The organism is Exiguobacterium sp. s46 (genome assembly GCF_018618875.1).
Lineage (GTDB): Bacteria > Bacillota > Bacilli > Exiguobacteriales > Exiguobacteriaceae > Exiguobacterium_A > Exiguobacterium_A abrahamii.
On record NZ_JACSMY010000001.1, the window covers coordinates 2,177,031 to 2,233,533 of the forward strand.

Genomic DNA, 56,503 nt, shown 5'->3' on the forward strand with positions numbered 1-56,503 from the left:
TACAACTTATCGACGACGATACTCGCTCCCTTCGCTTGTAACAACGCTGCCGAGATGACAGGTTGTAGGTCGCTCGGGAATCCACCGTAGTGGAAGACACGAATATCGACCGGCTTCGCCTCCTGAAACGTCGCCGTGACGGAATCATCCGTTGCTTCGATCAACGCACCGTACCGTTCGAGTTTTTGGATGACGCTCTCGAGATGAAGCGGAATGACGTTATCGACGGTGACGCGTCCAAGTGCCGCCCCCATCGTCAAGAACGTTCCTGCCTCCATTCGGTCCGGAATCAAGGTATGCCGGCAACCACTTAGTTGCGATACGCCCTTGATTCGAATCTCGTCCGTTCCTGCCCCTTTGACGCTTGCCCCCATGTTCGTCAACATCGTACTGACGTCGATGACTTCTGGATCATAGGCAGCGTTTTCGATGACAGTCGTTCCTTCAGCGAAGACAGCGACGAGTAACGCACTGATCGTCGCTCCGAAAGACGGGAGATCGAGGTAAATCCGGTTGCCGACGAGACGATCGACGCGCATGTAATGGACGCCTTGCTCGTTACGTACAGAAACACCGAGACGCTCTAGTGCTTTGATGTGTAAATCGATCGGTCGTGGTCCGATGGCATAACCTCCAGGCAGACCGACGACTCCTTGTTTGAATCTGGCTGCCAGAACGCTCATGAGGTAGATCGATCCGCGTAACTTGCGCGTCTCCGCACCAGTCAACGGCATCGATTCGACCCGACTTGGATCAATCGTCACCATATCGCCTTGACGTGTCACGACCGCGCCGAGCGTCTCCAAAATCTCGATCATCGTCGCGACGTCGCCAATCTCCGGCACGCCTTCAAGAACGACCGTCTGATCCGTCAGGAGGGCTGCAGCAAGACACGGGATGGCGCTTTGCTTCGAACCACTGATTGATACGGTTCCTTCTAGGCGTTGTTGCCCTACGATATGCAAAATGTCCACGTTCCATCAACCTTTCTCTTCGCTACGATTATTGCTGCGTTTTTTCCCAGTCGGCGAGGAACTTTTCAATTCCTTGCGTCGTGAGTGGGTGGTGTGTGAGTGACTCGATGACCGAGAATGGAATCGTCGCGATGTCTGCGCCCGCAAGAGCAGCGTTCGTCACGTGAACTGGATTCCGGACCGACGCCGCGATGATTTGTGTTGGAATATCATGTACGACGAAAATTTGAGCAATCGTCTCGACGAGCCCCATTCCATCTTGTCCGATATCATCTAGACGACCGAGGAATGGTGATACGTATGTCGCACCAGCACGGGCTGCGAGTAATGCTTGGTTCGGGTTGAAGATCAATGTGACGTTCGTCGTGATCTTCTCTTTTGAAAGTGCTGCGACCGCCTCGAGTCCGGCCGGAGTCATTGGAACCTTAACCGTAATGTTCGGTGCGATCTGGGCAAGTTCCTTCCCTTCGCGAATCATTCCTTCTGCATCAAGCGCGATGACTTCAGCGCTGACAGAGACGTCCCCGACGATTTCACAGATTTCACGAAGTCGTGTATGGAAATCGACGCCTTCCTTAGCGACGAGCGACGGATTCGTCGTGACACCATCTAAAATCCCCATTTTATGTGCTTTCTTGATGTCCTCTACGTTTGCTGTGTCAATGAAAAATCTCATCTTTCTCGTTCCCCTTTCATCCCTTGAAATCGCTTACGACTCTATTATAGGTTTTTTTCACGAGAAGTCCTACTGTTTTCCATTGAAGAGACTTTGACATGATATGAAAAAAGCACGGTAGACCGAAGTCTACCGCACTTTAAAGAGGAGTCGATTAAGCTTTGTTGCTTGAACCGAACTCACGCATCTTACCGATGACAGTTTGTTTGATTGCTTCACGACCTGGTGCGATGAATACGCGTGGGTCATATGCTTCTGGTTTCTCAGCCAACACTTCACGAACGACTTTCGCGAATGAGATTTGGTTCTCTGTGTTAACGTTGATTTTTGAAGTTCCGAGTGAGATCGCTTTTTCGATGTCGTGTGTCGGAATTCCAGTTCCACCGTGAAGAACGAGTGGGAGGTTTGTAGCGTCACGGATTTCTTCCATCTCTTTGAATCCGAGGTTTGGTTCACCTTTGTATGGTCCGTGAACAGAACCGAGTGCAGGAGCAAGCGTGTCGATTCCAGTTTCTTTGACGATGCGTACACACTCGTCAAGTTTCGCGTACATGACATCACCGATGACGTCGTCTTCTTGTCCGCCAACTGTACCAACTTCCGCTTCTACTGAAACGCCTTTAGCGTGAGCGTATTCAACAACTGCTTTTGTTGTTTCGATGTTTGTGTCGATCGGGCTGTGTGAATCATCGATCATGACAGATGTAAATCCAGCGTCGATCGCTTCTTTACATTTTTCAACGCTCGAACCGTGGTCGAGGTGGATTGCAACTGGAACTGTGATTTTCATGTCGTGTACGAGACCTTCAACCATTTTCACGACAGTGTAGAATCCGCCCATGTGGCGTGCTGCACCTTCAGATACTCCAAGGATGACTGGTGACTGCTCTTCTTGAGCCGCACCGAGAATCGCTTGTGTCCACTCGAGGTTGTTGATGTTGAATTGACCTACTGCATACTTACCTTCGAGAGCTTTGTTTAACATGTCTGTCATAGATACTAATGGCATAATGACATCCTCCTCTGTTTTGATCGCTGCTTACACGAACTCGTGCAATTTCAGACTGATTATAACATACTGATTCATCGGAACGTACAGCATTTCGCTCGGTTTTTTGGTTTGTGACGGCGACGTGAAGGATTAACCGCTTACATCGTGAGAAATTTGCACAGTCACTTCTTTTTTTAATTCAAAGATGTCAAATGGCTTCCCGAAGAAGGCGACGACCCCTAATCGTTTCGCTTCTTCCATCGCTTCTTTTTCACCGAGTGCCGTCATTAAGATCGTCCGGACACGTCGTCCGATCCGGTCCTGATGACGCAATACCTCGATCCCGGTCCGCCCCGGCATGTTGACATCCATCAACAATAGATCGTATGCCGTTTCCTGTAAGTAGACGATCGCTTCCTCTCCATCGACGGCGACGTCCGTTTCATACCCTTCTGCCCGGAACAATTGTGCAAGCAAGTTCCGGATTCCCGGCTCATCCTCGACGATCAACAATCTGCCTTTCATCTTTGCCACTCCCCCTCTAGTTATTTCCATTCTACACTAAAGCAAAACTTGCTTTATACTGTCCTTGAGAGAAACATAGAAAGGATGAAGAAAAATGATGAAAATCTTAGCTACACAGTTCAACGGAAAATTGCAAACGCTCGCAAAACAGGAAGACGAACTATTCGATGTCGTCCGTCTACTCGCACAGGCGCTCGTCGGAGAAGGTACGGTCTATGTCGACGCTTATGGTGAATGTGAAGGACTCTATCCGATGCTCTCAGAAGGACCGGACCAGATGAAACGCGTTACGAAGATCAAGGATCGAAAGACCTTGCACGCTGTCGATCGCGTCTTGATCTTCACGCCGGATACGGAACGCTCGGATCTCCTGGCTTCTCTTGCCCGTTACGACGCATGGCATACACCTTATGCGATCGTCACACTCAGTGACGTGACGGAAACGCTCGAACGTTCGATTGCTCCGCTCGCATTGAAATTCAATAAAGGACTGCTTCCGGCAGAGGACGGTTCACGCCACGGACTGCCGAGTCTTGCCCTTTGCGCGTTTCTCCTGACACATATCTTGACGCAACTACAAGAGATGACGGAAGAGTGGGATTGACGTTTTTCTTCTATAATATAAATATAAAGTTCACTGGATACGTGTCCGTGTCTGACTAAGCTTACGATCTTCATTGAATCAAAGCGAAACCGTCAATGACCGTTATACAAAAAGGAAGCGCTGTTTGCGCTTCCTTTCAGATTGTAGACAAATGAGCTGACTCAAAAAAGAATGACTTGTCTTTTCACGCCCTTTCCTCAGGCGAGACACAAGCCCGTTTCCCCGCCCCATTCGAGCAGGAAAACGGGTCTTGTTTGTCTCTGACAGCGCAAAATTGCGCTTTTTCCTGTAGGAGTTGCGTGTAACGCGTCATTCTTTTTATACCGAAGGATCACAGAAGCGTTTTGTTCACTCGACATCGCTTCCTAGGGAAAAACAAGCAAGAGCGACCCTGCAGCGAAGCGAAGCAGCGCGATACTTGTCCCAGGAAAACGATTCGAAACGAACAAAAAAGCGCAATCCTTCTCGTTAGAGAAAAATTGCACTTTGTCTTCAGTCTCAAAGGAAGCGCCATTCGCGCTTCCTTTTTTTGATCATGCCGAAGCATGTTCTTCTTGTGCTTTTAGTTCTTCACCGTAAGACAGCTGATCCTGCATGCGGACGAACGGTAGATAGATTGCGACCGACATCGCAATCGTCGCCAGCTGGAGCAAGGCACCCTGCCAGCCGCTGATCAAGAAGCCAGAGATGACGGGTGGTGTCGTCCATGGTACTTGAAGCGCATTAAATGGCTCGACCCAACCCCAGAGGATCGAGAAGTAGACCATGAAGGATGCAATCGCTGGTACGATGACGAACGGAACGAACATGATCGGGTTGAAGACGATTGGCATCCCGAAGATGACCGGTTCGTTGATGTTGAACAAACTTGGCGCAAGTGACAGCTTCCCGAGCTGCTTTAAGTGAGCCGAGCGGGCGACGATCAACGTCGCGATGATGAAGCCGACCGTAATTCCTGTTCCGCCGAGTTTCGTAAAGACATCGAGGAACTGAATCGTAACGATCTTCGCGTTGTCACCGACGACAAGTTCTTTCCCGGAGTCGATGATCGCTTGGTTTTGTAAAGCGTTCGCTGTCAGCAACGGTCCCATGATTCCCATGATGATCGCTGCGCCGTGAATCCCGCACCACCACATGACAGACATCAAGATCATGATCAAGACTGCTCCTGCGAGCGTATCCGTCAAGTTTTGAATCGGTGCTTGCAAGACGTCGTAGACGACTTCCGTGAACGTCCGGTCAGCGAATGCTTGGAAGACAGCAAACGTGACGACAGACAACGTGATGATTGCAAGTCCCGGAATAAGTGCCGAGAACGAGTTCGAAACGCCCGGTGGTACACCGTCTGGCATCTTGATCCGGATGCCTCGCTTGATGAATTGCGAGTAGATGAAACCGACGACGAGTCCGACGACGATCGAGGCAAGGACCCCTTGTCCGCCCGTCCATACTTTCGGTACGACACCCGTGACGACTTCCCCTGACTTCGACAGAACAGATGATTGTGTGATGATTAAGAAGGCGATGATTCCGAGAATCCCGGCTGGAACCCCTTCGATCTTCTCGTTTTTAACGTACGAGTAGGCAATACCGAAGACACCAATCAATGCGAGAATATCAAACGTCGCACCGACGACCTGAGTCAGCGGTAATGTCCAGTCGGCACCGAATAGGCCCGTCATGAACTTCTCCCAGCCTGGGATTGGTAACGCGAGAATCAGTAGGAATAACGAGCCGATGATCGTCATCGGCATCGTTAAGATGAAGCCGTCCTTGATCGCAAGGACAGGCTTGGCGTTCGCGAATCGTGCGAAGGCAGGAGTGACTTTTTCAAATACGGTTTCTAATCGGTTCATTCCGACTCCTCCTTATAGTTCAGCAGCACGTGTCGCGATGATTTCCTGGTACCAATGGAACGACTGTTTCTTCTTCCGTGCCAAACCATTCGTATGATCGACATAGATGAATCCGTACTGCTTTTTATATCCGTTCAACCAGCTGAGTAGGTCGATGACGGACCATGCATAATAACCAGAGACATTGATGCCCTCTTCGACAGCACGCTTGACGGCGCGAAGATGACTTTCGATGTACTCGATTCGTGGTGTATCCATGATTTCTTCGCCGACGATCGGATCCTCGTCACCGAGACCGTTCTCTGTGATGTAGATTTTGATATCGCCGTATCGTGCTTGGAGCATCCGCATTCCTTCAAGGAAGGCATCCGGTGCGATTTCCCAGCCCCACTTCGTGTAGACTTTATCGTCCATCAAGACTGTCTTATAGACGCCATCGAACGATGGGTTCCCAGGACGTCCGGTTGAGTTTTCGCGGCCACCTGCCATGACGAGCGCCGAATCATTCTTCATGACACGTTGTGGACAATAGTAGTTCAGTCCGATGAAGTCGTTCAGCGGTGCTGTCCGTTTCAAGAGATTGAGCTCTTCTTCTGTCCATTCCGGTAACAAGCCCTGCTTTTCTAAATCCTTCACGACATACGCTGGGTACTCACCTTTTAGAATCGGATCATAGAACCAGTGTGTCGCGTATTCATTCGCATGTACTTCGGCTTGTTTGTTCTCTGGCGCTTCATCGATGCTGAACGCTGGGTTGAAGACGTGCGTGATGCCGATTTCTCCTTTATATCCCGCTTCCTTGAACGCTTCGACTGCGCGAGCGTGAGCGACGAAAACGTTGTGCGTCGTTTGGAAGTACGCTTTTGCATCGCCTGTGATGCCGGGTGGGTGTGCGCCCGTCAAGTAGCCGAGCGAACAGAAGATGACCGTCTCGTTGAAGGTGATCCAGTTGCGGACACGATCGCCGAACGCTTCGAAACAGGTCTTCGCAAAACGCACGAAGGCATCTGCTGTTTCAGGACTACGCCAGCCACCCTGTTCTTCAAGGACTTGTGGTAAATCCCAGTGATAGAGTGTCACGAACGGGACGATCCCGTGCTTAAGGCACTCATCGATCACGTTGTTATAGAACTCAAGTCCTTTTTCATTCACTTCACCTGTGCCGTTCGGGAAGATGCGTGGCCATGAGATCGAGAAGCGATACGATTCAAGACCCATCTCTGCCATCAGACCGATATCTTCTTTGTAACGGTGGTAATGATCGATTGCGACATCCCCGTTCGTCGCTTCAAACGTTTTTCCAGGAATCTTCGAGAAGACATCCCAGTTCGAGACGCCTTTTCCGTCTACGTTCCAAGCACCCTCTACTTGATAAGAAGCAGAAGCAGCGCCGAATAGAAAATCTTTTGGCATTTTCATCATCTTCACCTCTTATTTGTTTGCGAGTTTGATTGCTTGGTCGAGTACTTTCGTTCCGTTCATCATGCCGTAATCGATCGTGTTGATGACATCGATTGGCACACCTTTTGGTTCACAGATCTGTTTTCCTTTCGAAAGAAGGTACTTCACCTGTGGTCCGAGGAGAGCGACATCGAGTTCGTTGACGTACGTTTCCATCTCTGATTCCGGATATGCTGCGATGTCTGCTTCTAAGCCACGCTCCGAGGCAACCGCTTTCATTTTTTCTACTAACATACTCGTCGACATACCTGCCGCACAAAAGAGTCCGATTTTCATCATTATTGATCCATTCCCTTCAATTGGTTGATTTCGTTTTGCATGTTCATCATATATCCGAGCATTTCCTTGACGAGGATCGTGTTCATGAGGTGATCCTGCGCGTGTACCATCAGGACGCCAACCGTCGCTGTCTTGCCTTGTGCTTCGAGTGTGACGAATTTCGTCTGAATGCTATGGGCATCCTTGAGTGTCGCGTCACCTTCTGTAACGGCAACTTGTGCCTCTTCAACTTTGCCTTCTTGCATCAGTAACATTGCTTGGTGGTAGCTTGCTTTGGCGTCGCCCGACAAGGCAATCAATCCAAAAATATCTTCCGGGGTAATTTCAATTGTTTCAGAAGTCATGCTGTCTCTCCTTCGTTGTATGGATAACTTAAATTCATAGGTACAAATTCTACAGTTCGATAATAGCATGCGCTTTCATAACGTGTAAACCCTTTCTTTTTAAAAAATTTAAATAAAAAAACACACGAAATTTGCTTCGTGTGTTTCCTTCTTATTTAATATTCGAGACCTTCAGCATCTTCACGTGGCGGAAATGATGCGTCGCCCGCGAGACGTCGAAGATTTTCCCATTCGTCAAATAGACTGTATTGTCGACGAGTAAGGATGGATCGTTCTCTTTTAATCCAAGCAACTCGGCGTCACTGCTATTCAAGTAATCGGCATAGATGACGCGATCTGCAAATCCGATCGACAGATTTTGATCATTGCGTAAATACGTGTAGATCGATTTTTGAACGATATTCTCATCGAGATACATGACGAGATTTTTCCGGAAATAGGACGCTTCGATCGAAAACGGGTGATCATCGACGAGACGCAGTCGTTTGACGTAATAGACCGGTGTACCGACCGGACATTTCATGCGTTCCGCGACTTCTTCGTCTGCCTTCGTCTGTTCGAAAGCGAGAACGCGCGTCTCGACCTTCCGTCCGCTGAAGTCGCTCGTCAATCCTTGTAGCTTTTCGAGATTGACGTAATCACTCTTATAATGATCGCGGACGAAGACACCGCTCCCTTGTACTTGGTAAACGTATCCTTTATTGACGAGAATCTCGATCGCCTTCCGGATCGTGTTCCGGCTGACATCGAATTTTTGGGCGTATTCGTCTTCCGTCAACAGTTTGTTCGTATGTTGATAGACGTGCTCATTGATCTCGATCTCGATTTGTTCAGCGACATGTTTATACTTCGGAATCAATGATATTCCCCCCTCTATCTAAAATTTGTAGGAATGAATCCGCTACCATTATAGCAGATATGTATTTTGACGATAGGAATAAATGAAAATAAACCCGTCTTCTTGAAGAAGACAGGTTTATTTGGATACGACTTACTCACCGAGTGATGCTTGGATGAAGTCATGGAAGAGCGCTTGTGGACGTTCTGGACGTGAGATCAATTCTGGGTGGAACTGACACGCGACGAACCATTTGTGTTCTGGAATCTCAATGATCTCAACGAGACGACCGTCTGGGCTCGTTCCTGAGAAGACCATGCCGTTTGCTTCGAACTGCTCACGGAATTCGTTACCGAACTCATAACGGTGACGGTGACGTTCGTAGACGAGCTCGCTTGAATACGCAGCACGCGCTTTCGTTCCGTCTTCGAGTTTACATGGGTAGAGTCCGAGACGGAGCGTACCACCGAGATCCTCGATATCTTTTTGTTCTGGCAACAAGTCGATGATCGGGTATGGTGTCGCTGGGTCGATCTCCGCTGAGTGTGCGCCTTCAAGGTTGAGGACGTTACGTGCGAATTCGACTGTCGCGAGTTGCATCCCGAGACAGATACCGAAGAACGGTACGTTGTTTTCACGGGCGAAACGTGTCGCTTCGATTTTTCCTTCGATGCCGCGTTCTCCGAATCCACCAGGAACGAGGATGCCGTCTGCCGAACCAAGCAATTCGTTGACGTTTTCACGCGTCACGTCTTCTGCGTTGATCCAGTCGATTTCGATGTCGCTGTTGAAGGCAAACCCAGCATGTTTCAATGCTTCTGCGACCGAGATGTACGCATCACGCAATTCGACGTATTTCCCGACGAGTGCGATCTTCGTCGTCTTCTCGAGGTGTGTCACTGTGTGGACGAGTTGTTTCCAAGCCGTCATGTCGGCAGCTGGTGTATCGAACTTGAAGTAGTCACAGACGAGTTGGTCCATGCCTTGGCGTTGTAAGTTGAGTGGTACTTCATAGAGTGTCGATGCATCTTGTGCTTCGATGACTGCTTCTGGACGTGTGTCACAGAAGAGAGCGATTTTATCTTTCATCTCTTGTGGGACTGGGTGCTCCGCACGTAAGACGATGATGTCTGGTTGAATACCGTAGCTACGGAGTTCTTTGACACTGTGTTGTGTCGGTTTCGTCTTGAGCTCACCTGCCGCTGCAAGATACGGAACGAGCGTACAGTGAACGTACATGACGTTTTCTTTCCCGATATCGTTTTTCACCTGACGAATGGCTTCGATGAACGGAAGCGATTCGATATCCCCTACTGTTCCACCAATCTCTGTGATGACGACGTCAGCGCCCGTTTCTTTTCCAGCACGGAAGACGCGATCCTTGATTTCGTTCGTGATGTGCGGAATGACTTGGACCGTTCCACCGTTGTAGTCGCCACGGCGTTCCTTCTTGAGGATCGTCGAGTAGATACGTCCAGACGTGACGTTCGCGTTCTGGCTCAAGTTGATGTCGATGAAACGCTCGTAGTGACCAAGGTCAAGGTCTGTCTCTGCGCCATCATCCGTGACGAACACTTCCCCGTGTTGATACGGGCTCATCGTACCTGGGTCGATGTTGATGTACGGATCGAATTTTTGGATCGTGACATTGAGGCCACGGTTTTTCAAGAGACGAGCGAGCGATGCAGCGGTGATCCCTTTACCGAGTGACGATACGACGCCACCTGTTACGAAAATATACTTTGTCATGTTAAATATTGCTCCCTTCCCTAATTCACATCTCAACAATACAGAGGTGGTAAAAACAAAAAAGCAAAAGTGCCCCCATTGGAATAGGAGACACTTTTGCTGAAATAAGCACGTTGCTTAAAGAAGCCCATGACTAACTTACGTCATTCGGAAAACTTCGTCAAGCCTAATTTTTCAAAGAAAAATTTCCGTGCTCGTTCGTCAGCCGTCAACGAAAAAACTGCCATTTCTATAGGGAAATAGCAGCTGTACAGTTGTGGTTGATCGTGCTTAGACTTCCTCTTCTTCTTCGAAGTCTTCTAAGTCTTCTTCGTCGAGATCGTCATCGAGATCATCGATGGCTGCGACTTTTTTGAACGTATCATCGTCTTCGCTGTCGTCAGCTGAATCATAGTCCGCTGTTTTCGCGAATGTATCGAGATCGTCTTCAATCGTTTCGAACTCATCTTCTTCTGCATCATAGTTGAACTCTTCTTCAAACTCATCGAGTTCTCCACGTTGACGCGCTTCGATGACGAGATCCTCATCCGACTTATCGAACGGATACCAAGCGCGGAGTGACCAACGGTTCGCTCCGACGTTGACGAAGTTTCCGTCGATGTTCATGTCTGTATAGAGTTGAGCAAGTTTCTCGAACTTGTCTTCTTCATCTGTAAACGTATGGTACTTTTCGATTTCTGACGTGATGTCATCGAACGTGATTGGCTGTTCGCCAGCTTCTTGCAACATTTCGTTGACGAATTCGATCAGCGAAAGATCAGTAATCTCTTCTTTACTTAAACGGCTGAGGCTCATTGTGACGGCCACTTCCTTTCATTTGCGTTCAATCCATTACTTCTCATTATACGCAAAACGGCTTTTAAAAATCCAGTCTCTATTTAAAAAAAGCTCGAATTGATTCTCAATTCGTGTTTTTCCCACTCTCGAAAAAGGAATATCCAAGGGAGAAGAAGGAGGAATGACAGATGGAGATGACAATCGAACGGGTCAACGATTTTGATGACTTCAACTGGTTACCAATCTTATCAAAGAGTACACAGGAAGGCTATCCCTTCATCGAACGGATGCTACGTGAACGCCGAAATGAAACGTATCGAGAAGACGGAGAAGCAATGTTCGTCGTTTTGTCGCTTTCCGGTCACGTCATTGCGTGCGGAGGTTATATGAAACAAACCGACGCGATCGACGTCGGTCGGATTCGTCATGTCTATGTCTTGCCAGAAATGCGACATCACGGTGTCGGTACGCAACTGCTTGAGAAAATCATACCGGAAGCGCTGTTGACGTATTCCGAGCTCTGGCTCTATACGAATGATGCCAGTACGTTTTATGAACGATTCGGTTTTGAGCCGTATACGGCAACCAAAGTGACACATCGACTTTTAAAGCATGCATTCGTCCAACCTTAAGTGTCTTGGATTGACATATCGAGAATCATCGATTAGTTTAAGCGTATGACAAATCAAGTGGATCTATTCAAGGCATTATCGAACGAGGTACGTCTTGATATCTTACGCTGGCTCAAGGATCCCGAGACTCATTTCAATAAGCCGACGGCCCATCTCGCGACGAATCTGTCGGACAAGGGAGGCATTTGCGTCGGAGATATCCAAGAGAAGGCGAACTTATCTCAATCGACCGTCTCCCAATATCTTGCGATGTTGCAAAAAGTCGGATTGCTCGAATCCGAACGTCACGGCAAATGGACGTATTACCGGCGAAATGAAGAAAAAATCCAGGAGCTCGCAGCGTACCTCAAAGGAGAACTTTGATCCGTTCTCCTCGCCTTACATATCGACATTTCTCGATATTTAGATTCGTGAAAGGATGAATTCTGTTGAAAATCGTGTATTACGTACTCGCGTTACTTGCGGGTATCGCACTCAGTGTCGAAGGGGCTATCTATGGTGAGCTCGGGAACTTCGTCGGAAAACTCGAAAGTAGCTTTTATAATTTCTTCGCCGGTACGATCATCATCGGACTGATCGTCCTCTTCTTCGGAAAAGGTTCACTCGGCTATACATTCCGCGCACCGAAATGGACCTTGCTCGGTGGTCTACTCGGTAGTATCTACTTGACGATCTTGATCATCAGCATCCCGCTCGTCGGTGTCGGTCTCGCCATGATTAGTGTCATCATCGGACAGATGATTGCCAGCATGGTCATTGAACATTACGGCTGGCTCGGTAGTCCGAAACGTCCAATCAATCGTGACAAGCTGACAGCTTCTGCTTTGATGCTCGTCGCTCTATTTCTTATCTTTTAAGGAGGTTCGCTCGTGAATATTCTATTACTCGGTTTTACATTACTCGGCGGCGTGATGCTGAGTGCGCAGTCATCGATCAACGGTGCCTTCAGTCAAAAGGCAGGGGCTCTAGAAAGCACGTTCCTGACATTCTTCACCGGGATGCTGATTCTCGCACTCGCCATCCTGTTCTTTGGTCAAGGAAATGTCTTGCTCTTGTTCGAAGCACCACGTTGGCAACTCAGTGCCGTCCTGTTTGGGGTCAGTTATCTATTCCTGACGATTCTTGCTGTTCCGCAAATCGGTGTCACGGCAGCTAGTATCGCGACTGTCATCGGTCAACTCGCAGCAGGGATGGTCATCGACCACATCGGTGCATTCGGTGGCGTCGTCGTGCCGCTCGACGGAAAACGTCTGCTCGGTCTGCTTGCGATGCTTGCTGCGCTTTACTTCGTCTATCGCGGGAACACACGCAAAGACGTGTCGGCTTCATCTGATTCGATGGCATCGTAACGATTGTCCTCACGATTCGTTCACGCGCTTTCCTCAGTCGAGACACAAGCCAGTCTCGACTGTCACAGACAGCCGACCCGGGTCTTGTTTATCTCTGACAGCGCAAAATCTTGCGCTTTTTCCTGTAGGAGTCGCGTGAACAACGTGAGTCCTGCTGTTTCTCATGATCTATCAAAATAGAACATAAAAAACCGAAATGCTGAAGTATATTCACTTCAGCATTTCGGTTTTTTCGTGTCGAACGATCCGTTGATGAACGTGCAAGACGAAGACTCCTGCGGGAAAAGCGGAATGGGTGAGACCCCGTAGGCGCGAAGGCGGCGAGGAGGCTCGCCTTCCGCCCGCGGAAAGCGAAGTCTTGCACGAGAATCAACACTTGTGTTTTATAAATACCTTATTGCCCCAGCTGTTGTCTCTTAAGTAAGCGCAACGCTTCCGTCGCAAGACGATGATCTGCTTCCTGCGATAGACCGGAAACGGTAATCGTACCAACGACACCGACTCCTTCGATCCGGATCGGGAACGATCCGCCGGCATCGGCATAATCAGATGGCGAGACCGCATACATCGAGTGGTACGAGCGATGTTTACTCTCATTATACCGACGCATGTAGAGCGAGCTATAGCCATGCCGTAAGACGACGTTCGATTTCCGGCGGATCCACTCTTCCTGATCCGGTGCCGTACCGTCGAGCGCCGCGTAATATAAACGCTGTCCATTCCGTTTGATTTCAACGGCGATCGATAAGTTCTCCTTCATCGCCCGTCCAATCAATTCATGTCCCATCCCGATCGCTTCCGTATTCGTCAGGGACGTCAAGACGAGTTCGTCCTCTTCCGCTAGCAACACCTTCAATTCTTCCATGCATCCCATTCCTTTCGTAAGAGGCGTCGTCCTTCATCACTGCTGATGCGCACTGCTTCAATCAAACGCATCGTTTTTTCAGCGTCGCGTAAATCGACAGGTACTCGTCCCCCGCGAAGTCCTTCCGCCAACTGTTCATAAAACGTCGCATAACTGCCTGGAAGTGTCGCGAGACGCTCGACTGGCTGATCAGCGATTTGAAGGTAGCCGTAGGAATCTACTTCATCTTCACCGAGCTGTTCGTCCACCGGATGACCTTTCGCAAGCCGTCCTTCTTGCGGATCCATTCCATATTTGACGTAACTACCTCGTGTCGCATGAAACTCGAAACGCGGTGTTGGTCCTTGGATGAAGGACGTTGAGCGGAGAATGACACGACGCGTACCGTAATGCAGCGTGACATGGAAACCATCATCGACGACAGCACCGTCACGTTGCAGGTAGACGTCGCCCGTGAGTGCATCCGGTTCTCCGAATAAGGCAAGTGCTTGATCGAGTAAGTGTGAGCCGAGATCAAACAGGATGCCGGCGCCACTTCCCGCTTGTTCCCGCCAGCGTTCCCGAACGACCGGACGATAGCGATCAAAGCGTGATTCGATGACTTGCCAGTCGCCGATCTCGTTCATTTCCATCAATTGTTCAAGTGTCAGGAAGTCCCCGTCGAAGCGACGGTTTTGATAGATGGCGACCTGCACCCCGTGTTGTTTCGCTAACGTTTGCAGCGTCAGTGCTTCTTCGATCGTCACGACGGCCGGCTTTTCGAGTAGGACGTGCTTCTTTGCTTCAATCGCTTGTTTTGCCATTTCGAAATGGAGTGCCGTTGGTGTCGTGATGATGACGAGTTCCGTGTTCTCATCCTGCAAGGCTTCAGCAAGTGTCGCGACGACCGTCGCCTTACTGAAATGTTGTGCTACCTGTTCCGGTCGACTGGAGACGACTTGCGTCACTTCAAATGCCGGTAATGTCTGTAAGAACGGAACGTGGAACGTCACCGCTGAAAAGCCGAATCCGACGAGCGTCGTTTGAATCGGGTTCATGTTGTTTCCTCCTCTGTCACGTCGAGATCGACATGATAATGATCTAGTCGTTCTTGCCACGTTGCGTCTGGTACTTGATCCGTAACGAGTACATCGATTTGCTCCCAGTCACAGACCTTATGCAAAAACCGCTTATTGAATTTCGTATGGTCTGCGAGGACGATGACACGGGTCGCACTTCGAATCATCGCTTTCTTTACGACCGCTTCTTCGAGTTGTTCCGCAAAAAGTCCTTCTTCCGTCAATCCACATGCTCCAAGAAAAACACAATCAACTTGATAATTCAGGATGTCGTCTGCCGTCTTGATCCCACTTAAGCTACGCGCATGCCGGTCGAAACGTCCTCCCGTGACATACAGCTCAATATCCGTGCGAGCTCCGACATAGTCTGCGATATCGAGGGAGTTCGTGATGACTTGTAGTGGATATGGCGGAAGTGCTCGTGCCATCTCAGATACCGTCGTTGCAGCATCGAGCAATAAGCGATCGTTCGCTTGGACGTGACGCGCTGCACGCTGCCCGATCCGCCGTTTTTCCGGTTTCTCTGTCCGCTGTTCATACGCAAGCGTTCCGCCAGCACGAACTAATCCATTCTTAACGCGAATGATCTCCCCTTCTTGTTCGAGGACGATGACGTCACGACGTGCGGTATCTCGTGAAATCTGATACTCCTGCATCAGTTGATCCAGCGAAATTTCAGGACTCGTCTTGATCCATTCCCGCATCTGTTGCAGCCGTTCAATTTGCCCCATCGATTCCCGCCTCCTTTTTCTTTATATTAAGTTTTTTCATTACAATATGCAATTTTAATGCAAATAGTTCAACGGTAATTCGGGTAAATAATAGAAGACAACTACTTTCAGAACGGAGGAATTGATATGCAAACGATCTTGATCACGGGTGCTTCTTCCGGTATCGGTCTTGCGACGGCGCGGCGATTCGCAGACGCCGGATGGTTCGTCTACGCTGGTGTCCGGAGTCCAGACGAAATGACCGTGTCATTACCGACGCTTACCTTCTTGCCGCTCGATGTGACGGATGAAACAAGCGTGAAAGCAGCCGTTCGTCAAATTGAACAAGAAGTCGATCATCTCGACGTCGTGTTCTGTAATGCCGGTCATGGTTTGCTGCGCGCACTCGGTCAAGCGACGAGTTATGAAATCAAGCAACTCTTCGAAACGAACGTCTTCGGTGTCATCCGAACGATCGAAGCTTGTCTCCCCTTACTCAAACAAGCACCGGACGGTAGTCACTTACTTGCGACTTCAAGCGTCAGTGGTCTCGTCGGTCAACCGATGAATGAACTGTATTGTGCCAGTAAGTTTGCGATCGAAGGGCTGTTCGAAAGTCTTGCGACCTACTATAAACCGTACTTCAACATCGACGTCACCCTGATTGAACCAGCCGCCGTCGAGACGAACTTTACCGCAACTGTTCTCGATCAACTTGAACGGACGGGTGGCTTACACGAAGACGACTTCAAACCGATCATCACAGCTTATTTGCAGACGTATCGGACGCGACATGCCGATCGCCAATCGGCAGAAGCTCTGGCTGAGGTGATCTTCGAGGTCGTCCATCGTGACGAACGTCCGTTACGAATCCGGACGACGGAAGCCGATGAACATTTCGTCGCCCATAAGACGCATCATGATCCGTCAGGTCTCGAAGGGATCGCCAAAATACGACGACTAACATTAAATCTCGACTGATTTCCCTTTTTTTGAAATTTCAATCCGCCTAAGCAATCTTCGCCCACTATACTGAGACTATCTACCTAAAAATTATCTAGAAGGGCGGAACGCCATGCCATCCTTGTTTCTTTTTACGATTGTCTATCTGATTCCGACCTTCATCATGTTCTACATGTCGATTGATATATTTTTACGCAACCCATCACGTCCGCAACACCGACTGCTTAGCTTATTCACGTTCGCTTACGGGATGTTGTTCCTTGGTGAATTTTTCCGGAATGCCTCCCCGATCGAGTTTAGTCCGGCATTCGTGACCTACTGGTTCGGAAATGCTGGTCTGATCGTCTTCAGTACATCGCTTCACTTCATCTTTCGCGTCTCGAATTTGTGGAAACGAATGCCACGCTTACTGTACCCATGGATCTTCTATCTTCCGATGGGCGTCGTGCTGACGACATACGTCTTCCAGACGAACGTCATCAACAGTCAGCAATTCACACAGGTCGGACAGTTCATCTACCCTGAATTCAACACACAATATCTAGTGACGATGACGGTCGGGAACATCTTCCATCTCCTTGTCATCGGTCTGCTCGTGTACGCACGGACACACTTGAAAGATGCACGTCGTGGCATCATCAGTGTCTTATTGAGTGTCGCGATTCTCGTTCTCGTATGGGATATCGTCTTCGGCTACTGGTCGTTCTACGGCATCATGCCACCGTATGCCTATATGTATGGCGGTTTGTTCTGGGCAGGAGCACTGGCGATCGCAATGCGCCGATTCGATTATCTCGCGTCCTATCAAAAGCGTTTCGCGACGCTCTACAATTTGAATCCTTCGGCAATCCTGCTGCTCGACCGGGACGGACGAATTGAGAGTGCCAACCCAGCTGCTCATCGTCTGTTCGAGACCGGTGACTTAACGGCATGTACGTTTTCGACCTACTTACCGGATAAAAAACAAGCCGATTGGTCGCTGCATTATATGACACACTTTTTATCGCAACGTAAGTTCAACGAATTCGAAACGAAGATTTTGACAGCGCGACAGCAAGAACGTTACGTCGTCATGGGTGCCGATTTCGTCTTCATCGAACAAGAGCTGCACGGGATGTTGTTGATTCGTGATATCCAGTCCTTCAAGGAAGCGGAGCAGACGATTCGTTTCTTCGCCTACCACGATCCGTTGACGAAGATTGCGAATCGCCGAAGCTTTTACGAACGTGCGGCACAAGAGTTACTCGAGCTTGATCATATCGCGATCATCGTCGTCGATCTCGACGGTTTCAAAGCCATCAACGATACGTATGGACATCAAATCGGTGACGCCTTCTTGATTCATATCGCTCGCCTTCTAGAACACCATGCGGAACAGAATGGGTTCGCTGCCCGTGTCGGTGGCGACGAATTTTTCTTACTCTATCGTCATCCGTCTGTCGCTACGCTCCATGCCTATGCTGCGAATCTGTTGACGTACTTGCAAGACAACCCTTACCGGTTCGCTGAAGAAACCATTGAAATCCGAACGAGCATCGGACTTAGTTACTCACCCAATCATGGCGTCGATCTCGACACGCTGATTCAGCATGCTGACCAAGCGATGTACCGCGTCAAACATGCCGGAAAGAACGATTATTTCATTCATGATACGATGGACTCGACGCAACGATCCTAAAGGAGAGATTCCATGATTTCTGTACTGACGATTTTTTCACGTTTATTCAAGGGATTGCGCCGCGCCTTTCACTTATCTTACTTTCGTGGTCTATTGATTCTCTGCCTGTTGACGCTCGTCTCCGGGACGATTTTCTATAGCACGGAAGAAAATCTATCGCTGGTGGATGCACTTTACTTTTGTATCACGACACTAAGTACGGTTGGGCATCCAACATTCGTTCCGACGACGACGCTCGGTAAGGTCTTTACGATGGCATACATCACGATTGGCTGCGGGTTGTTCTTAACACTGATTGCCACGTTATCGTATGTCCTGATTAAACAACCGGAGGATGAATAAGGGGGAATGATCCATGCGCCAAGCTGCCATCCAAAATAATTTCGATTGGTGTCGCCTCGTCTGTGAGTCAGCCGGTTGCCGGGTGACGGAAACTGATTCGACCTGGCACGCTCAAGGAAGCGTACCGAGCTATTATCCGGAACTGATGGTCCGGCTTCCCCATCAGCGAATTGGTGTCACGGATGTCTATAGCATCAAGGACTGCACGGCAAGCTATGATTTCTCGAGTGCCGGTCTCAGTCATTTATTTACAGCAGAATGGATGACCCGCCCTGCCATACTCGATCGCCGTGCCCTTCCCGTCGATTGGTCCGTCGTGACGGATCTCGATCAGTTCGCTCGCTTCCAGGCTATCCAGGCAACACCGGAGTTGCCCACAACGTTATGGCAACATCCCGCTGTCCGCTTCTTCTATTCGGAGGCGCAACAAGCAAGTTGCATCGCCTACTCGAATCAAGTGACGACCGGACTGACGTACGTCAATTCCGATTACCTCGACGAACGCTTATGGGATGATATCGCACGTTTGAGTTCAGCACATTTTCCCGGTCAATCGCTCGTCGGTTACGAGTATGGCGATCACCTGATCACAGCGCTTGAAGCCGGCTTTGACGACGTTGGTCCACTCGCGATCTGGATTCGCACGACGAATGATCACACATGAAAAAACCGAACCGATTCCCTTCCTCTTGACGAAGATGAATCGGTTCGGTTTTTTTACATCAAGCGGCTAATGAATGCCGTTGCAATCCCGAAGTAGACGAGGAGCGATAAGATATCGTTCAACGTCGTGATCAATGGTCCGGATGCGATTGCTGGGTCAATCTTTAGGCGATGTAAGATGAGCGGAATGATCGTTCCAGCAAGTGTCCCGAAGATCAACGTGATGACGAGCGAACTGCCGACGACAAGACCCAAGACGGCACTCCCTTGCCAGACGTAGGCAATGATGGCGATCAAGATACCACAAATGACACCAATGATTAAACCAACCCAGAGCTCCCGTAGGATCAACCGAGTCGCGACCCGCTTATCGACTTCACGCGTGATCAATCCGCGGACGACGACCGCGAGCGATTGGGTACCGGTATTTCCGGTCATACCAGCAATCATCGGCATGAAGAAGGCGAGCGCGACGACTTTTGAGAGCGTCTCTTCGAACTGACTGATGATTGATCCAGAGACGAGCCCGATGAACAGTAGCAAGACGAGCCACGGTAAACGACGGGTCGCAGCAATCCACGGCTTCGTCTCAAAATCAATTGATTTACCGGACGCCGAGAGTTTCTCGATGTCTTCGTTCGCTTCTTCCCGTAAGACGTCAAGCGCATCATCAACCGTGATCAGTCCGACAAGAATGTCGCCCTCGACGACGGGTAACGAGACGAGATCATAGCGTTCGAACAGTTGCGCGACTTCTTCCTGATCGGTCTCTGCCGCGACCCGGATCACCTTCGTCTCCATGACGTCACTGATCCGTTCCGTATTTTCAGCTAAGATGACATCCCGGTATGAGATGACCCCAACGAGTTCACTGAGTTGATTGACGACGTAGACATAGTTGATCGTCTCCGAGTATTCGATGTAGTCGCGCATCTTCTCGACCGTCTCACCGACCGTGAAATCCTCGCCGACCCAGATGAACCGGTTTGTCATCAAGCGCCCAGCCGTTTCCGGTGGATACGTCAAGAGATTGCGGACGATCAGTGCCTCGTCCGTCCGCATGCTACCAAGCAAACGGTCAGTCTCTTCCGGTCCCAGTTCCTCAAGTAAATCCGCGACATCATCGTTCTCCATTAAATCGAGGACGTGCCCGGCACGCTCGACGTCTAAACGACGTAAGACGGCGAGACGTTGCTCCCCTTCGAGCTCCTCGAGGACATCTGCCAATCGCTCGTGATCGAGATAGTCGAGGAGTCGTGCCTGATCGTCTTCGCCCAACTCTTCATACACTTGCGCGATATCATACGGATAGACCTCTTCGATGACTTGCTGTGCTTGCTCTCGTTTTTCTTTCGCGAGCGCATCGAGCAATAGCCACTTCCATTGTTGTTCTGCTGTCTGACGCAATCTCCTCACCCCCTGTATTCTGCCTTTTCATCTTAGCACGAGTTGATTCGCAATCGATATCGAAAAACAGTTGACATCTGTTTCCTATGGCTTTAAAGTTTGCCTTAAGGAAACATTATTTGTAGACCGAATCTTTTTCCAGTGATTGGAGTTAAAATTTTTATCCTATTTTTTGCCCTAAGGAAACTTTCCTTCTATATACCACAAAACCAAAGGAGTGATCATTCATGTACGCCCTTGACGTTGATCGTCTCACTGTCTCTTATTTTGATACCCATGCACTCGACGGAGTGTCCGTTCGTCTCCCGGTCGCTTCGTTGATTGGCATCATCGGACCGAACGGCGCTGGTAAATCCACATTCTTAAAAGCCGTCCTCGGTTTGATCCCGGCTCGCATCGAGCAGTTACGCGTGCTCGACCAATCACTCGAAGACGTCCGGTCACGCGTCGCATACGTCCCGCAACGAAGTGCAATTGATTGGGACTTTCCGGTTCGTGTGCAGGACGTCGTGTTGATGGGCTGTTATCCGAAGCTCGGCTTATTCAAACGACCATCGAAAGCACAAAAAGCGTTCGCCATGGAATGTCTCGAACGGGTCGGTATGTCTGATCACGCCGAACGCCAAATCGGTGAGCTGTCAGGTGGACAGCAACAACGGGTCTTTCTGGCGCGTGCCCTTGCCCAAGAAGCAGAGCTACTATTGCTGGACGAACCGTTCGTCGGCATCGATGTTGCGAGTGAGCAGATGATCATCGAACTTTTACGGACCCTCCGAGCCGAAGGACGGACGATCGTCGTCGTCCACCATGATTTGCATAAAGCAGAGGACTACTTCGACACATTGATGCTGTTGAACAAACAATTGATCGCTGTCGGTCCACCGTCTGATATCTTGACGCCGGAATGGCTCGAACCAGCGTATGGCTTACCCCTATTCGAACGACGCAAGGAGGGACAAGGATGACGTTCATCGAGGCATTACTTCAATATGAGTTCTTACAAAAAGCGATGATCACCGCCATCATGGTCGGCATCATCTGTGGTGTGATCGGCTGTTTCATCATCCTTCGCGGGATGTCGTTGATGGGGGATGCAATCTCGCACGCCGTTTTACCCGGTGTTGCGATTTCCTACCTACTCGGGATCAACTTCCTGATCGGTGCTGTCGCGACGGGTCTCGTGACAGCGCTCGGAATCGGTTTCGTTAGCCAGAACAGTCGCATCAAGAACGATACGGCAATCGGAATCATGTTCACATCCGCCTTCGCCCTTGGGATCATCCTGATTTCGTTCTTACGTAGCAGTAGCGATCTCTATCACATTCTGTTCGGCAACGTCCTCGCGGTCCGTCCGAGCGACATGTGGATGACCGTCATCATCGGATTGATTGTCCTCGGCGGGATTTTCTTGTTCTACAAAGAGTTGCTGATCAGCTCGTTTGACCCAACGATGGCGCAAGCCTATGGACTATCGACGCGCTGGATTCATTACGGACTGATGACGTTACTGACACTCGTCACGGTCGCTTCACTCCAGACCGTCGGCATCATTCTCGTCGTCGCGATGTTGATCACACCGGCAGCGACCGCGTATTTACTGACGAACCGCCTCTCACGGATGCTGTTCCTAGCGGGAGGCTTCGGTACGTTGTCCGCCATCGTCGGACTGTATTTCAGCTTCACCTATAATCTATCTTCCGGTGCATCGATCGTCCTCGTCGCGACGACGCTGTTCGCCCTCGTCTTCGTCTTCTCACCACGTCACGGTCTGATGCGTCACCGGAAACGAAAGGAGTCTACTGTATGAAATTAAAACTCATTCTGTTCGTCCTCCTCAGCATGGTCTTACTTGCTGCTTGTTCGACACCAGCAGAAGATAACGGGAAGCTGAAGGTCGTCGCGACATATTCGATTCTCGCTGACCTCGCACGTGAGGTCAGTGGTGAACATGTCGATGTCCACAGCATGGTCAAGATCGGGGCAAACCCGCACGAGTATGATCCACTTCCGGCAGACGTACAGGCGATGGCAGATGCTGACGTCGTCTTCTACAACGGGTTGAACCTGGAAGCCGGCGGTGCGTGGTTCGATAAACTCCGGGCAACGACTGGCAAAGACGCGTCTGACGCACCAGTCTATCGTTTAAGCAAAGGCGTCGAACCGAAATACCTGACGACGAAGGGCAAAGAATCGGAGACTGATCCACATGCGTGGCTCGACGTAAGCAATGGCATCCGCTACGTCGAAAACGTCAAGCAGGCATTAATCAAGGAAGATCCGAAGCACAAAGCCGACTACGAAAAAAATGCCGATGCCTATATCAAAAAATTGCAGACGCTTGATCAGGAAGCGAAAAAGCAGTTTGCCGCTATTCCGAAAGCAGAACGTCATCTCGTCACGAGCGAAGGAGCCTTCAAATACTTCGGAACTGCCTATGACGTCAAAGCGGATTATATTTGGGAGATCAACTCAGATAATCAAGGAACTCCGGCTCAAGTCCGCCGGATCGTCGATACGATCAAGGAGCAAGATATCCCTGTCCTGTTCGTCGAAACGAGCGTCGATCGGCGGAGCATGGAAACCGTCTCAAGGGAGACTAGTGTTCCGATCGGTGGTACTCTCTTCACCGACTCACTCGGTGCACCGGGTAAAGATGGCGACACTTACTACAGCATGATGCAAGCAAACATCGAGACGATCACGGAAGCACTCGCCAAGTAAGCGTCAACAAATCGTCACGCCTTCTCGATACGTCTTTCCTTATAATGAAGGCAAGACGATGAAAGAGAGGCACATTATGCAAACACGACTATATCGTTACGCCTTTCCCCTCAGTATCAGCCTGTTGCTCGCTGCATGCGGAACAGCTGATCAAACGGGTGCTCCAAAAACAGAACAGACGAATCACGGAGATCATGCTGATCATGCCAGCCACGGTGCTGGTGATCAACTCGAGAAGACCGCGGGACCAGACACGTTACCCGCTTTTCTGAACGAACAGGATGAGTCGATCCAGACGATTTACCGCTCCGTCGCTAAACATCCTGATCTCTTGAAGAAGATGCCTTGTTATTGCGGTTGCGGTGAGTCTGCTGGTCATACAAGCAACTATGACTGCTTCATCGAAGAGCAGACTGCTAGTTCCACGACCTGGACGACGCACGGCATCACGTGCGGCACGTGTCTCGATATCGCAGCACAGTCGATCGTTGCTTATCAAAAAGGTAGCTCCGTCAAGGAAATCCGGACTGCCATCGATCAAGCTTATAAAAAGACCGGTGTCACACCGACGCCAACGCCAGCACTTTAATAAACAGTCCGCCCTCCTCGCGATGAACGTAAGGAAAGGCGGACTGCTTTTTCATGTTCCGTTTTTCTGTCTCATGTGGAGCGCTCTTGACTTCTAGCTCGCAAGACAAGCGGTCGACCCGACAACAGCTCATCCAGTTGATAGTACGTATGCGCCCGAATCGGTCGATCCGTTCGTGGCAGATGACGGAGCTCGTATGCCACTTCGAGTAAGTAAAATTTGTATTCCTCCCCTTCATCAAAACCGAAGCTCGCACGACGTTCTTCGATATACGCAAGGATACGCTCCTGTTGCGAGAACGAGAGCCGCTGGACTTGTGGGGCGAGTGCCTCGTGCGGAGAGAGCACGATTTCCCGCTCCGTGCGATACAGTCGATGCATGACGCCACCACTTTGACGTAAGGCAATCAAACGCGCGGGTCGATACGGACGGGGGTGCGGGTGGGCATGGACGAGGTAACGTTCAATCGTGACTTGAGTCGGTCCTGCCGGTAGAGAGATGACGTCATACATACAAAATCGCTCCTTCTCGAAATTGATAGCTACTCTCATATGCTACCATATCTATCCAGCATTCTTTCGTTGACGACAGAAGGGGAATCCGTTTTCAAAGTTTCGCAACTGGTTTTAAGACTGAATAGGCGTGGAACAGATGGAGAGAAACGATTCCTATCTGGAAAGGATGATTGTCGATGTCGAATATGTCCGCCGTCGGTTTCCACCGACACTTACCACTGACGGAACACGAAAGTCTGATTGACCTGGAACTACCACGCCCGGAAGCAACGGGACACGATCTCTTAGTTGAGATTAAAGCCGTCTCCGTCAACCCGGTCGATACGAAAGTCCGTGCTCACGGGAAAGATGAAGACGCGCCGAAGGTCATCGGTTACGATGCAGCCGGAGTCGTCGTTGAAGTCGGCGATGATGCCTCCCTCTTCCAAGTCGGTGATGAAGTCTATTACGCCGGTGCGATTCAGCGCCCAGGGTCAAACAGTGACTTCCAACTCGTCGATGAACGGATCGTCGCCAAAAAGCCGGAACGGTTGACCTTTAGCGAAGCCGCTGCTCTCCCGTTGACGACGCTGACAGCTTACGAAGCATTGACCGATCGTCTCGGATTGACGTTTGACGCTAAGTCGAATCTCGAGAAGACGATTCTCATCATCGGAGCCGCTGGTGGTGTCGGTTCAATCGCGACGCAACTCGCGAATCACGCTGGACTGACCGTCATCGGAACGGCGTCACGCGACGAGACGATTGAGTGGGCGAAGGAACACGGCGCACATCATACGATCAATCACCACGAGGCATTCCGTCCTCAGCTGGAAGCCCTCGGCTACAAATACGTCGACTATATCTTCTGTCTCAATGCGACGGACCAACATTTTGAGACGATGGTCGATGTAATTGCACCACAAGGGAAAATCTGTAGCATCGTCGAGACGGATCAAAAACTCGATTTAAGTGCGCTCCAACAAAAGAGTGCGACGTTCGTCTGGGAGTTCATGTTCACGCGTCCGCTGTTCGAGACAGAGGACATGATCCGCCAACATGAGATTCTGACGCAAGTCGCAGCATGGATCGAAGAACATACACTTGAGACGACGGTGACACAGACGTTAATCGGCATGAACGCTGACAATCTGAAAGAAGCACACCGTCTCGTCGAGAGCGGAAAAACGATTGGGAAGATTGTCGTCGAACATCATTAATGGGCATCGGAGCAGGTTGGGAGTAAAATCCCGTCCTGCTTTTTTGTCGTTCTAAGTTTTCTTTGTGAACCTGTATCTCTTACTTTGAAGATATTTTAAGCATTATGACTATATTTATTCGTCTAAAAAATGTACGATTACGGTAACAAATATTCCAACGTAATACATCTAATCGACGCTTGACTCACATAGACAAAGGAGCATCCATAATCCATATGCGAAAATGGTTCAATCAAAAGATCAGCCGACAGATCATGTCGTCGTTTTATCTCATTCTTATTACACTATCGATCTCTTCCCTGGCTGCTTATTTTTATACGAACCACCAAGTCACGGATGCGAAACAAGAGCTCGATGCGATCAGCTTGCGCGAAGATCGAGCGACAAAACTCTGGGACGATTGGCAGTCCCTTCAATACGAGATGCGCGGCTATATCGTCTTCGGTGACGATGCCGTGCTCGACGTGATTGATGAAAAGAAGGCATCACTCGAACAACAGACGGCTTGGTTTGAAAAGAATCGCTTATATAAAGCGGATCAAATCTATGCGTCTGATATCCGGTCGCTCTATAATTCTTATACCAATTTCGTCATGCCCAGCTTGATTAAATACGTCCAAGCAAAGCAATCGGGCACGATTGACGAGCGTTTCCTGCAGATGCCGAGTCTAAAAGCGATGATGCCACAAGTACCACGGGACCCGAATCGGAAATTCAAGATGAATGCCTCGAACAGTGAGACGATGCGTAAAAGTGTCAACACGATGGAGAGTACGTTCACGAACTATCGGAGTAGTCTTCGTGCGAAAGAACTCGGTGCAAAAGAACAACTTGTCACTCAGACGAAGTATGCCGAGTGGATCTGGCTCGTCAATCTGCTCGTCCTATTCCTCGTCATCTTGCTCATCGTCCGCCCGTTCATCGAACGGACGACGCGACAAATCCATCTTCTTAGCAAGGAGAGTAAACTTCTTGCAAGCGGTGAGCATACGTTACCACTCATTCCACTCAACCGTGCTGACGAGATTGGTGAATTGAGTAAATCGTTCCATCAGATGGCGACAGCTTTGATTGAAAACAAACATCAATTGATGTCAACGAACGTCAATCTCGAAGATGCCTTAAAACTGACGCAACGGAACGAGTCCCACTTGCGCCTGCGAAACCAATTGACGGAGACACTGGCATCGCGCGATAGCATCAGTGCTTATCCTTCTGTCATCCAAAAGATGGTTGAGATCACGCAGTCTGATCAAGGCGCACTGATCTTTAAAGAAGGAACAAAAGTCATCGATATCGTCTTTTATCCACAGACACCGCTCACAGTCGAGGATTGGATGCCAACGATTGAGCCGTTATTGCGTGAGTCGCGACAAGATCGACGACCGCATACACAGTTCGAGGACGAAGTCGCACGCGCTGTCACACCGGTTCTTGATCCGAGTCAAAATGAGATCATCGCCTATATCTTCTTGTCCCGCGATCAGGATCGGTTTGATCGTTACGAACAGGAAGAACTAGCCGCCTTCGCGCGCCAGCTGGCATTGTCACTCTTGCGGATGCGGACGTTCGACGAGATTGAACGTGAGCGGGAAAAAACGGCGCGACTATTGAACTCTATTCGTGAATCGATCGTCTATATCGAACCCGAAGGCGATATTCAATTGATCAACCGACCGTTGCTCGATCTGTTTGACCATCCGGTTGATGACAGTCTCGATGAGAACGGACTGATGAACATCACTCCGTCTGTCGTTCAACTCAAGCATCGCGTCGACCAACTACCGGAATTCGAACGTTACTTGAAAAAGACGTTCGTTCAGCGTGAAATCGGTGAAGGAATCACCTTCTCGATTGATCACGAGCGACGCTTCATCAAGACGTACTCCGAGAGCATTCATTATGGTGGACAGTTCCGCGGGATTCTACTCGTCTTACGTGACGTGACGAATGAAGTCGAGATTGACCGGATCAAAAACGAACTCGTCTCGACAATCTCGCACGAACTGCGGACACCACTCTCGTCGATCTATGGCTTCACTGAGCTGATGATTCAGCGCGACCTGCCACCGAAGCGACAGAAGAAGTATCTCGAAGCGGTCCATTCGGAAACAGAACGCCTCTCGCTGTTGATCAATGACTTCCTTGACCTGCAACGGATGGAAGCAAACCGTCAGGAATACGAAATGGCACCGTTTGATATCGTCGCGATGATTCGTGATTTGAAACAGTTGCATAGCCTGTCGTCGTCTTCCCACGCGATTGAAATATTCCGAAACGTCGAACCGCTGATCGTCGAGGGGGATGCGAAGAAGATTCGCCAATTGTTCAGTAACCTGATCAACAATGCGATCAAATACTCACCAGCGGGTGGAACGATCGATATCCAACTAACGCGACACGCGTCACGTGTCACCGTCGCGATTCAAGATGAGGGTATCGGGATTCCTGCTTCTGCGATGAGTAACTTGTTCCAAAAATTCTATCGTGTCGACAATTCGGACACCCGTCAAATCGGCGGTACTGGTCTTGGGCTCTCAATCTGTCGCGAAATTGCGCGTGGGCATGATGGAGAAATCCATGTCGAGTCGATCGAAGGACAAGGTTCGACGTTCACAGTCGAACTTCCGTTGACACAAAACACATGATGCATATGAAAAAGCGCCAGAATGCGAATCAGCATTCCGGCGCTTTTTGAATTAGGTAATGTTATGAGTTGAGACGGCTTGCCACTTCAACCGTCCGTTTCGCTTGATGGCGCACGGCTGGTTCGACGGATTCGACCATGTTGCCGTCTTGGTCGACAGTGACCGATGTACCATATGGATTTCCACCCGCTGCGAACAAGACCGGATCCGAATAACCCGGTGCCGCAACGATTGCACCCCAGTGGAACATCGTCGTATAGACCGCGAGAACAGTCGCTTCCTGACCGCCATGCGGATTCTGTGCCGACGACATCGCACTGACGACTTTATTGACGAGTTTGCCTTGTGCCCACAGTCCGCCTGTCGTGTCGAGGAACTGTTGGAATTGTCCTGGGACATGACCGTAACGTGTCGGGACGCTAAAGATAATCGCATCTGCCCAGTCGAGTAGATCCGGTGTCGCTTCTTCGATATCACGTGTGGCTTCCGCATGCTTTTGCCACAATGGGTTCGAAGCAATCGCTTCTGCTGGGGCTGTCTCCTTGATTTTCGCAAGGCGGACTTCCGCCCCCGCTGCTTCTCCCGCTTCTTTTGCCCATGAGGCAAGTTGATGGTTCGTTCCGGTTGCGCTGTAATAGATGACCGCTAGTTTCACGTTTGACATGACTTCGCTCCTTTTTTAAAAGACAGTGACGGACGATGGACGTACACGCTTTCTATTCCCGCTTTCTGCGCAAATTAACGTCAATTGTTTGAATTCAAGAGGAAATATAGACCAATTCTTCAACCAAACGTTTGAGCCAAAGACCATTTTAAAACAAAACAGGAATTCTATAAGACATCGTCTGCCTCGAAGGATTCCTGTCCGCTCACTTATTTAACCGTTAAACTAAAGGTCTTACTCTTACGCAGCTTGATCGACTCCGCGTGTACCGTGACCCGAGTGCCTCGTTTTTGTTTCGGGAACGTCATCGTTTGTGTCTTACCGGTTGCGAGTTTCGTGTACCGCTTCTTATTGATTGTGACGACGATTGTCTTTCCTTTCGTCGCTTTGACTTTCCATGATGTACTCGTCGGACTGAGTGACGTCGTATACGACTTGAGTGTTGGATTGGCTGCTGCCACGACTTTCTGCCCGGAGACTTGAAGTTGTGTTCCTTTACGGGCAACGAACGTCACGACTTGTCCAACCTTCAATGGTTTTGTCTTAATCGCAAAACTCTGCGTTTTCTTACGATCGATATATGCCGTATATTTCCCATCAATATACAGCTTTCCGTAATCGGCATCTCCATCAAGAATCCCTTCGATCGTCGTGTGTTCATCCGTTAGGGGTGCGGATAGATTACTGTAAATCATCACGCTATCTTTCAAAGAGAGTGATTTCGTAGGATACTCACCACTTCGTGTAATACGATATGACGCAAAGTCATTCGTATACGGAATCGTAATCTCTGTCTTTTTCGTTGCTGGAACAGATTGAATTTGTCGTTTTCCTGCATAGATTTTATAGATACCGCCTTCTTTGGCACTTTCTAAGCGGTATGTAATGAATTTAAAATTATCGTTTTTCGACTGGGTAATGCGTGGCACTTCATAACCTGCGACGGTCCGGTTCACGGATGCTTCTTGATTGAAGTCTCGTGTATTTCCGAACGTCCAACGCGTCACCTGACCGACAAGATTTTTCGTCGACACGTTGATTTGGACACGTCCTGTCTCATCGGAGGCAGCTCTTCCGATGAGGACGCCATCTTTTCCATAGACCGTCACCGGAACATCGCTTTGATTGATGTTAAAGCTATAGGATGTTGTACCTTCCTTAATGGTTGGAATCGCTGAACCCTGAGCTGTTAAATAACGCTGGTATTGATAACGTGTCAGGTCCTCCAAGACCTTACCGGTTTCAGTCGTGTATATCGTCCGATACTCACTATACGGTAAACGTTTCGGAATCGTCGTGATCGTGAACAGCTCGTTTTTCAGTTCGACATTCCCAGTGAACGATAATTTACTGGGCTCAACGATACCTGTCGTTCCATCTATACGCGTCAGCTCAACGCTAGGAGCTAGAACCGTTCCTTCGAGCAACGTCGTATCATCCTTCGTCAAGTCATTGATTGCGATCGGTTGGCGCAAATAAGACGCAAACGATAACATCGTCGCTTGATCCTTGCTCCGGTAGATGGCTTTTCCATCCGCTAACAGTTCATTCGCTAATTGCTCTGAGTGGTCAACGAGTGTCGTCAGTTGCCCACTCGCCGTATCTAAGTAGAATAACGATGACTCGTTTGACGAACTAGCATCGACCAGTTGAACGTACAATCCGTCTTTCGTTTCGTATGCTCCCTCAACGTAATATCCTCGTGAGACTTTCGGTAAGGTGATTTGTTGATTGGTGACGACGTGACGCAACGTATCTTGCTCACCATCTAAGATCCAGTCATTCGTTAAAGGCGAGAACCGCTTCACGTCAACGGAACGGACTTTTGAGAATGTACCGTCCGGATTCACATCATACCAATCAGCACTATCTTCTCGTTGGATCGAGAAGCGATTCGCACTAATCCACTGCACCCGGTTTTGAGAAGTCACTTCTAACGTATCACGCGTAACGAATTGATCCCCTTCGCGAATAAAGACTGATAACTTATCAAATGAGGTATACCCTATCACCATATCGTGATTCAAGACACGCAGGTACTCCTTGCCTTCTGGAAGCGTCAGCAGTTCCGAAGTTCCCGTCTTCGCATCAATCAAATAATAAGGATGCTCGGTTTCGTCTCCATAATAATCTTCATACAAGAATAACGTTTTATCGGCTGACGTCGCCCGCATCACCATATACGGTGAGACGTCTTTCGGATAAGGTGTCGTCTCTTTTGTCTCTAAATCGTAAAATCCAACGATTGCTTGATCTTTCGTTTTAACATCATACGGTGCAGCATCTGCACTTACAGTGAGCGTCATCCATGTACCGTAAATCAGCGCGGCACTTCCCATCCAATGTTTCCAGTTCATCTATGTAGAACATCCTTTCAAAAATAAGTGATTACTTCTATTTTATTCCATATTCAGTAATTCTTCTAATGTTTTTTGCAGAAAACACTCAAGCGTTCGACACGTTTCGATTCAGGGTAAAGACTGTGTGACGACACACGTAAGGAGTACTGACCATGGCGATTCGCTACACCCTTTATCTATTACTCGGCATGCTGAAGTTCATGCTGTTTAGTTACTTTACAAAGACCGACCTTTCGCTCTATTTAACACTGATGAACCTGGCCGGTATGCTGATCCTGTCGAGCTGGACGTTACTGATTCCGTGGAATAAACGCCGCTGGGTCTGGCTCGGTCTATTGCTGGCACACAGTTTTCTACTTGCTTCCGACATGTGGTACTATCGTTACTTCGAGGACTTCCTCTCCATCTCGCTCCTCTCACAGATGACGCAGATGAGTGACGTCAGTAGCGGCTTCACCGCCTTGATCGTACCGCAAGACTTCCTCTTGTTCGCCGATAGTTTGATTTTCGTACTGCTGCTCTTCGTTTTCCGCAAACGACCGGAAGTGACGACGGCGCAAACACGACGCCGGACAGCCGGACTACTCGCAATCAGTGGCATCGTCTTGTCTGCCTCACTGCTGACGTACCGGACGCTAACGGAAGATCGTCAACCGACGGCAACGATCTCCGATATGCGTGACTACTACCTGTTCGGCTTTTGGGGCTATCACGGGTGGGATGTGTTCAAAGGCGTGACCGGACGACCGAGCGACGGACTAACGGCACAGGAACAACAGCGCATCAATCAAAAGGAACAGACGAATCCGACCGGTCCGAAGCAGACGCCGAATATCATTTTGGTACAGCTCGAATCGTTCCAGGCTTCAGTCATCGACCAAACCATTAATGGTGAGGAAGTGACACCGAACCTGAATCAATTGAAGAAGGAATCGCTCTACTTCTCGTCGCTCTACCACCAGACGCATGAAGGACGAACTTCGGACGCCGAGTTCATCACGAACACGTCACTTTATCCATTAAAATCAGGCTCTGTTTATACACAATACCCGACGAATGAATTCGAGCCGCTCCCTGCATTACTTGAGAAGAACGGATACGATACGGCAGCAATGCATGCTTACGAAAAAGGCTTCTGGAACCGTGACGATGTCTACCAGAACATCGGTTTTAAGCACTTCTTCAGCCAAAAGGATTATTCAAAAGAGAAGAAAATCGGCATGGCACTGAACGATCAACAGTTCTTCCTCGAATCGATTGATCACATGGAGACACTGCAAGAACCGTTCTTCTCGTTTTTAGTCGCGCTGACGAGTCATACGCCGTATGAGATCGACAAGGAAGATCAGACGCTTGATCTGTCCGGATATAAGGATCCGATGTTGAAACGGTATTACGAGACCGTGCATTACGTCGATACCGGTGTCGGAAAGATGATCGACGAGTTGAAACAACGGGATCTTTGGGATCAGTCCCTCGTCATCTTTTATGGCGATCACGATAGTGGACTCGTCAATGAAGGAAGCGAGATGCGTAAAAAGGCGGATGTCTCGTCTCCGGTTGCTGCGTTCGAGCTCGAGCGCCGCATCCCGCTCTTCATCAAAAAACCCGACCAGCAAACCGGTCGGGTCATGAAAGAGAATGGCGGACAGATTGATATCGCACCAACGATCATTGATCTATTGAATCTCAAAACGTCCTATATGATGGGACAATCCCTCGTCGACGACAAACCAAATCTGACGGGCTTCCGCGATGGTTCGTTCCGCTACAAGGACTATTATTATGAAGCGGATTTGACGAAAGTATCAGGCGAAGGCACCTGTTATGACGTATCGACCGAGAAAAAAGTTGAGATGAAGTTCTGTCGCGATCAGGTGAAGGATGTGAGTGAGCAGTTAAAGCTGTCGGATAAGATTATTGAGGAGAATGAACTGGAGTAATCAAAAAGCAGCTAATTTTATTGAAATAAACAAGCCTGACTTCTCACTAGACGTGAAGAAGGTCAGGCTTGTTTATTGATTGTTATCTCCACCTATCCTCGAGCCCATCAATAGCAAGTAAAATGGTCTTCGATCCATTGCCATTCTTCGTCAAACAAGACTTTTCTTTTTGTTTGAATGATCCAATGAAATAGTTTAGGAATCGCTTGATAGGAATGCTGGTATCGATGTAAAAATCGAAAAGCGATTAGGACTTCATCTGTTTGTATTTGTCGCGTTCGCTTCACTAATGTTTGTAAACGTTTAATCACCGGCTCAATCGCTACTTCATCACCATGTCGCTCAATTTCGACTAACGCACACTCTCTCACATTGCTAGATCGATCTTTTAATCCGTGCAAAAATATTGAAAGATCTAATCCATTTCCAAGTTCACTCAGTGCAGCTAAAGCCGAATGCCTCACGTCTCCTCGAGAATGATCCAACAAAGGAGTCAAATAAGGAACGGCTCGCTCTGTTCCAATCTTGGCTAAAACAAAATTAGCACTCATGATATCAAAAGAGTTATTTGATGTCGTAATCAAACGAATTAATGCATCTTCTGCTGCCTCATCTCGACAGGCTCGCAATGTTTGAATCGCAGCTTCTCGAACAGACGACCGAGAATCGTCTATGTATTTTACAATTCGTTCTGTATCAGGAATGCATTGTTGTTTTGCTAGTTCTTCCAGAATACTTTCAAGAAGACTCGGCTTTGTCTCTTGCTCCAGTTTTTCAAGCAATAACATTCCTGCACGAACATCTCCTGAATTCACACCAATCGTTCCAATCATAAAATAAAGATGTTGTTTTTGTTCTGCTTGTTTCACTTTATCGAGTAAAGTGTTTAATATCAGAAGCATATTCACGTCCCTAAATTGACGGACTTTTACATAAGCTAAGTCGGATGGTGATCCTTCGTTCGTATAGCACTTCATTTCTTCATGATAGAGGTATTCTTCATCAGACATCTGTTCAACTAAATATAAAATCTCATCGTCCTTCATATTTGGTAGTTGCTCCTTAACCCTTTAAATATCTATTTAACTTTGTTCTAAAGCAAACTGAATCAATTGATACGATAGCCAGAACATTAAGCATCCGATTCCAAAATCTAATACTTTCCACGCTTTTGGTTGTTTAAATACAGGAATGAGCCATCTCGATCCATATCCTAATCCAAAAAACCAGACAAATGAGGCAATCAAAGCTCCGATTAAAAAATTGATTTTTTGATCAAATGTCAAAGTTCCAGCAATACCACCGATGACGACGACCGTATCTAGGTATACATGTGGATTTAAAAGTGTAATTGCTAATGTAAGTAAGATCGTTTTGTGAATGGGCATGATTTTAGAATCTGTTGAAACATCCATTGTATGTGATGAAGAAAATGCACTACGAAAAGATTTAAATCCATACAAGAGAAGGAATAGTCCTCCAACAATCGCAAGACCAACATTTGCAAACGTATTATTCTTGATGACGGTACCAACTCCCATTACGCCCGTACACATCAACAACACATCGCACAAGAAACATACTAGCGCCACCCAGAAAATATTGTTTTTCATTAAACCTTGTTTAAGGACGAACGCATTTTGAGCGCCGATTGCGACGATGAGTGTACCCGAGGTTACTATGCCTTTTAAAATTTCATTCATTTAATTAATGACCCCTATCTCTCTTTGATCTCTGAACGTAAGTCGACGATTAAATATTAAATCTCCTTTCATTCCAAGTTAATTCTATATATGTATACCGTTTAAACATTAAGTATAATATTACAAATAAAAGAATAATTATGCAACTTATTCCGAAATTTGAAGTATAAAAAAGTACCGAACCCTATTTACTAGGATTCAGTACTTTTAGATGAAATGTCTTACATCATTCCGCCCATTCCACCCATGCCGCCCATATCAGGCATTGCAGGAGCAGATCCGGCTGGTTCTGGTTTATCGGCGATGACGGCTTCTGTTGTTAAGAACATCGCTGAAACCGACGCTGCGTTTTGAAGTGCTGAACGCGTTACTTTCGCTGGATCGACGATTCCTGTCTCGATCATGTCGACATACTCATCTGTTGCCGCATTGTAGCCCATTCCTGGCGCTTCATGCTTGAGACGTTCGACGATGACTGAACCTTCTTGACCCGCGTTTTCCGCGATTTGACGAAGTGGTGCTTCGAGTGCGCGAAGAACGATGTTGACACCTGTTGCTTCGTCGCCTGTTGAGACCGACAAAATCGATTCGACGGCTTTCGTGACGTGAATGAGGGCTGTTCCCCCTCCTGCTACGATTCCTTCTTCGACCGCTGCGCGTGTCGCGTTGAGTGCATCTTCAATCCGGAGCTTGCGTTCTTTCAGTTCTGTCTCAGTTGCTGCCCCGACTTTGACGACTGCTACGCCACCTGCGAGTTTCGCCAGACGCTCTTGTAATTTTTCACGATCGAAGTCGCTTGTCGTTTCTTCGATTTGCGCACGGATCGTACCGACACGTGCTTCGATCGAATCCCCGTGTCCGTGGCCTTCGACGATTGTCGTGTTGTCTTTTGAGACGACGACTTTCGACGCGCGACCGAGTTGCGTGATTTGTGTTTCCTTCAGATCAAGACCGAGGTCTTCTGTGATCAATTCTGCACCTGTAACGATCGAGATATCCTCAAGCATCGCTTTCCGGCGGTCACCGAAGCCTGGTGCTTTGACCGCTACCGCGTTGAATGTACCACGGAGTTTGTTGACGACGAGTGTCGCAAGTGCTTCGCCTTCGACGTCTTCTGCGATGATGAGAAGTGGTTTGTTTTGTTGGACGACTTGCTCGAGGACTGGAAGAATCTCTTGGATGTTCGAGATCTTTTTGTCCGTGACGAGGATATACGGGTTCTCAAGAACCGCTTCCATCTTGTCTGAATCCGTGATCATGTATGGTGACGCGTAACCACGGTCGAACTGCATCCCTTCGACGACGTCGAGTTCTGTCGTGAAGCCACGTGATTCTTCGATCGTGATGACACCATCTTGACCAACACGTTCCATCGCTTCCGCGATCAATTGACCGACTTCTTCGTCTGCTGCTGAGATCGCTGCGACTTGGGCGATTGCTTCTTTACCTTCGATTGGTTTAGCGATCGTGTGCAATTCTTCGACGGCACGACGGACCGCTTTTTCGATTCCTTTACGGATGACCATCGGGTTTGCGCCCGCTGTGACGTTTTTGAGACCTTCGCGAATCATCGCTTGTGCGAGGACTGTCGCTGTTGTCGTACCATCCCCTGCGATCTCATTCGTTTTTGAGGCAACTTCTGCGACGAGTTTTGCACCCATGTTCTCGAAGTGATCTTCGAGTTCGATTTCTTTTGCGATCGTTACACCATCATTCGTGATGAGTGGTGAACCGAACTTCCGCTCGAGAACGACGTTGCGTCCTTTTGGTCCGATCGTGACTTTGACTGCATCCGCTAATGCATCGACCCCGCGGAGCATTGCTCGACGTGCTTCTTCACTGAATAAAATGTCTTTTGCCATGACTGAAATCCCCCTTATAAATGATTGAACAGATTACTCGGCTACTGCCAAAATATCGCTTTCGCGTAAAATTAAGTATTCATTGCCGTCGACTTTGACTTCCGAACCGGCATATTGTGCATAGATGACGTGATCTCCGACACTCACTTCAAGTGGTACACGTACGCCTTGCTCTGTCACACGGCCTGTACCGACAGCGACGACTTTACCCTCTTGTGGTTTTTCTTTCGCTGACCCAGGAAGAACGATTCCTCCGAGTGTTGTTTCTTCTTTTTTAACGACTTCGATCACGATGCGATCACCAAGTGGTTTTAACATGCGAAACATCCTCCTTGAAAATGACTGTTTTTTAGCACTCACTTTAGTTGAGTGCTAACATATTTTTATCTTATACGCTTTCTCTTCTGAATTCAAGCCTGAACCTTTATCCGTTTTCCCGAAATCGACACCTTTGAATCATCGTCAATCGTGCGCCAAGACCGTTTGTTTGTTACAATCGGGACAGTACCTTCATTACAAAGGAGTTGTGTCCTGTACGATGAAAAATCCAATCAGTCTGCCTTTTCTGATGGCGGAGAAGTGGCAAAAGCGTCACGTCATCCCAATCATCATCTATCTGATCGTCCAATTGGTTCCGGGTTCGTTCCAATATTTCTTTCCGAAAAACGTCATTGCTGACGTCGCCGGTTGGTGGCTTGCGATCGGCTTCACGGTCGCCGTCATCGTCTCCTACTACTGCTTGCGCCCCGATTGGCAGAAGTGGAAGGCAGAGGGACGTCAAACCGATCCGATGGATACGTTGAAATGGATCGGAATCGGGATCGTGCTCCTGTATGCGCTCTTGATCAGCGTCAACTTGATCGATGCCTGGATGGCAGGCGGGATCGAGAATGTCGCGAAATCGCAAAATACGGATCAGATCATCCAAGCGATCCAAGTCATCCCACTCCTGCAAGTCATGGTCGTCCTGCTTGGACCGATCATGGAAGAGTTCTTGTTCCGGCATATCATGTTCGGGAATCTCTCCTCGAAGCTCGGTTTCTTCTTCAGCTTCATCTTGACGGGTGCCTTGTTCGGACTGATTCACCAGGACAACAAATTTTTAATCTATGTCGCGATGAGTTTCGTCTTCTCGCTCGTCTTCGTCAAGACGCGCCGGATCATTGCTCCGATCGCCATCCATGTCTTTAACAACGGAATCGTCGTACTCGCCATCTACGCGATGTCTTAATTTACGAAAGGTCGTGTTTTCATGCGTCAAAGCTCGAACTTCATGGCAGTGTTCTATGCCATCTTCGGTATTCTCTTCATGTTCCTTGCTTACAACAACTCGGTCGAAGCAGGAACGGTCTTCAACTTCTGGACGATCCTGTTGACGTTGTTCGCTGCGATCGACTTCTACCGTCTCTACTTGATCTTCCGCTTCCGCGCAGCAGCAAAGAAGATGATCAAGAAGGAACAGGACAAAAAGAACGATAAGCAATAAAAAAAACGAGATTTCCGTCATACGGGAATCTCGTTTTTTGGTTTATTCTTTCGCTTGACCCTTGCGGTAGGAATCGATGATCGTCTTCGCCACATCGAGACTCAACCGTTCATCTAAGACTAAGTTCTTGATCATGTTGACGAATTCGACATCTTCCTGCTGCACCGAATCAATCCGCTCGATCAACTGGTTCAACTTCGCCCGGACGGTCGGGTAGGATACTTGATAAGCCGTTGCCATATCCTTCAATGAACCGGAGCTCAAGACGAACTTCCGGATGAACTCGAGATGTTCCTGTTCGAGTGCCAGTACCCAAGCGGGCACGTCTTGTCGTTCCATCGTGTTCCCTCACTTCTCTTACAAATCTTGAATCTCCATTCGTTCTTTTTCACGCTTCAGTTGCTTACGGCGCGTATCGACACCCATCTCAGCCATTGAGATCATCAAACATATACCGGCAAACGTTCCCATCCGAATCACCGATTTTCGATCCGCTGAGTGTGGTCCTGTTCCGAAATACCAGTAAATTCCGAGCCCAATGATGATGGCTGGAATGATGAGACTCCAGACTCTCCCGCGCCTTGCTAAGTAAAATTGTACGATACAGACTGTGACAATACCAATGACGATTCCTACCGTTTCCATCCTATCGCCTCTTCCTTATGATTATATCAACAATATTAACTTTATAATCAATAATATTCAATAAAATTTTAATTATAATCAAAAATAAGGGATTTTCTTTAATAACAATCGACTTTAATCTATTTTCAAGGACGAAAAAAAGAAGGACTGACGATTCAGTCCTTCCTTATATTTACGACAATCACGCACTGCGGACGTCGTCTTTTTTACCTTCTGTCGACATGAACGTCTCGAGTTGGTCTTCGTCAAGGACACCTTCCCACTTCGCGATGACGAGTGAAGCGAGCGTGTTTCCTGTGACGTTGACGACCGAGCGCATCATATCCATGATTCGGTCAATCCCCGCGATGAAGGCAAGTCCTTCTGCCGGGATACCAACCGTACCGAGTGTTGCGAGTAAAACGACGAATGAGACGCCAGGAACGGCAGCCATCCCTTTTGATGTCAGCATTAAGACGAAGACAAGCGTCAGCTGTGTTCCGATCGAGAGATCAATCCCGTACATCTGTGCGATGAACAAGGCTGCGAGCGCTTGATAAAGCGCAGATCCATCAAGGTTAAACGAATAACCCGTCGGTACGACGAAGCTAACGATTGATTTCGGAACACCCATCTTCTCGAGTTTTTCCATGATCCGTGGCAGTACCGTCTCAGACGACGCCGTCGAATACGTCAGCAATAACTCGTCCTTGAAGATGCGCGTGAAATCAGAAACGCGAATCCCGACCCATTTCATGATGGCACCGAAGACGATGACCATGAAAAGAAGCGCTGTGACGTATAATGTCGCAATCAGTTTAAACAATGAACCGAGCGATTCAATCCCGAACGTCGAGACCGTGACACCGATTAAAGCGAAGACACCAATCGGCGCGAATTTCATGACGATATTGACGAGATTGAACATCGCTGCTGCGACGCCTTCAAAGAAACGAACGACCGGTTGGCCCTTCTCTCCTGCAAAACCGACACCGAGTCCGAATAAGACCGAGAAGAAAATGATTGCAAGCATGTCACCGCGGACCATCGCGTCCAAGATATTCGTCGGGACGATGTTGACGATCTTGTCGACGAGTCCTGCGTCTTGTGTCGTCTCTTCCGTTTCGACATATGTCGAAATGTCCGTTTTATCGAGTGTCGACATGTTAATACCAGCACCCGGTTCAATGAGATTGGCTGCGAACAGCCCCGTGAAGATGGCGATCATCGTCACGATCGTGAAGTAACCGAGCGTTTTGACACCAAGACGTCCGAGACTTTTCGGACTACCGACTGATGAGACACCGAGGACGATCGTCGTGAAGACGATCGGAACGACGATCATTTTCATCATCCGGATAAAGATGTCACCGATTGGCTTAAGCCACTCCGCGACATGGGGATTCCCATAAAATACACCACCGACTGTGATCCCGAGAATCAAGCCGATTAAAATTTGCCAGGCAAGGCCAATTGGCTTACGTTTCGTAGTTGTCATACCCTTCCTCCTTATACATCCGTCTTACTTGTATCCTACATGTAGTGGAACATAAGTAGAATTTTGTCCTAAATACAGTACGTTGTCAAATCGTTCTGTTATAGTACAAAAATGAAATTCATACAAAAAAACGTCCAAAATCCGCTTGTTTCCAAGCATTTTGGACGTTTAAACATTATTCAAGATTGTTGATTAACGCGTTCCTCAATCAACGCCCGATTGCGTTTTTTGAAAACTTCGTTGTGTGACGAGACCATCGCCACTTTTGGCGCTTCCGGCTCGATGAAGCGTTTCGCCCGGTTGACGGCGTTCGCCGCATCTTGGAAGGCACCTGAGATCAAGTGGACCTTCCCGTCGTGCGAAAGAATATCTCCGGCAGCATATAGACCCGGTACACTCGACTCGCTCGCCGCGTTCCCTGCGATATAGAAGTCATCGACCCGTGCGATATCGAGATCACACGCGTCAAGCAGTGCTGCATCCTGTTCATACCCATGATTGATGATGACTTCATCAATTGGAATCTCGACGATTTCGTCTGTTTGACAGTCGATCAATTCGACTGATGCGATCCGTTGATGATCAGGACTTGCGATCAGCTTGTGAATCGTCGTGTTGAGGAGACAGACAGCCGAACTTTTGACGAGCTGGTCGACTTGCGCCTCGTGCCCCGAGAAACAATCCCGGCGATACGTGACGTAGACTTTTTTTGCGACCGGTTCGAGCTCGTTCGCCCAGTCGATCGCAGAGTTCCCACCACCTGAGACGATGACGGTCTTTCCTTTAAAGCGTTCAATCGATTTGACCGTATAGTTCAAGTTCGACACTTCAAAGCGTTCCGCACCTTCGACTTTTAATTTTTGTGGATTGAGGATGCCGCCGCCTACCGCGACGATGACCGTCTTCGAATAATGGATCCGACCCGATTCTGCTTCTAAGACGAAGTTGCCGAAGACGTCTTTTGCGATCGAGATGATCTTTTCATTCAATTGAACAGTCGGTTGGAACGTCAGTCCTTGTTCGACGAGTTGAGCCATGAGTTTTTCACCAGTGATCGGTGGCTGTCCGCCGACGTCCCAGATCATCTTTTCCGGATAAACGTGCAATTTTCCTCCGAGTTCTGCTTGATACTCGATCAATTTCGTCTTCATGCCCCGAAGACCACTATAGAACGTCGAATATAACCCTGCAGGTCCTCCGCCGATGATCGTTACGTCGAACAACTCCTGTTCCCTCATCTCACTCACTCCTCGTCTTTGATTACGATTGATTATCATTCTCACTCCCTCATGATAACGTGAACATCTCTTGAACACAAGAAAAAATGTTGACAGCGTTTTTATAGGACTGGTATGGTTAATGAGACGATAGTGATAATCATTATCATTGAAAACGGAGAGAACAACGAAGGAGTCGTCGCGTATGGTACGTCTAGCAACAGAAGAAATCAATATCGGCTACGGTGATCGTCCCATCGTCAAAGACTTGTCCGTCCAAATTCCCGATCGACAAATCACGACAATCATTGGGGCGAACGGATGTGGCAAATCGACTTTATTGAAAGCGATGACACGAATCATTCCTCATCAATCAGGACGTGCATTGCTCGATGGTCTCGATATCGCCAAGGAAAGCACGAAGCTACTTGCCCGGAAAATGGCTATTCTGCCACAAACTCCAGAGAGCGCAAGTGGTCTGACGGTCGCAGAGCTCGTCTCATACGGTCGTTTCCCGTACCAAAAAGGATTCGGACGCTTGACGAAACACGATTACGAGATCATCGATTGGGCACTCGAAGCAACGGATACGATGGCATTCAAACATCGTCCCGTCGATGCGCTGTCGGGTGGTCAACGTCAACGGGTCTGGATTGCGATGGCACTCGCCCAAGAGACGGACATCATCTTCCTCGATGAACCGACGACTTATCTTGATCTCGCCCACCAACTCGAGGTGCTCGAACTGCTTGAGCATCTCAACCGGACCGAAGGACGGACGATCGTCATGGTCCTGCATGATTTGAATCAAGCGGCACGGTTCGCCGACTATATCATCGCCATGAAAAACGGCGAAGTCGTCAAAGCCGGGACGTGTGAGGAAGTCATCGCAAAAGACGTCTTACAAGAAGTATTCCATATCGATGCTGAAATCGGACGCGATCCGCGGACGAACAAGCCGATGTGTATCACCTACAACTTAATCAAGGGAGATTGAATCATGAAGAAACTACTTTTACCGGTTCTACTCATTCTCACGCTCGTCATCGCAGCGTGTGGCAATACGGAGAAAAAAGACGACGCAGCGTCTGGGTCGAAAAACGAGACGATTACGTACAAATCGGAGAACGGTGACATTAAAGTTCCGGCTAATCCAAAACGTGTCGTTGTCCTCGCTGGTTTTGCCGGCAATGTCATGGCACTCGACGTACCTGTCGTTGGTGTCGATTCGTGGTCAAAAGCGAATCCGAAGTTCGACAAACTCAAAGATGTCACGGAAGTATCGGAAGAGAACGTTGAAAAAATCATCGAACTCGAACCCGATTTGATCATCGGCTACTCAACAACGAAAAACCTCGATAAAATTAAAAAGATTGCTCCGACAGTTACGTACACATACGGAAAAGTCGACTACTTGACGCAACACATCGAAATCGGTAAATTGCTCAACAAAGAGCAAGAAGCACGCGACTGGGTCAAAGACTTCAAAACACGCGCTGCTGCTGCAGGTAAAGACATCAAAGCAAAAATCGGTGAAGATGCTACTGTGTCTGTCATCGAAAGCTTCGATAAACAACTCTACGTCTTCGGCGATAACTGGGGTCGTGGAACAGAGATTCTCTATCAGGAAATGAAATTGAAAATGCCGGATAAAGTCACGAAGATGGCATTAAAAGATGGATACTACGCGTTGTCACCAGAAGTCCTTCCTGAATACGCAGGCGACTACCTCGTCTTCAGTAAGAGTGCGGAAGCGGACAACTCATTCACGAAAACGGATACGTTCAAGAACATTCCAGCCGTCAAAAACGATCGTGTCTTCGAAGTCGATTCGAAGGAGTTCTACTTCAACGATCCGCTCACACTCGAACGTCAACTCGAGTTCTTCAAGAAAAGTTTCCTTGGCGCATAATGAATAAGGGAGGGAACCTGCGGGATCCCTCCCTTTTTTTGTGGCTCACTCACTAAATCAGAAATGGAGGCGACATTCATGTCAGCTGGTCGAATTCCGTTCGGCATTAAAATCACACTCGGTCTCGTCCTCTTTTTCGGGATGTTCTGGATCGCGATGACGTTCGGTGCCGCCGATACGACAACGCGCGAAGTCTGGAACGCTTTGACGTTCGGACCGTTGAATGAAAAAGCAAAAATCGTCCAGGAAATCCGCTTGCCACGGGAACTGGCAGCAATCCTTGTTGGAGCGGCACTCGGTGTCTCAGGTGCCATCATGCAAGCGATGACACGCAATCCCCTCGCCGATCCTGGTCTACTCGGTCTGACAGCGGGTGCAAATGCGGCACTCGCGCTCGTCATCGTCCTGTTCCCGAAAATTGACTACTTCGGCATCATGATCGCGTGTTTCGTCGGAGCAGCACTCGGGGCAGCACTTGTCTTTGGAATCGGCGCTTCGAAAAAAGGCGGCTTTTCCCCGCTCCGGATCGTCCTTGCCGGTTCCGCGATCTCAGCGTTTCTGTATGCGATTGCGGAAGGCATCGGGATTTACTTCAAGATTGCTCAAGATGTTTCACAATGGACGTCCGGGGGACTCGTCGGGTCGACATGGGGACAACTGCAAGTCATCGCGCCAGTCATCGCCATTGGAATCGTGATTGCGTTCATTTTCTCACGACAATTGACGATTCTCAGTCTATCGGAAGAAGTCGCACTCGGTCTCGGACAGAACATCCAGCGGATCAAAGCGGTCCTCTACGTCGTCGTCATCCTGCTTGCTGGCGCTGCCGTAGCCCTCGTCGGTAATATGGCATTCATCGGGCTGATGATTCCGCATATCGTCCGTGCGATCGTCGGGACGGACTATCGATTCATCCTGCCGATGACTGCGATCTTTGGTGCGACGTTCATGTTGCTTGCCGATACGATCGGACGGACACTGTACGCGCCCTATGAAACGCCAGTCATCGCAATCGTCTCGATGCTCGGGCTACCATTCTTCCTCTTAATCGTTCGGAAAGGAGGGCGTGCTTTCTCATGATGGAATCTCGTTTACGCCGTCGCCAGCAACTGACGTTTTGGACGTTACTGGCACTATTGATCGCAACACTCGTCGTCAGCATCGGTCTTGGACCTGCTTCTCTCTCGTACGATCGTTTACTGCCGACGTTACTTGGAAACGGATCGTTCAAAGAGGAGTTCGTCCTCTATTCGCTCCGCTTACCCCGACTGCTCATCACCGTCATGGCAGGAATGGCGCTCGCCTTATCGGGTGCAATCCTTCAAGGGATCACCCGCAATGAACTCGCTGATCCTGGTATCATCGGCATCAATACGGGAGCTGGCGTCGCCGTCGCCTTTTTCTTCCTGTACTTCCCGACCGATGTCGGGTCGTTCATCTATCTGTTACCGATTGCTGCCTTCTTCGGTGCACTCGTCACCGCGACAGCGATCTACCTGTTCTCGTACGACCGCGTCCAAGGACTCCAGCCGATCCGCTTGATTTTGACCGGTGTCGGCTTCTCGATGGCACTGTCTGGAATCATGGTCATCCTGATTTCATCGACGCGTCGTGAAAAGGTCGACTTCATCGCCAAATGGCTCGCCGGTAACATTTGGGGAACAGACTGGATCTTCGTCTACTCGCTGTTACCGTGGTTACTCGTCTTGATTCCGCTCACGTTCTATAAAGCGAATAAGCTCAATCTGCTTGCCTTGAATGAACCGGTCGCGATCGGTGTCGGTGTCGCGATTGAAAAAGAACGGATCCAACTCTTGTTGACAGCCGTCGCGCTTGCCGCTGCTGCCGTCTCTGTCACCGGTGGGATTTCCTTCATCGGTCTGATGGCGCCGCATATCGCCCGCGCGCTCGTTGGACCACGGCATCAATTCTTCCTGCCAATTGCCCTCTTGCTCGGCGGCTGGTTGCTTGCGTTCGCTGATACGATCGGGCGCAACATCGCGGGACCAGACGGTGTACCGGCTGGGATCGTCGTCGCCTTGATTGGAGCACCATACTTCATCTATCTCCTGTTGAAGAAATAATCAAAAATCCGCATCAATCAGCGTCTTTTGCTGAATGGATGCGGATTTTTTGCTTTACCGTTTCCACCACGCACGTTCGATTTCTCCCATCGAGACGTACGCGGGATCGATTTGTTTGGCTAACCGGTTTAGTCGAGTGACACCTAGACTGACTCCACCAACCCAAAAGAGGAAGATGACAAATAAATAACCAGAGGCACTTGGAGTCGACTGCATAACAAAGTAAATCAGCCCCGCTACGACATAACCAATGATTGTCAGACGAGCGACCTTTTGAACCGTTTGTTGATAGATAGTCGGTGTTAAATACGACTTCATGAGCCGTAGCCGAACAATTTCTCGAGCGACTGCCGTCGCGCAAAAACAAGAGAGCATGATTGGGAGAAAGACAGATGCAATTGACGTCATAAACCAAGCAAATACTGCACAAATTAATCCAGGAATCAAAAAGAAATAGGCGACGACACGCACCGGACGTTTCATTACATTCAGACGTGCTTGTCGCTCGAATAGGTGTTCCATTTCGATGTTCCTTTCTGTCTGACGAAGCGGGCTACTTCTCCGTCACTGATATAATCGGGATCACGCGCTCCGTCGCGTCGGATGATCCATTCGCTGATGAAATAGAGCGGTGTTAAAATCGTAAAAATTGCCACAAGCATCTGCCAGAACGGTCCCTCGATCGTCTGGGTGATGACGATCGTTAAGATCGCATACAGCAGGACGTGACTACCAATGCGTAGTAAAAATTGGCGACGGACCTGCGCTTTTGAGATATATCCGTCTAAAATTTTTCGTTTTTTTAGTTGGTAGCGAAAATCAGAGCCGAGAAAAAGGGCTGGAATCGTCAAAATCAACAAGGGGATATCGGTCCACTCGATCAGGATACCAACTGTTATGAATAAGAGCACGTTCCAGTACCAGCGTGTGCCGAGCCACTCGACATCCCGGTACGCGAGCGCAAGTTTTTGTAGACGTTCTTCACGAGCCGTTTGCATAGTACCTTCTCCTTTAGCGCGCTTTGTGAATTTCTTTTTCCGTGATATACGTTGGATCAATCTTTCGTGAGATGAACTCTAACGTTTTTCGACAGATCCAGTAGAACGGAATGACGATGATGATCAGACCGAGCAAAAAAGACGTGTTCGGTCGATCGGCTGCCCAGACAATTAGACCGGCAAGCGCTCCGTATTGTAAGATACCGATCAACACATGCACGTGATAAAGCCGTCTTGCAGAAGTCTCTGATGTATATTCCGCAACAAGCGCGAACCGCTTGCGTTGTACGAACATATCGTAGCCAAAATACAATAACGGGACGATCATCGCGTAGATCGGTTTCTCGAGTGTGTTACTGAGCGCTAAGAATGCCGCAAGCATGACCCACATGCCGGTCTGTGTCTTTTGGTGCATCTCTTTGTATAGCGCCGCTAAGGCATCCGTTTGTGTATGTACGTGTTCCATGATCATCCACCTCTCTATACTGTTATATACTTACATTTTACTGGATCGGTTTCATCTGTAGTACGAATTTCAAAAAAAAAGATGTCCTACCGCTTAGGGTAAGACATCTTCCATGAAGACTACGCACTGACCTGGATGATCAGATAGATGACGCTATAGGCAACGATCGCGAGCGGTATCATCGCGACACCGATCAGCCAGCCGTTTTTGTCGCGGATACCGAGATATAAGACGAGACACCCTACAATGAAGGCGATTAAGGTCGTGAACGGATTCATGGTTGTTCCCCCTCTGACTTGTTTCTGTTCTTAAAATTCCCCCTCTTCTCGTCTCATAAACCCTTCAAGGCGCTTCGGCACGCAAGAAAAGCCAGACGGATTTCCGCCTGGCTTCATCTTTTGTTTCTTATTTTTTCGTGATGACGACTGTTTTCGTAACAACGTGTCCACCGAGGTCCTTCAGTTTCAAGTTGTACGTGTTTTTCCCCTTCTTGAGCGTCACTTTTTTCGTGATTGTCTTTTTGAAGGCTTTCATCTCGTACGGCTCTTTGAACGTCCGGCGGTATTCCGCGCTACCGTTGAAGTCAAAGCGTAATTCGCTGTAGTTATCGCGAAGAACGATCTTCATCTCAGCTGTTTTTGTTTTGCTTGAAACGGTTTTTGGTGCTGTGACGCGAATCGTCGGTAATTCTGTGTCGATGATGACTTGACGACTGAACGCCACACGGTTTCCTTTACCATCGTACGCTTCGACCTTGAATGACTTGACGCCATCCGTCGTATACGTCACGTCGTGGCTGAACGCATAGTTTTGTTGGGCCGCATCGAAGCGAAGTTTGACAGATTTACCATTGATTTTGAACGATTTGATGCCTGATTCATCAGAGACGTGACCTGCGATGTTGATGACTTTTGATGTCGCAAGACCAAGTGCGACTGGTGTATCGATTTGAACGTTCGGTACCGCTTTATCGACACCTGTCGTGTTGACGTCTTTTTTCACACTGTTTCCTGCATAATCCTTCACGACGAAGGCAATCTTCGCGCGCTCTGGAAGATCCGTCAACGTGTACGCTTTTTCTGTTGCAGCAAGCGGTTGTTTCAAGACACTCTTACCATTGACGAGAATATCGTATGACGCGACACCTGTTCCTTGGTCACCTGCTGTCCACGAGAGCGTTGATTTCGACGCATCCCACTTCACAGTTGCAGCTGGTTTTTTCGTATCGATATAGACTGGGAAGAGATTCGACTGCCATTTTGCATTTGGATAATCGATCACGGATTTGACTTTGTAGTAGTAAAGACCATCCTTGACCGGTTTCCCGTTGATCGTTCCGTCCCAAGCAGCGCTTGTGACTGGTGTGTATCCGTCCTCTGAACCGCTATCGTAGTAGTTCTTGACGACGTCCGTTTGCGTATCGAGCTTCTGAAGCGTTGCTTTATTCCGGTCAAGAATCGAGTACTCGACTTTTTTCGCATTACGGAGGAACGAGATGATCGGGAAGGCTTCATCTGCGCTACCATCGTTGTTTGGTGAGAACGAAACTTTGTTCGCGACGACATCTCCAGCAGCGTTTGCGCCAAGGAATTCGAAGTTATCCTTCACTTCTGTCGCTAGACCTGTCAAACCATAGAACGTGTTGTCTTCATCGTACAATGGTGCGTCTAGAATCGGAGCTTGATCCCATTTTCCTTTAAAGCCAACGTAAGGAACCGTCAATTCTGGATTCTTACTCTTCGTATCGATCAGACGGACGAATCCTTCGACGAAGTAGCCGTTCTCAAAGACTTGTTCGAGCGGAAGTTCGTTTGCCCAGTCCGTTGTATCCTTCAGATCGACCGATACACTGACTTTCGTTGAGCTCTTCGGATTAATCGAGACCGAACTTGCTTTCTTCGAGCCAACTGCGAATGAGATCGGATATGTGCCTTTGTTTGCATCCACTGTACCGATCGTTCCCTTTTTAAAGATGCCGTTTGCTTCGAGGAAGTTCGATCCTTCTGCACCGAGATCCGATTGAACCGTTCCGGCTAACTTATATGTCACTTTTTCACTGCTGTAGTTTTTCAAATCAAGCGTGAACGTGAACTTCTCGCCGACTTCCTTCAAGGATGCCTTACCTTCACCCGACTTCGTCTCTGTGACGACGACTGGTGTCTTCATGGCAGCACGAAGATCCATCAATCCAGCTCCCTCACGACGTGGGGAGTAGAAGTTGCCTGTTTTTAGCTGCGCATTGTATTTTCCTTGATCGAGTTGCGGACGCGACGTGTTCATCAAGATGTTCTTCGCGAGCTTAACGCGTGTCGCACCATCGACTTTAAAGTCCTTCGCGATCCGTTGCATGACGAGTGCCGTTCCACCAGCAACGTGTGGTGCCGCCATCGATGTTCCACTCATGACACCATACTCATTATCGTTGAGCGTTGAGTAGATTTTTCCACCTGGTGCCGTGATTTCTGGCTTGAAGTCAAGGCTTGGTGTGACACCCCAAGACGTGAAGTCAGACATTTGTCCTGCGACCGGGTTATCGGCTGAGACTGCTTTTCCGTCGAACGTGACAGCGATTGCCTTGCCCTCTTTTGCTTTTGCTTCAAGATCGTTTCCGTCTGCGATGCTAAGCGTGACGAGTGGAATCGTCGGATTGTTGAGCGCCATGCTGACGTAATCCCCATGATCGACTCGACCGCGGACGATGACACCTGCTGCCCCTTGCTTCTCAGCTTCTGCTTGGATCATACCGTAGTTGAAACCACCGTTACGCACGACGAAGACGACTTTCCCTTTGACGTCTTTGCCTTCGTAGTTCGAAGCTTGACCGTCACCGACATAGACGACATCTTTCTTCTCTTTATCGAAGACAGCAATCGGATTCGGTGAATCTTGTTTTTGGTATGCCAAATAACCAGCATCCTGACCGTCAATCGTCAGCGCCATGCCTTCGAGTGTCAATTTCGTATTTTCGAGTGATGCGACTTGGAGTGCTTGGCTCGTTAAACCTGGGGCACCGACGACACCGATATCCGGGTTCGCTGTGTACGGGTTACCTGCACCATGACCTGCGAATGCCGAGTTACCAGCAGAAATCGCACACAAGATACCGTTGTTCATCGCGTTGACGATTGCACGTTGTTCTGGATCATCTGCATTGACGAACGATGCCGTCGATCCGAGACTCATGTTGATGACATCGGCTCCGAGTGCAATCGCATCATCGATCGCTTTAATGTAGATATCGCTGAATGTCGATGGCATTCCTGGATCGTTTCCGAAGACTTTCATCGCGAGGAGTTGTGTTTCCGGAGCGACCCCTTTGATGCCGCCGTTTGCTTCATCGCCGTTTGCTCCGATCGTACCCGCGACGTGCATCCCGTGCATCGATGCGCCCGCACCTAAATCACGGATTTCGCTATCGTGATCGGCATAGTTATAGCCGTACGGTACTTTTTCCGTGAAGTATTTTCCTTTTAAACCTTTTGTTTCTTTCGCACTATCGACTTTCGAAGAAGTCAAATCGATCTTCGTCTCAGGGCTCAAGACCATGTCCTTATGCGATGGATCGATTCCCGTATCGATGACGGCAACGATTGTTCCTTCCCCTTTAAAACCATAGTCCTGCCATGTTTCCTTCGCATTGACCATGTCCTTGCTGTACAGCATGTCTGGCTTTGCACCTTTAGCAACTTCCGGACGCGCGTATTCATGGGCGATATGTACGCTCTTGACTCCGTTGAGTTTTTTAATGTCTTCGATGTCGCCGAACTTAACTTCACCACTGAATCCGTTGATGACGGTCGTGAAGCTCTCCTTATATGTAACGGGAATTGATTTTTTAGCGATGGCTGACTTGACCGATTTTTGGACGCTGACGAGGCGATCTTTGATCGACTCTTTTTCGGCATTGCTCAATGTGCTATACCGCTTGTTTTGAGCCTGGGCGATTTGAATCGCCGGCTTCTCTTCCATCTCGATGACGACACGGACTTTATCCGATTGTTTGTAGTTCTTCTCTTGCCCCGATTTCTTCAGCGAGAGCGCTTGCGGTTTTTGACCCGTTGCTTTGTCTTGCGACGACAGTGCACCTTGCGCACTGACTAGATTGGAAGACGTCATTAAGACGGCTGCCATAAGTGCAATCTTCTTCTTCATGCGTTCGTTTTCCCCTTTTCTGTAAAACCATAGTAGTACTACTGATAAAACAGTTAAACGAAAATTCTGTATATTTAGTTTAATGAATTTAATGGAAATAAACAATTTATATTTGTCTATTTTTTTAATTTATTTGTTTTACATGACATTTTATATTTGTAAGGAATTTAACTGGGAGTAAAATAAAAACTCCTCGACGCTTCGAGGAGTTAGATATTTGGTATTGGTGGAGACTATCGGGATCGAACCGACGACCTTTTGGCTGCCAGCCAAACGCTCTCCCAGCTGAGCTAAGCCCCCATGAATTATCTTTAGTATACGCATCACTAACTGCTTTATCAATATAAAAAGAACGCTTTCATAAAAAAGAATCCCTTCCAAAATCGTCGGAAGGAATTCACGATTCATTTATTCAATTCACGCATCAAGTCCGCCTGTCGTTCAAGCTCTGCCTGTTGCTCGAGGATCAAGACCTTTTTGTACGTCCGCGCAGAAATCAAGATGCTGATCTCATAGAGAACGAACAATGGCACCGAGATCATCAAGTGTGACGTCACATCCGGCGGTGCGATCAATGCCGCAACGACGAACAGCACAAAGTACGCATATTTCCGATTCTTTCGCATGAAATATGGCGTCACGAGACCAAGACGCGTCAGGAACATCGTCACGACCGGCAATTGGAACAGAAGACCGAACGGCATCGTCAATCGGATTAAGAAACTGAAGTAGTTCTCGACTCCAATGACTTGTTCGATTCCGAGCTCTTTCCCGAGATCTGTTGAGACTTCAAGCAAGAAGGGAAGCAACCAGAAATACGAGAAGGCTACGCCAGCCAAAAATAGAAAGAAGATGACCGGAATATACGTCAATGTCGCTTTTTGCTCCTTGTCATAAAGTCCTGGTCGGACGAATGCCCAGAGTTGATACATCCAGAACGGTGACGCTAAAATCAGCGCAATGATGAACGCAAGATTCAAATACAACATTAAAGGATCGGCGACGTTGAAGGCATTCAAACCGATGCCGAGCTCTTTTAAGTCCGCTTGCAAGAAGCGAACGAGCGGTCGGACGAGCGGAAATGCGACAGCGAACAGGACGACGACGATGATAAGCGACCAGACGATCCGCTTGCGCAGTTCGTCAAGGTGCGACGTCATGCTTTGCTCTTGATCAACCGTCATGATTCAATCACTTCTCTTTCGGTTCGTCCTTTTTATCGTCGTCCATGATGCCGTTCGTGGCATTCTTGAACTCTTTCAATGTCTGACCCGCAGCGCGTCCGAATTCTGGTAACTTCTTCGGTCCGAAGATGATCAACGCGACGACCGCGATTAATCCGATGCTCGCTGGTCCGATACCTAGTGTGAGCGGGATAAGGTTTTCCATTATGATTTCACTCCTTCAGCTGATTGCGAATAATGCTTCATGAAATAAACTAACGACTGCAACTCGATCGATAAATCGATGTGATGGACCCGGACGCTCGCTGGCACGTTCAACCGCGCTGGCGTAAAGTTCAGGATGCCTGTCACACCATACTCGACTAACTCATCCGCTACTGACTGTGCGAACTGCGATGGAACCGTCAAGATGGCAACATCGACCTGATTCGCTTCGATTTGTTCTTTCATGTCCGAAACATGATAGATTGGAACGTCATGCGTCGTTGTTCCGACCTTCTCTTCGTCCGCATCAAACGCAACGACTATCCGAGTACTATTATTCTTTAAAAAGTTATAATTTGCAAACGCTGTTCCGAGATGACCGACCCCGATTAAGGCAACATTCGTCACCTCATCTTGATTCAAGGTTTTGCGGAAAAACGTTAAGAGATGTTGAACGTTATACCCATACCCCTTCTTCCCTAATGCCCCAAAGTAGGAAAAATCGCGACGAATCGTTGCTGAATCAACCTTCACCGCCTCGCTTAACTCAGCAGAAGAGACGCGGAGCTTGCCTGAATTGTATAAACTTTGGATGAAGCGATAATATAGCGGCAACCGTTTTGCTGTCGCTTGTGGAATTTTTGTGTCTGGTCCATTCATCCTGCAGTTCCCCCTTCGGCCACATCCATCGTGGCACCCAAATCTTTGCAAAAAGCTTTCTACTCTCCTTGATTGTAAACCACTTCACATAGAGTCACAAATAATATATTCCGCAGGACCTTGCGCTTTTGTTCGTGATAGACTAAAGGGTGGAAGGATGGATGGAAATGATACTCTTACAAGTCAATCAACTCTCGAAATCATTCGGCGTCGAGCCGATTTTAGAAAATATCAAACTGGAAGTACAAGAGCGAGATCGGATTGCGCTCGTCGGACGAAACGGTGCCGGTAAATCGACCTTGCTCAAAATCATCGCTGGTGAACTCAGTCATGACTCGGGCGACATCATGAAAGGCAAGGATGTCAAAATCGGTTATCTCGCGCAAGACAGTGGTCTCGAATCGAATGAGACGATCTGGAACGAGATGCTGACCGTCTTCGAACATCTCCAGGAACAAGAACGAACACTGCGCCGGATGGAAATCGAAATGGGCATGGAGCATATCTTGAACGACCCGGTCGCTTACGATCGTCTCTTGAAGACGTACGATCAAGCGCAACACGACTTCTCAGAAGCCGGTGGTTATCAGTTCGAAGCGAATATCCGCTCCGTTTTGCACGGCATGCGCTTTTATCCGGATGATTACTCGCGCCGGATTCAGACATTATCCGGTGGTCAACGGACACGGCTTGCCTTAGCAAAGATGCTCCTGCAAGCACCAGAGCTCCTCATTCTCGATGAGCCGACCAACCACCTCGATATCGATACGCTTGCTTGGCTTGAAAGCTACCTCGGTGGTTATCGTGGTGCCGTCCTGATCGTCTCGCACGACCGGTACTTCCTCGACCAAGTCGTCAATGTCGTCTACGAACTGTCGCGCAATGTCTGTCGTAAGTTCACGGGGAACTATACGAAGTACTTGGAGCAAAAAGCGGCCTTATACGATCAGGAAATGAAGCAGTTTGAACAGCAGCAAGAAGAGATCGCGAAGATGCAGGACTTCATTCAACGGAACATCGCCCGGGCGACGACGACAAAACGTGCCCAAAGTGTCCGGAAGCGGCTCGAGAAGGTCGACCGGCTCGACCGACCAGATGGGGATGAGCGTAGCACGGTCCTGTCCTTCCCGATTGAAAAACAGAGCGGGAACGACGTTCTTCAAGTCAATCAACTGGCGATCGGTTACGAAGAAGCTGTCTCAAAAGACATCACGTTCCGCTTGCAACGCGGTGAATCGCTGGCACTCGTCGGACCGAATGGAATCGGAAAGTCGACGCTCCTGAAAGTCCTCGTCGGCCGCTTACGCCCCCTCTTCGGTGATTTCCGTTTCGGAACCGGCGTCTCGATCGGATATTACGATCAAGAGCAGGCGGAACTCAATGATCGGAACCGTGTCATCGATGAGATTTGGAACGAATGGCCACTGATGCGTGAACAAGAAGTCCGGTCCGTACTCGGGCAATTCCTATTTAGCGGTGACGATGTCTTCAAGATTGTTCATGAGTTATCCGGTGGCGAACGCGGACGTCTCGCGCTCGCGAAACTGAAACTCCGGAAGACGAACGTCCTCGTCCTCGATGAGCCGACGAACCACTTGGATCTGGATTCGAAGATGGTCCTTGAAAACGCGCTCGTCGACTACGAAGGTACGCTGCTATTCGTCTCCCACGACCGTTACTTCATTGACCGGATCGCGACCCGCGTCATCGAGATGAGTGAAGCCGGCGTGACGGAATACCTCGGTGATTATTCGTACTACACGGAGAAGAAGGCGGAGCAAGAAGAGATTGCGCGTCTTGAAGCCGAGGAAGCAAAAGCCGCAAAGGTCACGGCGTCGAAGACGATCGACAAGGAAGCACAGAAAGAAGAACGCAAGCGCCGTCAGCAGATCGAGCAACTCGAACAAGACATCGAGCGGCTCGAACAGCGTTCGGCAGAAATTGAACAATTGCTCTGTGAACCGGAAGTCTTCAACGATATTCCGAAAGCGACAGCTCTTTCAGCAGAACGTGACCAAATTGATGTCGATCTACTCGAATTGATGGAACGATGGGAGAACCAACACTGATGCGGACGAAAAGCTTTTTCATTAACTTGATTCAAGGACTGCTATCCGGCATCCTTTATTTCGTACCGATGTATGCAGACTACGTGTCCACCTTCATCCGGCCGGATGCTTTTAATGCCGCGCTTCCTTTGTTCCTCCTGATTTCTTGTATGATCGGTCTCGTCATCCAGACATGGAGCGGTCTTTTCGTCAGTTTACTCTCGGGATTATGCTGTACGCTCCTGACGACACAGCTATTCGTCGAACTCAATGACCCGTTGATCCTATCGTATTACGGTAGTGTCTCACCGCTCACCGCTTTCTTGATAAGCTGTGTCGGCATTTGGGCACTCGCAATCGTCTTTTATTTGCTCGATGGCTATCAGTACAGTAAACGTCATGGTCTTGAAGCCTCTTCAAACGAAATCGATCCGCAACCTTGAAGTCCGATCGATGAATCAGATGAACGACATGAGAAAAAGGAGTGGAGATTCCGGTAGCTAGACCGGTCTCTCCACTCCTTTTCGTTTGAATCAAAACGAATCGTACGATGAATCAAGCATTCACGCTTCTATCATTTTGTCGGTCGGGCAATCGTAAACGTCTTCCCGATCGTCGCATAATCATTCCCTGCTAAACGAGCGACAGCCTTCAAGCCTGCTGCGTCAATCCGGAACGAATCGACGAGTTCATCCGCGACGTGATAACGCAGTACTTCCCCAATCAGAAGATCGGCACCTTCTAGCTCGACGTATTGCGTCAAGCGCATCTCGAAGCGGATTTTCGCTTCGGCGATTCCGGGTACTTCGATCGCGTCACTATCGACGAGCGTCAAATCCGTCCGCTCAAGCTCACTTTCACCGTAAGCAAGTGGCGCTGCTGTCTCATTGACTGCGTCGACGATCTCTTCGCTGACGATATGGATGACATAACTTTGTTTCGCCAAGATGTTACGTGCCGTATCCTTCTGACCCTGATCCGTCCGTTGTACGGCAATCACCAGTTGTGGTGGACTGCTTGAAGCG

Annotated in this window: 59 protein-coding genes and 1 tRNA gene (2 of these 60 only partly in view); 24 read left to right on the top strand and 36 right to left on the bottom strand. The window is 48.8% G+C overall.

Annotated elements, in window-relative coordinates:
* The 4 genes from murA to KNQ08_RS11225 form a co-directional block, all read right to left on the bottom strand.
* A protein-coding gene (murA, locus tag KNQ08_RS11210) for a UDP-N-acetylglucosamine 1-carboxyvinyltransferase (RefSeq protein WP_047394432.1) crosses the window boundary here: on the bottom strand, positions 1 to 974 show its 5' portion. The gene continues 274 nt to the left of window position 1, outside the view; only the first 974 of its 1,248 coding nucleotides appear in the window; its start codon is at positions 972 to 974; the stop codon falls past the left edge of the window.
* A 28-nt stretch (positions 975 to 1,002) separates the two neighbouring features.
* Positions 1,003 to 1,650 (bottom strand): fructose-6-phosphate aldolase, encoded by a 648-nt coding sequence (gene fsa, locus KNQ08_RS11215; protein ID WP_023469552.1) that lies wholly within the window; start codon positions 1,648 to 1,650, stop codon positions 1,003 to 1,005.
* Positions 1,651 to 1,804: 154 nt separating this feature from the next.
* On the bottom strand, positions 1,805 to 2,659 hold the full coding sequence (gene fba / locus KNQ08_RS11220; protein ID WP_058704156.1) for a class II fructose-1,6-bisphosphate aldolase: 855 nt from the start codon (positions 2,657 to 2,659) through the stop codon (positions 1,805 to 1,807).
* A 132-nt stretch (positions 2,660 to 2,791) separates the two neighbouring features.
* Positions 2,792 to 3,166 (bottom strand): response regulator, encoded by a 375-nt coding sequence (locus KNQ08_RS11225; RefSeq protein WP_035395791.1) that lies wholly within the window; start codon positions 3,164 to 3,166, stop codon positions 2,792 to 2,794.
* A gap of 94 nt (positions 3,167 to 3,260) precedes the next feature.
* Between KNQ08_RS11225 and KNQ08_RS11230 the strand changes: the two genes are divergently transcribed.
* On the top strand, positions 3,261 to 3,770 hold the full coding sequence (locus tag KNQ08_RS11230) for a DUF2529 family protein (protein WP_035395788.1): 510 nt from the start codon (positions 3,261 to 3,263) through the stop codon (positions 3,768 to 3,770).
* A 533-nt stretch (positions 3,771 to 4,303) separates the two neighbouring features.
* On the opposite strand, the gene KNQ08_RS11235 is transcribed toward KNQ08_RS11230, so the two are convergent.
* The 7 genes from KNQ08_RS11235 to rpoE form a co-directional block, all read right to left on the bottom strand.
* Complete coding sequence (locus tag KNQ08_RS11235; protein WP_023469556.1) at positions 4,304 to 5,626, bottom strand: PTS sugar transporter subunit IIC; 1,323 nt, start codon at positions 5,624 to 5,626, stop codon at positions 4,304 to 4,306.
* Between the two features lie 12 nt (positions 5,627 to 5,638).
* On the bottom strand, positions 5,639 to 7,045 hold the full coding sequence (locus tag KNQ08_RS11240) for a GH1 family beta-glucosidase (RefSeq protein ID WP_214805771.1): 1,407 nt from the start codon (positions 7,043 to 7,045) through the stop codon (positions 5,639 to 5,641).
* A 12-nt stretch (positions 7,046 to 7,057) separates the two neighbouring features.
* Positions 7,058 to 7,366, bottom strand: coding sequence for a PTS sugar transporter subunit IIB (locus KNQ08_RS11245; RefSeq protein ID WP_055969344.1), 309 nt, complete (start codon positions 7,364 to 7,366; stop codon positions 7,058 to 7,060).
* Positions 7,366 to 7,710 carry a PTS lactose/cellobiose transporter subunit IIA gene (locus KNQ08_RS11250; protein ID WP_149427944.1) on the bottom strand — a complete coding sequence of 115 codons (345 nt, stop codon included), beginning with the start codon at positions 7,708 to 7,710 and terminating at the stop codon, positions 7,366 to 7,368. The genes KNQ08_RS11245 and KNQ08_RS11250 overlap by 1 nt, the downstream gene beginning before the upstream one ends.
* A gap of 151 nt (positions 7,711 to 7,861) precedes the next feature.
* Entirely contained in the window at positions 7,862 to 8,569 is a 708-nt protein-coding gene (locus KNQ08_RS11255) for a GntR family transcriptional regulator (protein ID WP_023469560.1), read from the bottom strand.
* A 132-nt stretch (positions 8,570 to 8,701) separates the two neighbouring features.
* The gene (locus KNQ08_RS11260; protein ID WP_023469561.1) at positions 8,702 to 10,297 is read right to left on the bottom strand and encodes a CTP synthase; all 1,596 of its coding nucleotides are present in this window, start codon (positions 10,295 to 10,297) and stop codon (positions 8,702 to 8,704) included.
* Between the two features lie 270 nt (positions 10,298 to 10,567).
* Positions 10,568 to 11,104 (bottom strand): DNA-directed RNA polymerase subunit delta, encoded by a 537-nt coding sequence (gene rpoE, locus KNQ08_RS11265; protein WP_235609843.1) that lies wholly within the window; start codon positions 11,102 to 11,104, stop codon positions 10,568 to 10,570.
* Positions 11,105 to 11,262: 158 nt separating this feature from the next.
* Between rpoE and KNQ08_RS11270 the strand changes: the two genes are divergently transcribed.
* The 4 genes from KNQ08_RS11270 to KNQ08_RS11285 all read left to right on the top strand — a co-directional run bounded on the left by KNQ08_RS11270 (position 11,263) and on the right by KNQ08_RS11285 (position 13,055).
* Complete coding sequence (locus tag KNQ08_RS11270) at positions 11,263 to 11,706, top strand: GNAT family N-acetyltransferase (protein ID WP_047394413.1); 444 nt, start codon at positions 11,263 to 11,265, stop codon at positions 11,704 to 11,706.
* Positions 11,707 to 11,751: 45 nt separating this feature from the next.
* Positions 11,752 to 12,069, top strand: a complete 318-nt coding sequence (locus KNQ08_RS11275; RefSeq protein ID WP_023469564.1) for an ArsR/SmtB family transcription factor — start codon at positions 11,752 to 11,754, stop codon at positions 12,067 to 12,069.
* 65 nt (positions 12,070 to 12,134) lie between these two features.
* Positions 12,135 to 12,563 (top strand): DMT family transporter, encoded by a 429-nt coding sequence (locus KNQ08_RS11280; protein WP_023469565.1) that lies wholly within the window; start codon positions 12,135 to 12,137, stop codon positions 12,561 to 12,563.
* Between the two features lie 12 nt (positions 12,564 to 12,575).
* Entirely contained in the window at positions 12,576 to 13,055 is a 480-nt protein-coding gene (locus KNQ08_RS11285; RefSeq protein ID WP_214805636.1) for a DMT family transporter, read from the top strand.
* 394 nt (positions 13,056 to 13,449) lie between these two features.
* Here the strand turns inward: KNQ08_RS11285 and KNQ08_RS11290 are convergent, their stop codons facing one another.
* Genes KNQ08_RS11290 through KNQ08_RS11300 form a run of 3 tightly spaced genes read right to left on the bottom strand, consistent with a single transcriptional unit; the run spans position 13,450 to position 15,709 of the window.
* The gene (locus tag KNQ08_RS11290) at positions 13,450 to 13,920 is read right to left on the bottom strand and encodes a heme-degrading domain-containing protein (RefSeq protein WP_075643040.1); all 471 of its coding nucleotides are present in this window, start codon (positions 13,918 to 13,920) and stop codon (positions 13,450 to 13,452) included.
* Entirely contained in the window at positions 13,908 to 14,957 is a 1,050-nt protein-coding gene (locus KNQ08_RS11295) for a Gfo/Idh/MocA family oxidoreductase (RefSeq protein WP_214805638.1), read from the bottom strand. The genes KNQ08_RS11290 and KNQ08_RS11295 overlap by 13 nt, the downstream gene beginning before the upstream one ends.
* Positions 14,954 to 15,709: a DeoR/GlpR family DNA-binding transcription regulator gene (locus KNQ08_RS11300; protein ID WP_069940057.1), complete on the bottom strand. Its 756-nt coding sequence runs from the start codon at positions 15,707 to 15,709 to the stop codon at positions 14,954 to 14,956. The genes KNQ08_RS11295 and KNQ08_RS11300 overlap by 4 nt, the downstream gene beginning before the upstream one ends.
* A gap of 126 nt (positions 15,710 to 15,835) precedes the next feature.
* On the opposite strand from KNQ08_RS11300, the gene KNQ08_RS11305 reads away from it, so the two are divergent.
* The 4 genes from KNQ08_RS11305 to KNQ08_RS11320 all read left to right on the top strand — a co-directional run bounded on the left by KNQ08_RS11305 (position 15,836) and on the right by KNQ08_RS11320 (position 19,335).
* Complete coding sequence (locus KNQ08_RS11305) at positions 15,836 to 16,669, top strand: SDR family oxidoreductase (RefSeq protein WP_214771758.1); 834 nt, start codon at positions 15,836 to 15,838, stop codon at positions 16,667 to 16,669.
* Between the two features lie 94 nt (positions 16,670 to 16,763).
* Positions 16,764 to 18,329: a sensor domain-containing diguanylate cyclase gene (locus KNQ08_RS11310; RefSeq protein WP_214805640.1), complete on the top strand. Its 1,566-nt coding sequence runs from the start codon at positions 16,764 to 16,766 to the stop codon at positions 18,327 to 18,329.
* Positions 18,330 to 18,341: 12 nt separating this feature from the next.
* Complete coding sequence (locus KNQ08_RS11315; RefSeq protein WP_214771774.1) at positions 18,342 to 18,671, top strand: potassium channel family protein; 330 nt, start codon at positions 18,342 to 18,344, stop codon at positions 18,669 to 18,671.
* A gap of 13 nt (positions 18,672 to 18,684) precedes the next feature.
* On the top strand, positions 18,685 to 19,335 hold the full coding sequence (locus tag KNQ08_RS11320) for a hypothetical protein (RefSeq protein WP_214771777.1): 651 nt from the start codon (positions 18,685 to 18,687) through the stop codon (positions 19,333 to 19,335).
* A 53-nt stretch (positions 19,336 to 19,388) separates the two neighbouring features.
* On the opposite strand, the gene mgtE is transcribed toward KNQ08_RS11320, so the two are convergent.
* Complete coding sequence (gene mgtE, locus KNQ08_RS11325; RefSeq protein ID WP_023469574.1) at positions 19,389 to 20,741, bottom strand: magnesium transporter; 1,353 nt, start codon at positions 20,739 to 20,741, stop codon at positions 19,389 to 19,391.
* Between the two features lie 227 nt (positions 20,742 to 20,968).
* Here mgtE and KNQ08_RS11330 point away from each other — a divergent pair, with 227 nt between their 5' ends.
* From KNQ08_RS11330 to KNQ08_RS11345, 4 genes are all read left to right on the top strand, one after another.
* Entirely contained in the window at positions 20,969 to 21,706 is a 738-nt protein-coding gene (locus KNQ08_RS11330; RefSeq protein ID WP_214771780.1) for a metal ABC transporter ATP-binding protein, read from the top strand.
* Complete coding sequence (locus KNQ08_RS11335; RefSeq protein ID WP_214771783.1) at positions 21,703 to 22,548, top strand: metal ABC transporter permease; 846 nt, start codon at positions 21,703 to 21,705, stop codon at positions 22,546 to 22,548. The genes KNQ08_RS11330 and KNQ08_RS11335 overlap by 4 nt, the downstream gene beginning before the upstream one ends.
* A complete protein-coding gene (locus KNQ08_RS11340; protein WP_214805642.1) occupies positions 22,545 to 23,462 on the top strand; it encodes a metal ABC transporter substrate-binding protein in 918 nt (305 codons plus the stop codon). Before KNQ08_RS11335 ends, KNQ08_RS11340 begins: the two co-directional genes overlap by 4 nt.
* 76 nt (positions 23,463 to 23,538) lie before the next feature.
* Positions 23,539 to 24,051, top strand: coding sequence for a PCYCGC motif-containing (lipo)protein (locus tag KNQ08_RS11345; protein WP_035395745.1), 513 nt, complete (start codon positions 23,539 to 23,541; stop codon positions 24,049 to 24,051).
* A 71-nt stretch (positions 24,052 to 24,122) separates the two neighbouring features.
* Here the strand turns inward: KNQ08_RS11345 and KNQ08_RS11350 are convergent, their stop codons facing one another.
* On the bottom strand, positions 24,123 to 24,563 hold the full coding sequence (locus tag KNQ08_RS11350) for a hypothetical protein (RefSeq protein WP_214805644.1): 441 nt from the start codon (positions 24,561 to 24,563) through the stop codon (positions 24,123 to 24,125).
* Between the two features lie 179 nt (positions 24,564 to 24,742).
* Here KNQ08_RS11350 and KNQ08_RS11355 point away from each other — a divergent pair, with 179 nt between their 5' ends.
* Positions 24,743 to 25,765: a zinc-binding alcohol dehydrogenase family protein gene (locus KNQ08_RS11355; RefSeq protein WP_214724215.1), complete on the top strand. Its 1,023-nt coding sequence runs from the start codon at positions 24,743 to 24,745 to the stop codon at positions 25,763 to 25,765.
* A gap of 215 nt (positions 25,766 to 25,980) precedes the next feature.
* Positions 25,981 to 28,413 (top strand): HAMP domain-containing sensor histidine kinase, encoded by a 2,433-nt coding sequence (locus KNQ08_RS11360; RefSeq protein WP_149427955.1) that lies wholly within the window; start codon positions 25,981 to 25,983, stop codon positions 28,411 to 28,413.
* Between the two features lie 61 nt (positions 28,414 to 28,474).
* Here the strand turns inward: KNQ08_RS11360 and wrbA are convergent, their stop codons facing one another.
* Complete coding sequence (gene wrbA / locus KNQ08_RS11365; RefSeq protein ID WP_035410786.1) at positions 28,475 to 29,077, bottom strand: NAD(P)H:quinone oxidoreductase; 603 nt, start codon at positions 29,075 to 29,077, stop codon at positions 28,475 to 28,477.
* Between the two features lie 209 nt (positions 29,078 to 29,286).
* Positions 29,287 to 31,434, bottom strand: coding sequence for a hypothetical protein (locus tag KNQ08_RS11370; RefSeq protein ID WP_149427956.1), 2,148 nt, complete (start codon positions 31,432 to 31,434; stop codon positions 29,287 to 29,289).
* A gap of 155 nt (positions 31,435 to 31,589) precedes the next feature.
* On the opposite strand from KNQ08_RS11370, the gene KNQ08_RS11375 reads away from it, so the two are divergent.
* Positions 31,590 to 33,380: an LTA synthase family protein gene (locus KNQ08_RS11375; RefSeq protein ID WP_149427957.1), complete on the top strand. Its 1,791-nt coding sequence runs from the start codon at positions 31,590 to 31,592 to the stop codon at positions 33,378 to 33,380.
* A 107-nt stretch (positions 33,381 to 33,487) separates the two neighbouring features.
* Here the strand turns inward: KNQ08_RS11375 and KNQ08_RS11380 are convergent, their stop codons facing one another.
* From KNQ08_RS11380 to groES, 4 genes are all read right to left on the bottom strand, one after another.
* A complete protein-coding gene (locus KNQ08_RS11380) occupies positions 33,488 to 34,426 on the bottom strand; it encodes a HEAT repeat domain-containing protein (RefSeq protein WP_149427958.1) in 939 nt (312 codons plus the stop codon).
* 36 nt (positions 34,427 to 34,462) lie between these two features.
* Positions 34,463 to 35,083, bottom strand: coding sequence for a LysE/ArgO family amino acid transporter (locus KNQ08_RS11385; protein WP_149427959.1), 621 nt, complete (start codon positions 35,081 to 35,083; stop codon positions 34,463 to 34,465).
* 221 nt (positions 35,084 to 35,304) lie between these two features.
* Positions 35,305 to 36,945, bottom strand: a complete 1,641-nt coding sequence (gene groL / locus KNQ08_RS11390) for a chaperonin GroEL (RefSeq protein ID WP_023469586.1) — start codon at positions 36,943 to 36,945, stop codon at positions 35,305 to 35,307.
* Positions 36,946 to 36,978: 33 nt separating this feature from the next.
* Positions 36,979 to 37,263, bottom strand: coding sequence for a co-chaperone GroES (groES, locus tag KNQ08_RS11395; RefSeq protein ID WP_023469587.1), 285 nt, complete (start codon positions 37,261 to 37,263; stop codon positions 36,979 to 36,981).
* Positions 37,264 to 37,483: 220 nt separating this feature from the next.
* Between groES and KNQ08_RS11400 the strand changes: the two genes are divergently transcribed.
* Together KNQ08_RS11400 and KNQ08_RS11405 are read left to right on the top strand one after the other, a co-directional pair.
* Positions 37,484 to 38,176 carry a CPBP family intramembrane glutamic endopeptidase gene (locus KNQ08_RS11400; RefSeq protein ID WP_214771798.1) on the top strand — a complete coding sequence of 231 codons (693 nt, stop codon included), beginning with the start codon at positions 37,484 to 37,486 and terminating at the stop codon, positions 38,174 to 38,176.
* A 42-nt stretch (positions 38,177 to 38,218) separates the two neighbouring features.
* Positions 38,219 to 38,431 (top strand): DUF4305 domain-containing protein, encoded by a 213-nt coding sequence (locus KNQ08_RS11405; RefSeq protein WP_230088481.1) that lies wholly within the window; start codon positions 38,219 to 38,221, stop codon positions 38,429 to 38,431.
* A 42-nt stretch (positions 38,432 to 38,473) separates the two neighbouring features.
* Here KNQ08_RS11405 and KNQ08_RS11410 read toward each other — a convergent pair whose 3' ends face one another.
* The 4 genes from KNQ08_RS11410 to KNQ08_RS11425 form a co-directional block, all read right to left on the bottom strand.
* Positions 38,474 to 38,770, bottom strand: a complete 297-nt coding sequence (locus KNQ08_RS11410) for a DUF2089 family protein (RefSeq protein ID WP_023469590.1) — start codon at positions 38,768 to 38,770, stop codon at positions 38,474 to 38,476.
* Between the two features lie 18 nt (positions 38,771 to 38,788).
* Complete coding sequence (locus tag KNQ08_RS11415; protein WP_214724223.1) at positions 38,789 to 39,076, bottom strand: hypothetical protein; 288 nt, start codon at positions 39,074 to 39,076, stop codon at positions 38,789 to 38,791.
* 181 nt (positions 39,077 to 39,257) lie between these two features.
* Positions 39,258 to 40,553 (bottom strand): cation:dicarboxylate symporter family transporter, encoded by a 1,296-nt coding sequence (locus KNQ08_RS11420; RefSeq protein WP_214724225.1) that lies wholly within the window; start codon positions 40,551 to 40,553, stop codon positions 39,258 to 39,260.
* Between the two features lie 179 nt (positions 40,554 to 40,732).
* The gene (locus KNQ08_RS11425) at positions 40,733 to 41,791 is read right to left on the bottom strand and encodes an NAD(P)/FAD-dependent oxidoreductase (protein WP_029342814.1); all 1,059 of its coding nucleotides are present in this window, start codon (positions 41,789 to 41,791) and stop codon (positions 40,733 to 40,735) included.
* A gap of 184 nt (positions 41,792 to 41,975) precedes the next feature.
* Between KNQ08_RS11425 and KNQ08_RS11430 the strand changes: the two genes are divergently transcribed.
* The 4 genes from KNQ08_RS11430 to KNQ08_RS11445 all read left to right on the top strand — a co-directional run bounded on the left by KNQ08_RS11430 (position 41,976) and on the right by KNQ08_RS11445 (position 45,766).
* Positions 41,976 to 42,767 carry an ABC transporter ATP-binding protein gene (locus KNQ08_RS11430; protein ID WP_023469594.1) on the top strand — a complete coding sequence of 264 codons (792 nt, stop codon included), beginning with the start codon at positions 41,976 to 41,978 and terminating at the stop codon, positions 42,765 to 42,767.
* 3 nt (positions 42,768 to 42,770) lie between these two features.
* Positions 42,771 to 43,682: an iron-hydroxamate ABC transporter substrate-binding protein gene (locus KNQ08_RS11435; protein WP_055969400.1), complete on the top strand. Its 912-nt coding sequence runs from the start codon at positions 42,771 to 42,773 to the stop codon at positions 43,680 to 43,682.
* Positions 43,683 to 43,760: 78 nt separating this feature from the next.
* Positions 43,761 to 44,762 carry a FecCD family ABC transporter permease gene (locus KNQ08_RS11440; protein WP_055969403.1) on the top strand — a complete coding sequence of 334 codons (1,002 nt, stop codon included), beginning with the start codon at positions 43,761 to 43,763 and terminating at the stop codon, positions 44,760 to 44,762.
* Entirely contained in the window at positions 44,759 to 45,766 is a 1,008-nt protein-coding gene (locus tag KNQ08_RS11445; protein ID WP_149427961.1) for a FecCD family ABC transporter permease, read from the top strand. The genes KNQ08_RS11440 and KNQ08_RS11445 overlap by 4 nt, the downstream gene beginning before the upstream one ends.
* Before the next feature lie 54 nt (positions 45,767 to 45,820).
* On the opposite strand, the gene KNQ08_RS11450 is transcribed toward KNQ08_RS11445, so the two are convergent.
* The 9 genes from KNQ08_RS11450 to KNQ08_RS11490 all read right to left on the bottom strand — a co-directional run bounded on the left by KNQ08_RS11450 (position 45,821) and on the right by KNQ08_RS11490 (position 53,430).
* On the bottom strand, positions 45,821 to 46,288 hold the full coding sequence (locus KNQ08_RS11450; RefSeq protein ID WP_214805647.1) for a hypothetical protein: 468 nt from the start codon (positions 46,286 to 46,288) through the stop codon (positions 45,821 to 45,823).
* Positions 46,255 to 46,764, bottom strand: a complete 510-nt coding sequence (locus tag KNQ08_RS11455) for a hypothetical protein (RefSeq protein WP_214724232.1) — start codon at positions 46,762 to 46,764, stop codon at positions 46,255 to 46,257. The genes KNQ08_RS11450 and KNQ08_RS11455 overlap by 34 nt, the downstream gene beginning before the upstream one ends.
* 13 nt (positions 46,765 to 46,777) lie before the next feature.
* A complete protein-coding gene (locus KNQ08_RS11460) occupies positions 46,778 to 47,230 on the bottom strand; it encodes a hypothetical protein (protein ID WP_149427964.1) in 453 nt (150 codons plus the stop codon).
* 119 nt (positions 47,231 to 47,349) lie between these two features.
* The gene (locus KNQ08_RS11465) at positions 47,350 to 47,508 is read right to left on the bottom strand and encodes a hypothetical protein (protein ID WP_014971497.1); all 159 of its coding nucleotides are present in this window, start codon (positions 47,506 to 47,508) and stop codon (positions 47,350 to 47,352) included.
* Between the two features lie 127 nt (positions 47,509 to 47,635).
* Positions 47,636 to 51,382 carry a S8 family serine peptidase gene (locus KNQ08_RS11470; RefSeq protein WP_214805650.1) on the bottom strand — a complete coding sequence of 1,249 codons (3,747 nt, stop codon included), beginning with the start codon at positions 51,380 to 51,382 and terminating at the stop codon, positions 47,636 to 47,638.
* A 224-nt stretch (positions 51,383 to 51,606) separates the two neighbouring features.
* Positions 51,607 to 51,682, bottom strand: a tRNA-Ala gene (locus KNQ08_RS11475).
* Between the two features lie 104 nt (positions 51,683 to 51,786).
* Entirely contained in the window at positions 51,787 to 52,566 is a 780-nt protein-coding gene (gene tatC / locus KNQ08_RS11480; protein ID WP_149427966.1) for a twin-arginine translocase subunit TatC, read from the bottom strand.
* Positions 52,567 to 52,573: 7 nt separating this feature from the next.
* Positions 52,574 to 52,771 (bottom strand): twin-arginine translocase TatA/TatE family subunit, encoded by a 198-nt coding sequence (locus tag KNQ08_RS11485; protein WP_029342825.1) that lies wholly within the window; start codon positions 52,769 to 52,771, stop codon positions 52,574 to 52,576.
* Positions 52,771 to 53,430: a redox-sensing transcriptional repressor Rex gene (locus KNQ08_RS11490; RefSeq protein WP_023469604.1), complete on the bottom strand. Its 660-nt coding sequence runs from the start codon at positions 53,428 to 53,430 to the stop codon at positions 52,771 to 52,773. The genes KNQ08_RS11485 and KNQ08_RS11490 overlap by 1 nt, the downstream gene beginning before the upstream one ends.
* 167 nt (positions 53,431 to 53,597) lie before the next feature.
* On the opposite strand from KNQ08_RS11490, the gene KNQ08_RS11495 reads away from it, so the two are divergent.
* Both KNQ08_RS11495 and KNQ08_RS11500 read left to right on the top strand, forming a co-directional pair.
* On the top strand, positions 53,598 to 55,499 hold the full coding sequence (locus KNQ08_RS11495; RefSeq protein ID WP_029342826.1) for an ATP-binding cassette domain-containing protein: 1,902 nt from the start codon (positions 53,598 to 53,600) through the stop codon (positions 55,497 to 55,499).
* Complete coding sequence (locus KNQ08_RS11500) at positions 55,499 to 55,921, top strand: hypothetical protein (RefSeq protein ID WP_064299193.1); 423 nt, start codon at positions 55,499 to 55,501, stop codon at positions 55,919 to 55,921. The genes KNQ08_RS11495 and KNQ08_RS11500 overlap by 1 nt, the downstream gene beginning before the upstream one ends.
* A 131-nt stretch (positions 55,922 to 56,052) precedes the next feature.
* Here KNQ08_RS11500 and KNQ08_RS11505 read toward each other — a convergent pair whose 3' ends face one another.
* Positions 56,053 to 56,503, bottom strand: the 3' portion of a protein-coding gene (locus KNQ08_RS11505; protein ID WP_149427967.1) for a flavin reductase family protein. It continues 143 nt past the right edge of the window; only the last 451 of its 594 coding nucleotides appear in the window; its start codon lies off the right edge, out of view; it ends in the stop codon at positions 56,053 to 56,055.

Excerpts from the sequence above, each read along its gene's own strand:
- KNQ08_RS11260 (WP_023469561.1), bottom strand. The coding sequence starts at position 10,297 with ATGACAAAGTATATTTTCGTAACAGGTGGCGTCGTATCGTCACTCGGT.
- KNQ08_RS11375 (WP_149427957.1), top strand. The coding sequence starts at position 31,590 with ATGGCGATTCGCTACACCCTTTATCTATTACTCGGCATGCTGAAGTTC.
- KNQ08_RS11495 (WP_029342826.1), top strand. The coding sequence starts at position 53,598 with ATGATACTCTTACAAGTCAATCAACTCTCGAAATCATTCGGCGTCGAG.
- KNQ08_RS11355 (WP_214724215.1), top strand. The coding sequence starts at position 24,743 with ATGTCGAATATGTCCGCCGTCGGTTTCCACCGACACTTACCACTGACG.
- KNQ08_RS11360 (WP_149427955.1), top strand. The coding sequence starts at position 25,981 with ATGCGAAAATGGTTCAATCAAAAGATCAGCCGACAGATCATGTCGTCG.
- KNQ08_RS11345 (WP_035395745.1), top strand. The coding sequence starts at position 23,539 with ATGCAAACACGACTATATCGTTACGCCTTTCCCCTCAGTATCAGCCTG.
- KNQ08_RS11320 (WP_214771777.1), top strand. The coding sequence starts at position 18,685 with ATGCGCCAAGCTGCCATCCAAAATAATTTCGATTGGTGTCGCCTCGTC.
- KNQ08_RS11440 (WP_055969403.1), top strand. The coding sequence starts at position 43,761 with ATGTCAGCTGGTCGAATTCCGTTCGGCATTAAAATCACACTCGGTCTC.
- KNQ08_RS11225 (WP_035395791.1), bottom strand. The coding sequence starts at position 3,166 with ATGAAAGGCAGATTGTTGATCGTCGAGGATGAGCCGGGAATCCGGAAC.
- fba (WP_058704156.1), bottom strand. The coding sequence starts at position 2,659 with ATGCCATTAGTATCTATGACAGACATGTTAAACAAAGCTCTCGAAGGT.
- KNQ08_RS11430 (WP_023469594.1), top strand. The coding sequence starts at position 41,976 with ATGGTACGTCTAGCAACAGAAGAAATCAATATCGGCTACGGTGATCGT.
- KNQ08_RS11295 (WP_214805638.1), bottom strand. The coding sequence starts at position 14,957 with ATGAACCCGATTCAAACGACGCTCGTCGGATTCGGCTTTTCAGCGGTG.
- KNQ08_RS11485 (WP_029342825.1), bottom strand. The coding sequence starts at position 52,771 with ATGGAAAACCTTATCCCGCTCACACTAGGTATCGGACCAGCGAGCATC.
- groL (WP_023469586.1), bottom strand. The coding sequence starts at position 36,945 with ATGGCAAAAGACATTTTATTCAGTGAAGAAGCACGTCGAGCAATGCTC.
- wrbA (WP_035410786.1), bottom strand. The coding sequence starts at position 29,077 with ATGTCAAACGTGAAACTAGCGGTCATCTATTACAGCGCAACCGGAACG.
- KNQ08_RS11315 (WP_214771774.1), top strand. The coding sequence starts at position 18,342 with ATGATTTCTGTACTGACGATTTTTTCACGTTTATTCAAGGGATTGCGC.
- KNQ08_RS11450 (WP_214805647.1), bottom strand. The coding sequence starts at position 46,288 with ATGGAACACCTATTCGAGCGACAAGCACGTCTGAATGTAATGAAACGT.
- groES (WP_023469587.1), bottom strand. The coding sequence starts at position 37,263 with ATGTTAAAACCACTTGGTGATCGCATCGTGATCGAAGTCGTTAAAAAA.
- KNQ08_RS11245 (WP_055969344.1), bottom strand. The coding sequence starts at position 7,366 with ATGATGAAAATCGGACTCTTTTGTGCGGCAGGTATGTCGACGAGTATG.
- KNQ08_RS11305 (WP_214771758.1), top strand. The coding sequence starts at position 15,836 with ATGCAAACGATCTTGATCACGGGTGCTTCTTCCGGTATCGGTCTTGCG.
- KNQ08_RS11250 (WP_149427944.1), bottom strand. The coding sequence starts at position 7,710 with ATGACTTCTGAAACAATTGAAATTACCCCGGAAGATATTTTTGGATTG.
- KNQ08_RS11470 (WP_214805650.1), bottom strand. The coding sequence starts at position 51,382 with ATGAAGAAGAAGATTGCACTTATGGCAGCCGTCTTAATGACGTCTTCC.
- KNQ08_RS11465 (WP_014971497.1), bottom strand. The coding sequence starts at position 47,508 with ATGAATCCGTTCACGACCTTAATCGCCTTCATTGTAGGGTGTCTCGTC.
- KNQ08_RS11340 (WP_214805642.1), top strand. The coding sequence starts at position 22,545 with ATGAAATTAAAACTCATTCTGTTCGTCCTCCTCAGCATGGTCTTACTT.
- KNQ08_RS11420 (WP_214724225.1), bottom strand. The coding sequence starts at position 40,553 with ATGACAACTACGAAACGTAAGCCAATTGGCCTTGCCTGGCAAATTTTA.
- KNQ08_RS11445 (WP_149427961.1), top strand. The coding sequence starts at position 44,759 with ATGATGGAATCTCGTTTACGCCGTCGCCAGCAACTGACGTTTTGGACG.
- KNQ08_RS11235 (WP_023469556.1), bottom strand. The coding sequence starts at position 5,626 with ATGAACCGATTAGAAACCGTATTTGAAAAAGTCACTCCTGCCTTCGCA.
- KNQ08_RS11460 (WP_149427964.1), bottom strand. The coding sequence starts at position 47,230 with ATGGAACACGTACATACACAAACGGATGCCTTAGCGGCGCTATACAAA.
- tatC (WP_149427966.1), bottom strand. The coding sequence starts at position 52,566 with ATGACGGTTGATCAAGAGCAAAGCATGACGTCGCACCTTGACGAACTG.
- KNQ08_RS11405 (WP_230088481.1), top strand. The coding sequence starts at position 38,219 with ATGGCAGTGTTCTATGCCATCTTCGGTATTCTCTTCATGTTCCTTGCT.
- KNQ08_RS11310 (WP_214805640.1), top strand. The coding sequence starts at position 16,764 with ATGCCATCCTTGTTTCTTTTTACGATTGTCTATCTGATTCCGACCTTC.
- KNQ08_RS11350 (WP_214805644.1), bottom strand. The coding sequence starts at position 24,563 with ATGTATGACGTCATCTCTCTACCGGCAGGACCGACTCAAGTCACGATT.
- KNQ08_RS11455 (WP_214724232.1), bottom strand. The coding sequence starts at position 46,764 with ATGCAAACGGCTCGTGAAGAACGTCTACAAAAACTTGCGCTCGCGTAC.
- KNQ08_RS11385 (WP_149427959.1), bottom strand. The coding sequence starts at position 35,083 with ATGAATGAAATTTTAAAAGGCATAGTAACCTCGGGTACACTCATCGTC.
- KNQ08_RS11410 (WP_023469590.1), bottom strand. The coding sequence starts at position 38,770 with ATGGAACGACAAGACGTGCCCGCTTGGGTACTGGCACTCGAACAGGAA.
- KNQ08_RS11230 (WP_035395788.1), top strand. The coding sequence starts at position 3,261 with ATGATGAAAATCTTAGCTACACAGTTCAACGGAAAATTGCAAACGCTC.
- KNQ08_RS11500 (WP_064299193.1), top strand. The coding sequence starts at position 55,499 with ATGCGGACGAAAAGCTTTTTCATTAACTTGATTCAAGGACTGCTATCC.
- KNQ08_RS11490 (WP_023469604.1), bottom strand. The coding sequence starts at position 53,430 with ATGAATGGACCAGACACAAAAATTCCACAAGCGACAGCAAAACGGTTG.
- KNQ08_RS11300 (WP_069940057.1), bottom strand. The coding sequence starts at position 15,709 with ATGGGGCAAATTGAACGGCTGCAACAGATGCGGGAATGGATCAAGACG.
- KNQ08_RS11400 (WP_214771798.1), top strand. The coding sequence starts at position 37,484 with ATGAAAAATCCAATCAGTCTGCCTTTTCTGATGGCGGAGAAGTGGCAA.
- KNQ08_RS11335 (WP_214771783.1), top strand. The coding sequence starts at position 21,703 with ATGACGTTCATCGAGGCATTACTTCAATATGAGTTCTTACAAAAAGCG.
- KNQ08_RS11270 (WP_047394413.1), top strand. The coding sequence starts at position 11,263 with ATGGAGATGACAATCGAACGGGTCAACGATTTTGATGACTTCAACTGG.
- KNQ08_RS11275 (WP_023469564.1), top strand. The coding sequence starts at position 11,752 with ATGACAAATCAAGTGGATCTATTCAAGGCATTATCGAACGAGGTACGT.
- KNQ08_RS11370 (WP_149427956.1), bottom strand. The coding sequence starts at position 31,434 with ATGAACTGGAAACATTGGATGGGAAGTGCCGCGCTGATTTACGGTACA.
- KNQ08_RS11435 (WP_055969400.1), top strand. The coding sequence starts at position 42,771 with ATGAAGAAACTACTTTTACCGGTTCTACTCATTCTCACGCTCGTCATC.
- KNQ08_RS11290 (WP_075643040.1), bottom strand. The coding sequence starts at position 13,920 with ATGGAAGAATTGAAGGTGTTGCTAGCGGAAGAGGACGAACTCGTCTTG.
- KNQ08_RS11380 (WP_149427958.1), bottom strand. The coding sequence starts at position 34,426 with ATGAAGGACGATGAGATTTTATATTTAGTTGAACAGATGTCTGATGAA.
- KNQ08_RS11240 (WP_214805771.1), bottom strand. The coding sequence starts at position 7,045 with ATGAAAATGCCAAAAGATTTTCTATTCGGCGCTGCTTCTGCTTCTTAT.
- KNQ08_RS11415 (WP_214724223.1), bottom strand. The coding sequence starts at position 39,076 with ATGGAAACGGTAGGAATCGTCATTGGTATTGTCACAGTCTGTATCGTA.
- KNQ08_RS11425 (WP_029342814.1), bottom strand. The coding sequence starts at position 41,791 with ATGAGGGAACAGGAGTTGTTCGACGTAACGATCATCGGCGGAGGACCT.
- KNQ08_RS11330 (WP_214771780.1), top strand. The coding sequence starts at position 20,969 with ATGTACGCCCTTGACGTTGATCGTCTCACTGTCTCTTATTTTGATACC.
- fsa (WP_023469552.1), bottom strand. The coding sequence starts at position 1,650 with ATGAGATTTTTCATTGACACAGCAAACGTAGAGGACATCAAGAAAGCA.